Source organism: Aeromonas sp. S16(2024), assembly GCF_041403065.1.
GTDB lineage: Bacteria > Pseudomonadota > Gammaproteobacteria > Enterobacterales > Aeromonadaceae > Aeromonas.
The window spans coordinates 54,038-108,571 of sequence record NZ_JBGLQX010000017.1 but is presented as its reverse complement, the minus strand read 5'-3'; the positions used below and the strand labels follow the sequence as shown (position 1 = coordinate 108,571).

Below are 54,534 nucleotides of genomic sequence, written 5' to 3'. Positions count from 1 at the left end.
CCGCCAGGCTGCTCATCAGCCCCAGCATGGAGGATTGCTCGCTGACCGGCTTGGCGTCGCGCTCCTGGCGCAGCTCATCCTGCTTCAACCTGAGCCGGGTGTTGGCCTGCTGCAATCCGCTGACCCCGCTGGAGATCCGCGCCATCTCTATGTACTTGCGCGCCGCCTCCTCGTTGAGCTGGATCTGCCGCTCTATGCTGGCGATCTGTTCGTCGAAACGGGCTATCTCCCGCTCGTGGCGGGCCTGCTGGCTCAGGATGGTATTGGTGGCGCTGTTGATGCCGCCTATGCTGCCACCGATGGAGATGGCGGCCAGCACGCTGTAAAACAGCAGCGACCAGAAGGCACCGCCGAGATCGCGGCGCGCCTTGCACTCGCCGTATTCGTACCAGACATAGAACTTGCCCAGCTCGAAGATGATGGCCAGGCCGCCAAACAGCCACTTCATCAGCGGGTTGTCGTCGATGGAGAGAAACAGCAGCAGGGAGAAGACGATGGAGGCCAGAATGGCCAACCCGGTAAAACTGTACACCGTGGTCAGTGCGAACCAGCCCTTGGGATAGCGCAATGCGGCGGGAGCCTGTGTGGTCATGATGGAGAGGGAGTGCCGTGCAGGAAAAGTTGGCTGCCGATTATAGTCACCGGGCGGTCGGAGAGAAGGGCAAATACCTGAATTCCTTCATATGGATAACCAGCTGTCCATAGTGCGACCAAAACGGACAAATCGGCAGCAGAAAACCGCTACAATCGACCTCAGACTTGAAGAGGGCGTTTCGTTGTGCCCGGGTTCAGCCCGGCGCGCTACACTGACTCCCTATTGCCATTATCCGAGGCCATCATGAACAGAACGACTACGCTGCTGCTCTCCCTTCTTCTGGTTGCCGGCACCTCAACCTCATCGGTCCAGGCCCAGGAGCAGGGGAATCAAACTTTCTCCGTTGACGAGCTCACCTTCAAACTGGACTGGAATGACACCCAATTTGACTGGTCACAGACCGGCTGTCTCGATCTGGGGGTCGGTGAGGAGAGCTCGCCCGATTGCAAGGGCACTAAGCTCAACCTGGATGATGAGACGCCTCGCAACCAGCCCCCCAGCAGCAACCAGGTCCCGACCAGCCAGGAAGAGTGACCCGTCACCCAGGAGCCTCTCTGATATGACCCACTTCAAGCGCAGTGCCATCATGCACAGGTGCGCCCTGTTGTGCGCCCTGCTGATGGCTCAGGGCGTCGCCTTTGCGGCCCCTCCCTCCAAGAGCAACGACGACGTCAGGATCTCCACCGATCGGGGCCAGGTCAGCCTGGATTGGGACGACAAGGAGTATGGCTGGTGGCAGGACAACTGCCTGGATGTCAGCACCCGCAGCAGCCGCATCAAGCTCAACTGCGACGACATGGATGGCAAGTATCGCGACCACTACAACCGCAGCATCCACAGCGGCAACAACCCGGGCAAGGGCCACGACAAGAGCGGCTGGGACAGTCACGGCAACGGGAAACACAAGGATAAGGGAAGCGGGAAAGGTAACAACAAGTGATGGTTCGGGGGTCCCGGCCCCTCAATGGGGTCCTGGTGCAGGCAGTGACCGCCATATTCTACGCTCGGCTCACGAGCACCGGAAACAGGCGACTGCCATCCTGCCAGCCAAGGCTCAATGGAACACCTTGATACCCTTGGCAAAAAAGCATGAACCAGGCCATTTCACAAACGTTCGCCGCTCATTTCTCACCAGATCCACGCAATGATGCCAAGGTGCCGTTCCGCCCCGGTTAAGGCTGGCGACGATAGACTGCCTCTCCTCCAGCCGTCATCGAGGCCATCATGCGCAACACCGTCTCCCATCTGCTCGCCCGGCTATTGAACAGCGGCGCAGCTTTTGAAGCCCCTCTTGCCCGACGCGGCGCCGCCCAGGATCCCGGTGCCCACCAGGAAGCACAGGGCGTCAGACGGTCGCCACCGGGCGACAGCGCCTGCGCCGAGGGCTCTGGCAAGCACGAAGGTGATCGCTGACCATCCCCTGCTGGCGTCTACCAGTAGTTTTCCATGCTGATGTTGCCGGGGGCCCGGCGCAGGTTCTTGGCAAGACCGAGATCCAGCAGGGTTTGCTGCGTCTCCTTCACCATGGCGGGATTGCCGCAGATCATGACCTGGCTGTGCTCGGCCGAGAAGGGGAGCCCGACCCTGGCCTGCAGCTCGCCGCTGGCGATGGCCGCCGGGATCCGGCCTGCCAGCGCACCGGGCCAGGGCTCGCGGCTGACGAAGGGCACGTAGTGAAAACGGGGCCCATACTGCTCGACCAGGCTGGTGATCAGGCCCTGATAGGTGAGCTCCTCCCCCTTGCGCACCCCGTGCACCAGCACCAGATTCTCGAAACGCTCGAAGGCCTCCCCCTCCGCCAGCATGGCGAGGAAGGGGCCTATGGCCGTGCCGGTGGAGAGCAGCCAGAGATCCCGTCCTGGCGGGAGTTCGTCCAGGGTCAGGAACCCCGTGGCTTGGGACTGAACCAGCAAGGTATCCCCCGGTTGCAAGGCACCGAGAGAGGGAGTCAGTTCGCCATCCGGGATCTCCACCAGATAGAATTCGTGATAGGGGGCAGAGGGGGGATTGACGAAGGAATAGGCGCGCTGGATCCGCTGCTCGCCCCGTTGCAGGGCCAGCTTGGTAAATTGCCCCGCCTTGTAGGGGGCGAGCTCCGCCGCTATGCGCAGGGAAAACAGGGTGGGCGTCCACTCGATGCGCTCGAGTACCCGACCTTCGACCCAGGCTGCCATACAGGTTCTCCTACAGAGGAACAGAACCTCACTTTACCCCTGGATCCCCTTTGATTCAAAAAGAAAAAAACCCGCGCATGTGCGCGGGTTTTTTCTGCAAAGCGAATCGCTATTACAGAGCAACAACCTGGATCTGTACGGTTGCCTTGACGTCAGCGTGCAGCTGAACAACAACTTCGTACTCGCCGGTGTTACGCAGAACGTTGCCCATACGGACTTCGCTCTTGGCAACGGCGACGCCGGCAGCAGTGATGGCTTCAGCCACGTCACGGGTACCGATGGAACCGAACAGCTTGCCTTCGTCGCCAGACTTGGAGGCGATGACAACGGCAGCCAGTTCACCCAGCTTGGCAGCGCGCTCTTCAGCGGCAGCTTTACCGGCAGCCAGCTTGGCTTCCAGTTCAGCACGGCGAGCATCGAAGGTCTCGATGTTGGCCTTGGTAGCCATAACGGCTTTGCCTTGCGGGATCAGATAGTTACGGGCGTAGCCAGCTTTAACAGCGACTTGATCACCCAGACCGCCCAGTTTGGCGATTTTGTCGAGCAGGATAACTTGCATTACCTTTCCTCTATAAAAGTTGAGTTAGGCTTAAGTGCCGGACCGATTCTTACTTGTTGTGCAGATCGGTGTACGGCAGCAGAGCCAGGTAACGAGCACGCTTGATGGCGCGTGCCAGCTGACGCTGATACTTGGCGCGGGTACCGGTGATACGGCTCGGTACGATCTTGCCAGATTCAGTGACGTAGTTTTTCAGAGTAACGATATCTTTGTAGTCGATCTCGGTAACGTTCTCGGCGGTGAAGCGGCAGAACTTACGACGACGGAAATAACGTGCCATGGCCTTTATCCTCTAATGCGGTGATCTAAGAATTACTCTTCGGAAGACGCTTCAACAGCATCTTCGCGGCGCTCGTCGTCACGACGGGTGAAGCGCTCTTCCTTGGCCTTGGCCATCGGAGAAACTTCAGTCACGGCGTGCTTGGTGCGCATGATCATGTTGCGGATAACGGCATCGTTGAAGCGGAAGTTGGTTTCCAGTTCGTCGATAACGGCCTGCTCAGCTTCTACGTTCATCAGAACATAGTGAGCCTTGTGCAGCTTGTCGATCGGGTAAGCCAGTTGACGACGGCCCCAATCTTCCAGGCGATGAATGGTGCCACCAGCGGTGGTGATAGCGCCGGTGTAACGCTCGATCATGCCAGGTACTTGCTCGCTCTGGTCCGGATGAACCATGAAGACGATTTCGTAATGACGCATTTTAGCTCCTTACGGATTAATTCAGCCTCCGCCCAGGTGCAGCCAGACCTCGGAGGCAAGGAACATAGTGGTGTTTAGACGCTGCTTTCTAGGGCGGCGTATTGTACGAAATCGCCTCTCCCACTGCAACTGGCGTCGGCAGATGTTTTTGTCGATGAGCCTGATGCAAAACTTCAATTGATAATAATTATCATTTAGATCTATTCTATCTCCATGCTCTTATGGAGGGTGACACCATGCAACCCGCATTGACCACGGCCATCCCGGCCCGCAAATTCAAGCTGAGCCTGCTTGGCCCCGCCTTCATCGCCGCCATCGGCTACATAGATCCGGGCAACTTCGCCACCAACATCCAGGCCGGCTCCACCTTTGGTTATCAACTGCTGTGGGTGGTGGTCTGGGCCAACCTGATGGCCATGGTGGTGCAGACCCTCTCCGCCAAGCTCGGCATAGTCACCGGCAAGAATCTGGCGGAGCACATTCGCGATCGCCTGCCGAAACCGGCAGTCTGGGCCTACTGGGTGCAGGCGGAGATCATCGCCATGGCTACGGATCTCGCCGAGTTCATCGGTGCGGCCGTGGGCTTCAAGCTGCTGTTCGGGGTGACCCTGCTGGAAGGGGCCTGCATCACGGCCGTGGTCACCTGGGGCATTCTCATGCTGCAATCCCGCGGCCAGAAGCCGCTGGAGTTCGTGGTGGGCGGTCTGCTGCTGTTCGTGGCCGCCGCCTACATAGTCGAGCTGGTATTCTCCCGTCCCCATCTGCCCAGCCTGCTGGAAGGCGCCCTCTTTCCCGGCCTGCCCAACGGCGATGCCGTCTATCTCGCCGCCGGCGTGCTGGGGGCGACAGTCATGCCCCACGTCATCTACCTCCACTCGGCGCTGACCCAGCACACCCAGGATCAGGGAACCCTTTCCCAGCGGCTGCACAGCACCCGGGTCGATGTGGCCATCGCCATGACCATAGCCGGCTTCGTCAACCTGGCCATGATGGCCATGGCCGCCGCAGCCTTCCACGACTCGGGCCACCTGCAGGTGGCGGAGCTGGAAACGGCCTACCAGACGCTCACTCCCTTGCTGGGTCAGGCTGCCGCCACCCTGTTCGGCCTCTCCCTAGTCGCATCCGGCATCTCCTCCACAGTGGTCGGGACCCTGGCAGGCCAGGTGGTGATGCAGGGCTTCGTGCGCTTCACCATACCGCTCTGGCTGCGCCGGGCCATCACCATGGCCCCCGCCTTCGTGGTGATCGCCATGGGGCTCAACACCACCGAGATCCTGGTGCTGAGCCAGGTCATTCTGAGCTTTGGCATAGCGCTGGCACTGATTCCGCTGCTGATCCTGACCGGCGATCGCACCCTGATGGGGGAGCATCGCAACCATCCTCTGACCCAGGCAGTCGGTCGTCTCATAGTCGCCCTGGTGATCGGCCTCAACGCCTATCTGCTGGTCACCATGATCTAGTGCTCACTCCGCCATCTTGGGGCCGGCTCGTTAACAGAGGTTAATGAGCCGGTCCCCGCTTTGGCGTATGCTGCCGCTTTCTCTTCTCTTTTTCTCGTTGCGGGAGCCTTGCCATGGAACATACCCGAGTCAGCTTCGTGCTGGGCCATCATCAGGAACAAGCTAGCGTCGTCTATTGCGAGCAGGGGCAACCCAGCCTGCTGGTCACCGACCTCACCCCCTTCCATCCCCAGAGCCACCTCTGGCCCGATCAACCGGGGGATGTGGGCACTGTGCGCTGGGATGGTGGCGAGGCGGCCGTGGGCCCCTGCCGGATGGGGGCCATCAGCCCGGAAGGAAGGCTGTTCGTGGATCAGGATATTCCGGTCAAGCGGGGCGCCGAGGGCTGGGCCTTCGTGGTGGTGCATCCCCTCGCCGGCTCCCATCAGCTTGCCATCGGCACTCAGCTGGAACTGAGGGTGGACGCCGAGGCCCGCCACGCCCTGAGTCTGGGCCACAGCGGCTGCCATCTGGTGGCGCTGGCCCTTAACCGGGCGCTCGTTCCTTACTGGCGCAAGGAGGTGAGCGAGCGCGACGCGCTGGATCAGCCCGACTTCGACCGCCTCGCCATCCAGAGCTCGCGCGTCGAGCCCATGGGCTCCCGGGAGCAATACCGCATCGGCAAGAGCCTGCGCAAGAAGGGGGTCAACGGCGAGGCCCTGCTGGCGGATTTGGCGCTGATAGAAGAAAAGGTCAACCGGCAACTCGCCGACTGGCTGGCTGCGGGGGGCGAGATCCGCCGCTCGCGGGCTGGCGAGGCCATCATCGACTCTCGTTACTGGCACTGCACCCTGGAAGGGCAAGAGCTGACCATCCCTTGCGGCGGTACCCATGCCGGCACTCTGGCGGAGCTGGGTCAGGTCAGGGTGCGGCTCGTCCCCGCAGAGGAGGGGTTCAGCCTGCTCTCCGACGTCACCCCCTGAGTCGACGACGATCCGGCTTCACCCCATCAGCCAAGCCGGATCAACAATATGCCGCAGAGGATCACCAAGGCCGCCATCAACCTGACTCGCCCCAGCCGCTCCCCCAGCCAGAGCCAGGAGAGCAGCACGGCAAACAGCACGCTACTCTCGCGCAGCGCCGCCACCAGCCCGATGGGGGCCCGGGTCATGGCCCAGATGACGATCCCATAGGCAAGCAGCGAGAGGGCGCCGCCCAGGGCGCCCGAATACCACTCGGCCCGGGTCAGGCTGCGCAAGGCGGTGCGGCTCTGCCATCTCATCAGCAGCGGCATCAGCAGGGCCGTCAGGGTAAAGAGCCAGAGGGTATAGCGTATCGGCTCCCCCGCCGAGCGGGCCCCGACCCCGTCAGACAGGGTATAGGCGGCGGTAAACAGCGCCGTGATCAGCACGGCGCACAGGGCCGCAGGCGCCAGCCGGATACCGCCGCGCCAGGCCATCAGCAAGACTCCGCCCACCAGCACCATGGCCCCCGCCACAGCCACGACACCGGGCACCTCCCCCAGCAGCAGGGCGCCGAGCAACAGGGTCACCAGGGGCGCGCTGCCACGGGCCAACGGATAGATCTGGCCAAACTCCCCCAAACGGTAGGCCCGGCCGAGAAAGAGGCAATATCCGCAGTGCAACAGGATGGAGAGTGCCAACCAGGGATACTCGACCGAGGCAGGCCACCCCACCAGCGGCAGGAAAGGCAGGGAGAAGAGGCCGGAGCAGAGGGAGACCAGCAACACGCTGACACGCCCCTCGGCCTGGCGCTTGGCCAGCGCATTCCACAGGGCGTGCAGCAAGGCGGCCAGCAAGATGGCCGCGAAGATGGGGAGAGTCACGACGGGGTTCCAATCAACAAGGGGACGAGATCATACCCGTTTGCGTCGCAGCAATGTGGGAGCCAGCTCATGAAGGCTCCCTGGACTTGCCATCGACTCAGGGGGCTTTGCGCATCCCCATGTGGGGGATGTCGTCTTCGATATAGCCCTCCCCTTCCGGCGCGAAGCCGTGCTGGCCGTAGAAGCCCTGCAGGTGAGCCTGGGCACCGAGCCAGATGCTGTGCGCCGGCCAGCGGGCCGTGCAGGCGGTCACCGCCTCATCGAGCAAGCTGTGGCCCAGACCGCCCCCTCTCGACTGGGGGGAGGTGACCACCCGGCCTATGGCGGCGCCACTGTCGTCGCCGATGCCGGGGGCCATGATGCGGGCATAGGCGGCCAGATGATCGCCTTCATAACCGAGCAGGTGCAGCACACCGTCCCGGCGATCCACCCCGTCCAGATCCTGGAAGGGGCAGCTCTGCTCCACCACGAACACCTCGGCCCGCAATGCCAGCAACTCATACAACTCGTCCCTGGTCAGTGCAGACCAGGGTTTCAGGATCCAGTTCATCGGCGACTCCTTATCAATTCGGTCTGCCAGCATAGGCGAGCGCAGCCAGGGCGGCATTAACCTTTGTTAAGACTGTTAAGCCGTTTGCGAATGCGGCTCAGGCTGATGGGGCTGATGCCGAGATAGGCGGCGATCTGGTGATCCGGCACCCTGGCATCCAGCTCGGGAAAACATTGCAGGAAGTGTTGATAACGGGCCTGGGGGCTCTCGGTCAACAGCAGCAACTCTTTCTCTTCCTTGATACGCAACTGCACCGCCAGCAAATGGTGATACCAGGCGGACCAGCAAGGGAGCTGACGCAAATCCCTCAGGTTGAAGAGTTGCAGTCGGCATGACTCCAGCGCCTCCACACTGTAGCGGGCGGGCTCACCACTGAGCAGATGGTGGAAGTCGATAAACTCGTCCCCCTCCCAATAGAACTCCTTGATGTACTCGCGGCCATCCGCCAGCACCACCTTGGCGCGCAGCAGCCCCTGCTCCACCTTGACCAGCAGGTCGGGCTTGTCACCGGCATGCCAGAGGCAGGTACGAGGGCTCAGGGTCAAAGGCCGGGCAAAAGAGAGGAGGCGCGCGGCCTCCTGCTCATTTGTGACCTGATCCCGACTGAACGGGGGTCTGTCCATCCCGTTCCCTTAAGCGCGACGCTGACGCACGGCTTCGAACAGACAGACACCGGTCGCCACCGAGACGTTGAGACTGGATACAGCCCCCGCCATCGGAATGCTGACCAGTTCGTCGCAGTGTTCGCGAGTCAGGCGGCGCATCCCCTTGCCTTCGGCACCCATGACCAGCGCCATGGGACCGGTCAGCTTGGCCTGATAGACATCGTGATCGGCTTCACCGGCAGTACCGACGATCCAGACACCGCGATCCTTCAACTCCCGCAGACTGCGGGCCAGATTGGTGACCTGGATAAGCGGCACCACTTCGGCGGCGCCACAGGCAACCTTGCGCACCACCGAAGTCAGGCCGCTGGCCTTGTCACGCGGCACTATCACCGCATGGACCCCTGCCGCATCGGCACTACGCAGGCAGGCGCCGAGGTTGTGCGGATCTGTCACCCCGTCCAGCACCAGCAGGAAGGGGGCTGTCTCTTGCACCACCAGGCCGTCCAGCAGACTGGCCAGGTCGTGCTCGGCCAGCTTGGGCGCTTCGATCACCTTGGCCATGATGCCCTGGTGATTGTTGCCCTCCGCTTTGTCATCGAGCGTCTTGCGGTTCACGCTCTGCACCTTGATGCCGAGGGATTCCAGCTCGGTCAGCAAGGGTTGCAGCCGGTCGTCATCGCGGCCCTTGAGGGCCCATACCTCGATGAAACGCTCCGGGGTGCGCTCAAGCAGCGCGGATACAGCGTGAATGCCGTAGATCAGTTCTGTACTCATTTAGTGCTCTTGGCCTTGTCGCGAGCGTTTTTGCTCGGTCGTCTGTTGCTGGGCTTGGCACGGCCACCCTTGTCGGACTTGCCGCTCTCCTTGCCTTCTTTGCGTTTTTCGTGGCGCTGGGCGCTCTTGGCCTTCTCTTTCTTGATCTCGGCCTGCTTGCGCGCCATCTCCTTGGCGTTCTTGCCGGTGGCCTGGAGCGGCTCTTCCACCATCACGAAGTCGATCTTGCGATCGTCCAGGTTCACCCCCATCACCTTGACGCGCACCTTGTCACCCAGACGGTAGCGACGGCGGAAGTTCTCGCCGATCAGCTGCATGTGCAGGGGATCAAACTGGTAGTAGTCGTTGGTGAGGGTGCTGACGTGTACCAGACCGTCGATGTGGATATCCGCCAGGCGAACGAAGAAGCCAAAGCCGGTAACGCTGGCGATGACGCCGTCGAAGTCGTCACCCACGTGATCCAGCATGTACTCGCACTTGAGCCAGTCGGCCACGTCGCGGGTCGCATCGTCGGCACGGCGCTCGGTCATGGAGCAGTGCTCGCCCATGGGATCCACTTCTTCCAGCTGGTAGTGGTAACCACCGCTCGGCGTCCACTTGTGGCGCAGGTTGCCCTGCTGCTCCTTGGCAGTCTGGTACTTGATGGCGCGGTGCAGGATGAGGTCGGGGTAACGACGGATCGGCGAGGTGAAGTGGGCGTAGGACTTCAGCGCCAGACCGAAGTGACCTATGTTGTCGGCCTGGTAGACCGCCTGACGCATGGAGCGCAGCAGCATGGTGGAGAGCAGCTCCGCATCCGGGCGCCCTTCAAACTTGGCGGCCAGCTCGGCGAAATCCTTCGGCTCGGGTTCGAGACCCCCCTTGAGCTCCAGGCCCAGTTCGGCCAGGAAGTCACGGAAACCGGTCAGACGCTCTTCGCCCGGGCGGTCGTGCACCCGGAACAGGGCAGAGGCTTCGTTCTTCTCGATGTAACGGGCCGCGGCCACGTTCGCCTGGATCATGCACTCTTCGATGATCTTGTGGGCATCGTTGCGCACCAGCGGCACTATCTGGTCGATCTTGCGCTGGGCGTTGAAGATGAAGCGGGTCTCTTCGCTCTCGAACTCCACCGCGCCACGCTGGTGACGGGCGTGCTTGAGCGCCTTGTAGAGGTTGTTGAGCTCCTCGATGTGACCCACCAGCGGCTCGTACTGCTGACGCAGCTTGGGCTCGCCATCCAGGATCCCCGCCACCTTGCTGTAGGTCATGCGGGCGTGGGAATTCATCACCGCTTCGTAGAACTTGTAACCGGACATGCGGCCGGCGGCGGAGATGGTCATCTCGCACACCATGCAGAGGCGGTCAACCTGCGGGTTCAGGGAGCACAAACCGTTGGAGAGCACCTCCGGCAGCATGGGCACCACGAACTCGGGGAAATAGACCGAGTTGCCGCGCTGATAGGCTTCGGCATCCAGCGCAGTACCGGGCTTCACATAGGCGGAGACGTCCGCGATGGCTACCCACAGGCGCCAGCCGCCACCGCGTTTGGCTTCGCAGAAGACGGCGTCATCGAAGTCGCGGGCATCTTCCCCGTCTATGGTGACCAGTGGCAGGGCGCGCAGATCGATGCGACCCTCTTTGGCCTTCTCCGGCACCTGTTCACCGAGACCTGCGACCTCCTTGGTCACCTCTTCCGGCCAGGTGTGCGGGATGCCGTGGGTGCGCAGGGCAATTTCAATTTCCATGCCCGGTGCCATGTTCTCGCCCAGCACGTCCAGCACTGTGCCGACCGCATTGATGCGGGAGGTCGCGCGCTGGGTGATGCGAACGACCACCACCTGGCTCTGGCGGGCACCCTTGTTCTCCCCTTCCGGGATGATGATGTCCTGGCCGATGCGGCTGTCATCCGGCACCACGAAGCCAACGCCGTTCTCGACGAAGTAACGGCCGACGATGTCAGCCTCGCGGGCCTTGAGCAGGCGCACCAGACGCGCTTCCTGACGCCCCTTGCGGTCGATCTCGGTGGGCTGCACCAGCACGTAGTCGCCATGCATCAGCCGCTGCATCTCGCGGTTGTTCAGGAAGAGATCCGATCCACCACCCTCGGGGCGCAGAAAACCGAATCCATCTTTGTGGCCGAGCACATAGCCTTTCACCAGATTCAGGCGATCCGGCAGGGCATAACATTGGTTGCGAGTGAACACGAGCTGCCCATCACGCTCCATGGCGCGCAGACGACGGCGCAAGGCTTCCAACGGCTCTTCGTCGGTCAGCTTGAGGACCTTGGCCAACTCTTCCCGGGACATGGGTTTTTCATGGCCCTTGATGAGTTCCAGCAGCATCTCGCGGCTGGCGATGGGGTTATCGTATTTTTCGGCCTCGCGTTGGAGGAAAGGATCTTTTTGAGACATAAGCAGGCCTTAGGGTAGGTAGTAACGCAGACATTATATCGAAGGGGGGAGCTAATGGCATCCATCGGCTGCCTTTTGCCCAATCTCTCTGTCATACTGGGCACAGTTTGCAGGTATGTGAGACTCGGAACTCATGAGCAAGGACTCGTTCGCCCAATCGGCCGCCTATTTGAAACAGGCTGTCCCCCTGATGATCAAGTATCAAATCCCCACCACCCCGAACAATTACCACCTTTGGTACAACTACGTCTCCGGCGCCATGCCCGAGCTGAACAATGCCGTCGATCACGCCATAAAACTGCAGGGTACCTTCTCCCTCACCACCTGTGAGCGTCTCTATCACCAGCATCTGGCCAGCCAGGACGAACAGCAGATGGAGACGATGAAGCTCAATCTGGTCGCCATGGCCAACGAGCTCGGCCACTCCATGCAGGATGCGCTGGTCGACACCGGCCAGTTCCAGGCGATGCTCGACAAGAGCTTCGACAAGTTGAGCCTCATCGATGACGAGGGGCTGAGCCTGGACGACACCATGGCCATCTTGCGGGAGCTGGTGCGCGAGTCGCGGGATGTGCGCATGTCCACCCTGCACTTTCGCAACCAGCTCAGCAGCGCCGAGAAGGAGATAAAAGAGCTCAAGGCTGCACTGAACGAGACGCGCAAGATGGCCATCGAGGACGCGCTCACTTCCCTGCTCAACCGCCGCGCCTTCGATCAGGAGATGGACAGCCTGATCCGCAGCAAGCAGCCCTTCTCGTTGATCATGACCGACATCGATCGTTTCAAGAATTTCAACGACGAGTATGGCCACCTGCTGGGGGATCAGGTGCTGCGCATCGTCGGCAAGCGGCTGCGGGAAGTCAGCAAGGAAGGGATCACCGCCTATCGGCTCGGGGGGGAGGAGTTTGCCCTGCTGGTGCCGGGCCGGGCTCTGGCGCTGACCCGCCAGATGGCGGAGAGCCTGCGCCGGGTCATAGAGCGGATGTCGCTGCTGGATCGCAAATCGGGCCGACGCATCGATCACATCACCGCCTCCTTCGGTGTGGGGGAATACAATGGCCAGGAGACGGCGGACGCCCTGATAGAGCGCACCGACAAGCTGCTCTACAAGGCCAAGGAGCTGGGTCGCAACCGGGTCATGCCCTTGCCGTCCTGAATCCCCCAGACAACAAAAAGGCCGGTCACTGACCGGCCTTCTTCATTTTTCCGCTGTTGGCTCAGAGGCTTTTCAGCTTCTCTTCCGGCAGCGCCAGCTCATCGTTGTGGTTGACGCCGATGCCGCGCTCCAGCACGTGGCGGGCGATAGCATGGGCCTCTTCCAGGGAGTGCATGCTGTAGGTACCGCACTGGTATTCGTTCAGCTCGGGGATCTTGCCCTGCTCCTGCACGGTCAGCACATCGCTCATGGCCGCCTGCCAGGCTGCGCCCACGCGGGCCTCGTCCGGGGCGCCGATCAGGCTCATGTAGAAGCCGGTACGGCAACCCATGGGGGAGATGTCGATGATTTCGACCCCATTGCCGTTCAGGTGATCACGCATGAAACCGGCAAAGAGGTGCTCCAGCGTGTGGATGCCGCGCTCGGAGAGGATCTCCTGGTTCGGCACGCAGAAGCGCAGATCGAACACGGTAATGGTGTCCTTGTTCGGGGTCTGCATGGTCTTCGCCACCCGGACTGCCGGGGCGGCCATGCGGGTATGGTCGACGGTAAAACTGTCCAATAACGGCATTTCTGACTCCTGATTGGTTACGAGAACCAGCCCCCGCTGGGGAGCCGATCCTTGCATTGTCGATACTGGGCGCCGTAGCGTTGGGCACGGGCCTCCACCTTGCGGGAGACCTTCATCAGCCACCCCTTGCTGCGGTAGCTGCCACGCCGGTAGCCACCCCAGCCTTCGTGATAGTTGAGATACTGGCCATAGGCATCCCACTTGGAGGTGCCATTGAGCCGCTGCGCCTTGTTAGTGTACCAGCCCATGAAATCGATGGCGTCGGCGAAGTCGTCGCGATCGCTCCAGCCGTTGCCTGTCTCACGCTGGTAATCGTCCCAAGTCTCATCCTTGACCTGGGCGTAGCCATAGGCAGAGCTGGCGCGCCCGGTCGGGATGAAGAGGAAGTATTGCATCGGCGGCTGGGCGTCATGCACGAAGGAGGACTCCTGATACATCATGGCCATCACCACATGCACCGGGGTCCCCCACTTCTCGTTCATCTTGAGTGCCGCCTTGTGCCACTCCGGCTTTTCCCGAAAGATCTGGCACAGGTTTTCCGGCTGGGCCGGTGGCCGGGAGCTGCAAGCAGTCAGCGCCATCAGCAGGCCTGCCGCCACCACGAGACGCATCCCCGACATCAAGGGGCTTGCATCTTCGTGCTCTTGGTCGTTTCGAGGCACATCCATCACATCAAATCGCGTCTTCGTTCTCTTCGCCGGTACGGATACGGATCACGCGCTCCACCTCGCAGACGAAGATCTTGCCGTCACCTATCTTGCCGGTGCGGGCGGTGTTCTGGATCGCTTCCAGACAGGCGTCTAGCTCTTCGTCCTGTACCACCAGCTCTACTTTCACCTTGGGCAGGAAGTCGACCATGTACTCGGCACCACGGTAGAGCTCGGTATGGCCCTTCTGGCGTCCGAAGCCTTTGACTTCGGATACCGTCATGCCGTTGATGCCGATCTCGGCCAGGGCTTCGCGCACATCGTCCAGCTTGAACGGTTTGATGATGGCTTCAATCTTCTTCATGGTGACTCCTTACCAGTTCTGTTTACCGAACCCGGACGTAATGGGGTAGCGGCGATCCTTACCAAAGTTGCGAGCCGTGATGCGGGGCCCGACGGCGGCCTGACGGCGCTTGTACTCGTTGAGATCCACCAGACGGATCACCTTGCGCACCACGGCTTCTTCGAAGCCCTCCGCCACCATGTCGGCGACCGAGGCGTCTTCTTCCACATAGCGCTTGAGGATGGCGTCCAGAATGTCGTAGGGAGGCAGGCTGTCCTGATCCACCTGATCCGGTGCCAGCTCTGCCGAAGGGGGACGATCGATGACCCGCTGCGGGATCACGTAGTCGACCGAGTTGCGATATTCGCACAGCTTGAAGACCAGCGTCTTGGGCACGTCCTTGAGCACGTCAAAGCCGCCCGCCATGTCACCATACAGGGTGGCATAGCCGACTGCCATCTCGCTCTTGTTGCCGGTGGTCAGTACGATACGGCGACGCTTGTTGGAGAGAGCCATCAAGAGCACGCCGCGGCAGCGGGCCTGCAGGTTCTCTTCGGTGGTATCGCGGGCCGTCCCTTCAAACAGCGGCGCCAGCTGGGTCATGAAACCTTCGAACATGGGCTCGATGGAGATGATGTTGAACTCGACCCCCATCCGCTCGGCCTGTTCCTTGGCATCTTCCACGCTCATCTGTGCTGTGTAGCGGAACGGCATCATCACCGCCTGCACCTTGTCCGCACCTATGGCATCGGCCGCGATGGCGAGCGTCAGGGCGGAGTCGATGCCGCCGGAGAGGCCCAGCACTGCACCCTGGAAGCCGTTCTTGGTGATGTAGTCATGCACCGCCAGCACCAGCGCCTGATAGGTCTCGGCAAGGGGCGCCAGTGGCGCTGCGGGTTCCCGCTCTTTCAACGGCTGACCGTCGACAAAGCGCACCAGAGCAAGCTCTTCGGCAAAGGGAGCCAGCTTGTGAGTCAGCTCGCTCTGACCGTTGAACACCTTGGAGCAACCATCGAAGATCAGTTCATCCTGACCACAGACCTGATTGAGGTAAACCAGCGGCAAACCGGTCTGCTCGCAACGCTCGGCCATCAGCTCGCGGCGGATCCAGGGCTTCTCCTGATCGTAAGGGGAGGCATTGATGGTGAGCAGCAGCTCGGCACCGGCCGCCTTTGCCGCGAGTGCCGGGCCCGGCTGCCAGAGATCTTCACAGATGAGCAGCCCCAACTGGTGGCCACGGAACGACACCACGCGGGTATCGGTGCCTGCGGTGAAGTAACGCTTCTCGTCAAACACCCCGTAGTTGGGCAGATCCTGCTTGAAGTAACGGGCAATGAGCTTGCCCTGCTCATAGAGAGAGGCTGCATTGTAGAGCGCTTCTCCTTCACGCCAGGGGTGACCCACCAGAATGGCGCAACGACCCTGCCAGGCCGCGACACGAGCCAAAGCAGCCTCCACCCGTATCATCAGATCGCTGCGCAGCAGCAGATCCTCAGGCGGGTAGCCGGTCAGCGCCAGCTCGGAGCAGACCAGCAGGTCGGCTCCTTGCTGGTCGGCCTCTGCGGCGGCAGCCAGCACCTTGTCACAGTTATCTTCGATGGCGCCTACCGTCAGATTTAACTGGGCAAGCATCAGAGAGAGGGCTTTTGCCATGGCGATGCATCTTGAATTCGAAAATGATGGGGAATGATAAAGAAAAGGGGCTGGCTGTGCCAGCTCAACACTTGGGCTTTGCGCTGGTGTTCTGGCTGTCTGTAGATAAGATGTAACTAATCGAAGGAGATATTTGCCATGATCAAGGATGTGAAAGGATTCACTCTGCTGGAACTGATGATAGCGGTCAGTCTTGGGATCATCTTGCTCGGGATTGGGGCTCCGGCCATGTCGAGCCTGCTCAGTGAGAACAGCTTGCGATTTGAATCACGCACTCTTCTGAAATACCTGCGTTTTGCCCGCAGCCAAGCCATCGACAACCAGCAATCAGTCACCGCCTGCCTGGCCAATGCCAGCGACAACTGCGTCACTGCCAACCCGACCCAATTCCTGGTGTTCATCGACGACAACGACAATAACATTTTGAACAACGGTGAATTGCTCCTGGCAAGAAGTCATACCTTTCCTTCAAACTTCACTGCAGCCAACCAAAGCTCAGACCCTAGTAGGCTTTCCACTGTGTTCAGCCCAGATGGCACTAGCCTAATGACCAACACGACTCTGAATCTCTGCAGTCCAGGCAATGCCCAAGTCAATCTGGTCATTGCCCCTTCGGGACGATCCAGTCAGTCCACTCAGGCCGACGACGTCTGCCCCTGAGAATGTCGGCTCACTAGCGTAACTGGCTGGCATCCTGCTGCTGTCCCTCTTTAGACTGAAACTTCTCCCCCAGCGGGCGGCACTCCAACAGTGTCTTCACCGGCTGTACTGCCCCGTCGACCTCATACCCTCTCTTCTTGAATTTCTCGTGTACAGCCTGAGGGGAAGTATCCGTCACAGGACCATGCAACACGACTCGCTGTCCATTCGCCAGCTCGGCGTAGCACTTCATGTCCTCCGCCAGCGCCGCTCCCGATAACAACAGACTCAGGCCCAACACCGTGCTCAGTGGTTTCATTGCGCCTCTCCTTCATACAGGTAAATTTTCTTGGGCGACATGTCCATTTCCGCCTCTTCCGCGCCCTGGTTGCACTCCCCGACACCAGTACAACGCTCCGGCTCACCGTTACCCTCGTCCTTGAGAATCACCTCCTCCCCAACACCTCCTCCGATGATACGGACTTTGGCATCATCCCCTGCATGTACCACCAGATCGTCCGCCACCTTGTTTTGCACTTCCACGTAGCGTTCCGGCGTTTCATTGCCATCGAGATCGACCACATAACGGAAGGAGCTGCCATAGTGCATGTCCACCATGTACTGACGCGCCGCACCTATAGACTGAATGGTGCATTGCTGGAAGGACTGCACCTGCGGCAGGAACGAGGTGAAGTAGAGTTTGCCCTGCAACACCACACCCGCCCCCATGGACTTCTCGCCGGGTTCGTTCAACCAGTTGACCCAACCTTTGGCGGTGGTGATCCCCGCCTTGGTCGCCAGAACATCATCACTGGTCGTCTGTGCCGACAGGGGGTCTGAGGTCACGTCGTAGAGATCGGTAATCAGGATGGGATTTCTGGCCTGCGCAGTAGTTGCACGGGGCATGACGTCATAGTCACGCAACATGAAATAACCATTGCGGACAGTCGCTTCCGAGGAGGGCCGATTGCGATCACCACTGCCGATCAGCACCGCATCAAAGGGGCGATCCTGATAGGAATAGACCGTATTTCCCCCCACCACTGTACGTGTCACTTCCTTGTTGATGGTTCGCACCACTATGGGTTGCGTAAAGAAACGGCGATCGGCGGCCTCAGTACTGTCCGATCCCAAGCTGGCAAGTTTAAACACCCGCCAATCTGACTTGGTGGCACTCGGGAGGTCCATGCGCCAGATATTGCCTCCGGTATCCCCCGCATAGATGCGGTCGGTCTTGCCATCACCATCGCTATCCAGGGTCGCCACCGACCCCGGCATGCTGTCGGTCATCCCTGTGACCTGGAGATTCGTGGTTGAGGTGGCTGCCGGGGTCGCACTGAACACCAAGGCCCCCGTCTCGGCATTCACGATGTAGATCCCCCTACCCATGCTGTCATTCGCCCCCAACCCCTGGGCACTCTTGTTCACATCATAACCGCCAGCAAAAATCAGGACCGGCGTGGTGATCCCTGGCACAAAGGCGACTTCAGGCACCGACCAGGTCAGCCCCAGCTCGCCGAAGCCCGTCGTTTGGGAGTTCAGGTGCCATTTCAGCGTCGGCGTATTGGGGCTGGAAATATCGAAGGCGTAATAGGCTTTGCCACCGCTCCTCAATCCGGTGAACACCCAAACGAAGTCATTCTCGGACGATTTCAACACCCCATTGCGATTGGCATCTTTGACAAGGGCGACAGGAGAGGAGTCAACACCATAAATATGGTCCGCAGATTCAGCGTTGATACGCAATGCCCTCTGATTGGGCAAGAACTCATAGGGAATGGCGGCCCAACTCTCGTCTATGGTGCTGCCCATATCCTTGAACATATGAAGGAAGCCCGCGTTGGTCCCAAACAAGATCCGCAAATCAGGTGCATCGGCCGGGTTGCCGGATTGAGGGCCATAGTTCAACACCAGCGGCCGAGAATGCAGAGGGTCTCCCATGATGTGGCTGCGGATCAGGGTCGACGTATCAAAATCCTCGTCGTCGACATCCAGCCCCTGGGTCCAGTTGATCAGTGCATCCAGATCTGTCGTGCTGCTGGCCTGCATCCAGGTCGTGAGTGCCGCCTCACTGCCCGCCTGCGTCACCAGATTTACCTTGGTGAGCGCATCGAGCCGATTCTGGGCATTATTGATGACATAGAGGTTTCGATTGCTTTTTGCCGCCAGCATCTCCTGGGCACCGCCTTCAGCCACCTTGTTGCCATCACGGCCGGATGACCAGAAGGTCTGGGCACTGTCGATGATGGTGCCATCAAACTTGATGGCGGGCAGACCTCGGCTGTCAGCAACATAGCCGTCCGGGGAAAATACCAGTTTCTTCAGATTGCCCCGCCATCTGGGCCCGTCGTCCGGCTCAAACATGGCGTAATAGATGTTATTGAGGCTACGAGTTCGGTCAAAGTTGTTGCTGGCAATCGCAGGGGACACCAGTGAGGTATTGATGCGCAGGATCGCCAGCAAAGAGGCCTTTAGCGCGTCGGTCAAGGCTGAGGCATCGGTCGCCGGGTAATACTCACCACCTCCCCGCCTGGCCGTCTCCGCCAACAGATTACCCGCCCCCGAGATGGCTTCATCACCGAATCCAACGGTAAAGGTGGTCACAGTCTGGGTCCCTGGCGAAACAGCATTGACGTCCTTGTGCTTCATATAACCAGCCAAGGCAGCCAAATAGCTGTTTTCTCTGTTTCTTCCAGAACCATAAGAAACCACAGTTCCATAGGCCGCTTTTTCATCCGTGCTCAGGGTATTAATCAATCCCTGCACAAAGGTATCTGAAGAGGTATCCTGAGTCGGCTCACCATCGGTGATATATATAACGTAACCGTTGTTTGAACAATTATCATAGGGTGCCTCATAGGTACCAGTCGGGCTCTCGGCTGTAGTATCTCTCGGGCTGCCTTGCAGTCCATATACAACGGTCTTACCCCCAAAGAATTGATATGCCTCTCTCAATGTTTCACACAATGGGGTATTGGTACTGGCAGTCAGGGCTTCGACCCGGTCCAGCAGGTCCTGCTCCCCCGTCTTGCCATTTGCCAGGGTAATCTCACTGCCTAATATATCCCTGACAATGCGTCCGCCATTATTATCACTATCATCATTTTTATTAAAAATAGCCAGACCGAAGTCCACCCCTGGCGTGGATGAAATCAAGCCTTTCACTGCATCTTTGGCAATACGGAGTCGAGATTCCACTGAGTAACCGGTTGGGCCATGATACCAACGGATATAATTGGCAGAATAAATGGTCACAGCCGTATTGCTGGCATTGACGGCATTGTTTTTATTGGTCGTGTAAAACCACTCGCCGTTTCTAGTACTGTCCTTATCTACTGGATAACCAGCCCCGACCGTCCAGCTACCGCTATAGGGGTTGGCTGGATTGCTTGCCGTGATATCCTGCTTGCAATCTACCAGATTGATATTGCTCTCTTGATCACCGCTGAGCGAATTCCATTCACCCCGCCCTCGGTTTGGTGGGTTACCATTCGTAACCTCATAGCTCCACATTTGCGACTGAAAATAGCCAATATTCGACAATGGCGTTTTTGAAGTCGCACAGGCATTTAACTTGTCGGAGAATCGCCTGTTGCTGCTGATAGCAGGAATACTGCCATCTGTTGAAAAGTAAATGTATTTTTTACTATTGTTAGAGTCAGGATCATTGCTCAGGGCAGGATACACGGTGGCAGGATTATAGGCCTCTTTGATCTGCTCCATGGTGTCTCTCATGCTGCCCGAGTTATCAAATATCAGCAGCACCTTGGGGCGAAAGTCACCCGCCTTATTGAAATCATAAATAAACAGCTCGGTGTCATCGGCCCTTGTCGAGGTCGCCGATAATACAAGGCTACACCAGCATAAAATTACACCCAGTTGTCGTAACCACATATCCTTCGCTCCTATTCTGTGAGCAGTGGCTGTTCTACGCCCGCGGTCCAAGTCAGCGGACGAACATATTTTCCATAATTTACATTGGCCTGCAGTTCGACATATTTGCACGCAGGGATCACATTGCTGCTGCTGGCGTCAATCTTTCGCTTGCACACGGTTTCGGTACGATTAGTAAGAGCGACTACGGCCGAAGCATTGCTGCTATTGACATTAATCGCCGCACTGGCCCCCAGAGTGGAGCCCATGCTGGCAATTACCGTCGATATGTTGTTGCTCTGCATCGCGGCTTCGATAATGCCTTCGAGCCTATGCTCCGCCTGCCGGAAGCTGGCGGACGAACCTGCCATTTTGAGGTCCTGCCCCGAAGATTGCATCACCACCACGGCAATCAGGGTAAGGGGCAGCAAAATGATCAGGGCGACGATCAGAGCCACACCGCGCTGGGATCTCATTTCCCCCCTCCTGCTATTACCGTTGGATTACGTAATGAGACACTCGATTCCAATAGCAGACGGCGATAACCATCGCCATTTCCAAAAACTGGTACATCACCAACTTGATAGACATTGTTATTTACATAACTGCCGGACGCTTGCAGTGAACGCACCAGGATAAAGATGCGTGCCGCCACGACCCGACCTTCACTCCATTCCTGTTCGGTCACATTACTGGTTGCCACATAGCGATCGATGACGCCATCCGGTACTGGGCTGTCGTCGACACCAAATAGCACGCTGATTTTTTCAATCCCCTCTGCCATCGCACCACCAATCACCACCGAACCACCATTAGGTGTCAGAAAACGCTTTTTAAGTTCTGGATTACCAGTTTTATCGTTCGGAGATATATAGTATAAAAAATGCTGATACACCCAAAATTGACGGTTAGGCATTTTTTCATCATTTATATCTACAGGAATAGATTTATCGCCACGAGCTTCATCAATGGGGAATATATGTGCGGCCTGCGTCGTTGTAGCCATATAATATTTATTATCGTCATTTTTAATAAGATCAGCAGCTGTCGATAATGATGGCAAGGCGTGGCCTATTAGTCTTTTTACACTAATGACATCCGTGCCAGCTATACGTTCACTAACAGGGATACACGAAAACGCCCCCCCCACAATTGCCTTGCTGGCATTTATTCTTACCACCCAAAGTGATCTGTTAGCACCCACGCTCGATGGCAAACTGCCTTCTTGACCCGAATTATTTAGACAATTGTTAGCTGATGGCTTCGCGTCTACGGTAACTCCTAACCCCACCACCATCGGAGAACCCGTATAGTCCCCCCAGAAACCAGCCCATTTCAGGTCCTGAGTGAGCAGACGCATGGCGATGCGGCCATTTTCCTGCAGCTCGCTCTGATCGAAGGCATCTTCAGTGGTGGCGCGAGAGGCGACGAAGACACTAAGGCCACCACCGATCAGAAACACTCCGATCAGCATGGCGATCAGCCACTCGACCAGGGTAAAACCACGGGCGTTCATAAGGTGGTCGTCAGCACGAACTGACGCCTCTGCCGATCTGCGGCATTCCCCAATCCACAACTGTTGCGCACGGCGGTAACCGCATCGGCGCCATCAGACAAAGACTCACGGCCGCGCCAGAAGATCCCCACCGTCAGGCTGTTATTGGCCCCGCGGATCACGCAGCCGATCGGAGCCTGCAGAGGTGAGGCCGCACCGGACACGGCAGAGCCGAGCAGGGACTGTTGCCAGTAGAAGAGGTCCAGTGCCTGGCGTTCACTGCGACTGCAATCCGACATGGTGCCATTGCTGTTGGCACAACTCGGCATGTTCAGGATCGCGTTGCCGGATACGACGGTCGTGCCCTGGCCAGCCCAGCTGTCCTGGTTGATCCTTGCACGCTCCACGAGGTCATTTGCCAGCCAGTTGGCAATGGTGCGCTGGCGGGCCTCATAGCCGGAGAGCTTGGCCGTGGCCTGCATGCCAACCAGCCCCAGCAGACCAAAGGAGAGCACCACTGCGGCTATCATCACTTCCAGCAGACTGAATCCGGTCATCTGGTGACGGCGTTGTCGTTTCATCGGCTAGTCCCAGCAGGCGTCGTTGACAGTATCGCCGAGTCGGGTGGCGCTTCTGGTGCCATCCTGATCGATGGAGAAGATGATGCAGTCGCTATCGGAGCCTTGTGCGCCTGAAGCCGTGGCAAACAAGATGAAAGTATTGGCGCCGGCAGAAATGACCAGATGGTAGAAGCCGGAATCGGAGTTGTCGGAGATATTCAGGTCTGCAGCGGAGGAGGTGTACCGATTGAAGTCCATAAAATAGGTTTCTTGTCTGTTGGCGGCATCCAACAGCATCTTTTTGGCATCAATACGGTGGCTGGCCAGCAGATAGCGCTGATATGAGGGATAAGCAATGGTGCCAAGAATCGCCACAATGGCGACGACAATCATCAATTCAATGAGGGAAAAGCCTCGATAGAACCCAATCATATCCCATCCTTGGTGACTGGCGGTCTTGTTAGTCTAATGCCGGATAGGTCGCGACAACAAATCCGGCATCAGGAACATCACTCTTTATTCTTAGGCCATCCTGGCCACATTCAAATGATTCTAAGCTCGGGCGGCACCTCGAAGACCACGTTCTCTTCGCGCCCCGGGTGTTCGGTCACTATCTTGCCACCCAGCTCACGCAGACGGGCGATGACATTCTGAACCAGCACATCGGGAGCAGAGGCCCCCGCCGTCACCCCGATACGATCCACACCGTCCAGCCAGCCCGGTTCGATCATGGAGGCATCGTCGATGAGGTAGGCTCGCGCCCCCACCTTCTCGGCCAGCTCCCGCAGGCGATTGGAGTTGGAGGAGTTCCGTGACCCCACGACCAGCATGGCATCCACCAGCCCGGCCATCTCCCGCACCGCATCCTGGCGGTTCTGGGTGGCGTAGCAGATGTCATCCTTGCGCGGCCCCTGGATCTTGGGGAACTGCTTGCGCAAGGCATCGATGACGTCCGAGGTCTCATCGACACTCAGGGTGGTCTGGGTGACGAAGCAGAGATCATCCGGATTCTTCACCTTGAGCCTGGCCACGTCCTCCGGCGTCTCCACCAGATACATGCCGCCCTCGCGGTTTTCGTACTGCCCCATGGTGCCGATCACCTCGGGGTGACCGGCGTGACCGATAAGCACGGCCTCGGAGCCCTTGCGGCTGGCACGATGGACCTCCATGTGTACCTTGGTCACCAGCGGACAGGTGGCATCGAACACCTTGAGGGCGCGGGACTTGGCCATCTCGCGCACCGTCTTGGCCACGCCGTGGGCGGAGAAGATGACGATGCTGTCGTCCGGCACCTCGTCGAGCTCTTCGACGAACACGGCCCCCGCCTCTTTCAGCTTGTTCACCACATAACGGTTGTGCACCACTTCATGGCGGACATAGATGGGTGCCCCGAACTTCTCAAGCGCGCTCTCGACTATGCTGATGGCGCGGTCGACACCGGCACAAAAGCCACGAGGATTAGCTAGCAGTATATCCATCAGTACACCTCACTCATGCCTATGGCGCGATCGACATCAACACGACAGAAACCGCGAGGATTAGCGAGCAAAATATCCATCAGCTCACCTTTTCCTCGTCATCCACGCCCAGGATCTCCACCTCGAAGGTGACGGTGTGACCCGCCAGCGGGTGGTTGAAATCGACCGTCACCGACATGCCTTCCACCGCCCGTATGATGCCCGGCAGTTCGCTGCCATTGGGCTGGTCGAACAGAATGATGGTGCCGATCTTGGGCTCCACATCGGCGCCGAACTTGGCGCGGTCCAGATGGTAGATGTTGTCGGGATTGGAGTGACCGAACGCCTGCTCAGGCGCCAGCGTGAAGCTCTTGGCCTCCCCCTGTTGCAACCCCAGCAGGCACTGCTCGAAGCTCGATGTCAGGCTGCCGTCACCCATCCGCAGGCGGGCCGGTTTGCCGTGCAGCGCCGTGCTGTCGGCCACAGAGCCGTCTTCCAGCTTGATGGAGAAGTGGAACAGCACGCTGCTGTCAGCACCTATGGCCTGGCTCATGCCGCCTCCTTCTGTTTTTCGGAGCGGAAACCTTCCAGCACTATCATGGCGGCGCCGATGAAGATGAAGCTGTCCGCCAGGTTGAACGCCGGCCAATGGGAACGCTGCCAGTAGAAATCGAGGAAATCGACCACGTGGCCCAGCACCAGGCGATCAAACACGTTGCCAAGGGCGCCGCCGATGATGAGGGAATAGGCGATGCCGCTCCAGCGTTGGGTGACTGATTGTTTGCGCAACCAGTGGATCAATAAACCACAGATGGCAAACGCCAGCACGGCGAAGAACCAGCGCTGCCAGCCCCCCTGCTCGGCCAGGAAGCTGAATGCTGCCCCCTTGTTGTAGACATGCACCAGGTTGAAGAAGGGGGTGATCTCCACCCCCGGATAGCCAAACGGCAGCAACTTGACCACGGCGAGCTTGCTCGCCTGGTCAAGTACAAAGGCCAGCACAGCCAGCCACAGCCAACGCAGGCCGGTTTTTTGAGTGTCTTGAGTCATGTTCATCAGGCAAATTGACGCGTTTCGCCGTCACCCTCGACGTTGGTGACGCAGCGGCCACAGATCTCTTCGTGACCGGCTATGGTGCCCACGTCTTCCACATGGTGCCAGCAGCGGTCGCACTTGGCGGCAGCAGACTGGGCCACGCTCAGCCACAGGTCATCACGCTCGGTCGCCACAGAGCCTTCCGGCGCAGTGTCAGCCACCACCACCTTGGCCTTGGAGGTGAGCAGCACGAAGCGCAGCTCATCGGCCAGGGCGTTCAGGCGAGCGGCCAGCTCAGGCTTGGCAAACAGGGTCAACTCGGCCTGCAGGGAGCCGCCGATGCGCTTCTCACCACGGGCAGCTTCCAGCGCCTTGTTCACTTCACCGCGCACTGTGAGGATCTCGGCCCAGAAGGCATCGTCCATCTGCTCGCCGGCATCCAGCCCGAACAGGCCGTCATACCACTCCTCTGTAAACACGAACTCGCCGCGCTCGCCGGGCAACAGCGCCCAGATCTCATCGGCGGTAAAGCTCATGATGGGCGCCATCCAGCGCACCATGGCCTGAGCGATGTGATAGAGGGCAGTCTGACAGGAACGACGAGCCAGGCTGTCTGCCTTGGCGGTGTACTGGCGGTCCTTGATGACGTCCAGGTAGAAGGAGCCCATCTCGATGGAGCAGAACTGCATCAGCTTCTGGGTCACGCCGTGGAAGTTGTACTCTTCAAAAGCCGTCACTATCTCGGCTTGCGCTGCCTTGGCACGACCCACTGCCCAGCGATCTACCACCACCATGTCAGCGGCAGCCACCATGTCGGTAACCGGATTGAAGCCATTCAGGTTGGCCAAGAGGAAGCGGGCTGTGTTGCGAATGCGGCGATAAGCATCGGCAGAGCGCTTGAGGATCTCGTCGGAGACCGTCATCTCGCCGGTGTAGTCGGTGCTCGCTACCCACAGACGCAGGATGTCGGCGCCCAGCTTGTTCATCACATCCTGCGGGCTGACCACGTTGCCGATGGACTTGGACATCTTGCGACCCTGACCATCCACGGTGAAGCCGTGCGTCAGCACCTGGTTGTAGGGCGCCTTGTCTTTCATGGCCACGCCAATCATGAGCGACGACATGAACCAGCCGCGATGCTGGTCAGAGCCTTCCAGATAGAGGTCGGCGGAGTGACCGTTGAACTCGGGACGAGCATCGACCACTGAGGAGTGGGTCGAACCTGAGTCAAACCAGACGTCCAGGGTGTCGGGCACCTTGTCGTACAGGTCTGCGTCGCTGCCCAGCAGCTCGGCTTTGTCCAGATCCCACCATGCCTGGATGCCGGACTGCTCGACCCGCTTGGCCACCTCTTCCATCAGGCGCACTGATTCCGGGTGCAGCTCCTGAGTCTCTTTGTGGACGAACAGGGAGATGGGCACACCCCAGGTACGCTGACGGGAGATGCACCAGTCAGGGCGGTTCTCGACCATGGCCTGGATGCGGTTCTTGCCCCATGCAGGTACCCAGCCGCTCTGGCCGTGCTGTTTGATACCGTCTTGCTCGATGCGCTCGATCTCTTCCAGCGCGCGCTTGCGCAGCCCCTTCTGCTCCATGCTGATGAACCACTGGGGGGTGGCACGGAAGATGATCGGGGTCTTGTGACGCCAGCAATGCGGGTAGGAGTGGTTGAACACCTTGTGGTGCAGCAGAGCACCGCGCTCGGTCAGCACCTCGACCACGGCCGCATTGGCCTTGAACACGTGCTGGCCGGCAAACAGCTCGGTATCCGGCAGGTAGACGCCGTTGCTGCCAACCGGGTTGGCCACTTCCAGACCGTACTTCTGACCGACCACAAAGTCTTCCTGACCATGGCCGGGGGCGGTGTGTACGGCGCCGGTACCGGCATCCAGAGTAACGTGGTCACCCAGCACCACAGGCACATCGAAGCTGTAGAAGGGGTGGTTGAAGCGCAGCAGCTCGAGCGCCGCACCCTTGGCATAGCCCAGGTTGTGGAACTTCTCGATACCGGCTCTGTCCATCACGTCCTTGACCAGCTCGGCGGCCAGGATCAGGCGCTCGGGGTTGTCACCCTCCACCTGCACCAGGGCGTAGTCGAGATCGGCGTGCATGGCGATGGCGCGGTTGGCCGGCAGGGTCCAGGGGGTGGTGGTCCAGATGACAGCAGAGAGCGGGCCCTTGCCGGTGTGACCTTCAGGGCAGTCGAACTTGGCAGCCACGGTAGCCTCGTCGACGGCCTTGAAGCGCACGTCGATGGAGGGAGAGTTCTTGTCGTAGTACTCCACTTCGGCTTCCGCCAGGGCGGAACCGCAGTCGGTACACCAGTGCACCGGCTTGGAGCCTTTGTGCAGGTGGCCATTTTCAACGATCTTGGCCATGGAACGGATGATGTTGGCTTCGGTGCCAAAGTCCATGGTCAGGTAGGGGTGTTCCCAGTCACCCAGCACGCCTAAGCGGATGAAGTCGGTCTTCTGCGCTTCGATCTGGGTCTTGGCGTATTTGCGACACTCGGCGCGGAACTCGGCGGCGGAGACTTTCTCACCCGGCTTGCCGACCATGCCTTCCACCTTCAGCTCGATGGGCAGACCGTGACAATCCCAGCCAGGCACATAGGGGGAATCGAAACCGGAGAGGCCCTTGGACTTGATGATGACGTCTTTGAGGATCTTGTTGACCGAGTGACCGATGTGAATGCTGCCGTTCGCGTAGGGAGGGCCATCATGCAGAATGAAAGAAGGCTTGCCCGCTTTGGCGCGGCGAATGGCGCCGTAAAGATCCTGATCGTACCAACGCTTGAGCATGTTGGGTTCGCGCTTGGCCAGATCGCCACGCATCGGAAACTCGGTTTCCGGCAGATTCAGGGTGTGTTTATAGTCGCTCATCAGTCCTGGGTTCCCTTCTTTTCTAAAAGAGTGCTGGGTAAATTGAATGGTGGCAGCCCGAACCAGGCTCGGGCCGCCAGGGCATCTCGTTCGATCTGCTCTTTCAAGGCGGTGAAAGAGGCAAACTTCTGCTCTTCGCGCAGCTTGTGGCGAAGCAGCACCTTGACCTGCTGACCGTATAGATCACCAGAAAAATCAAATAGATGTACTTCCAATCTGGCTTGTGTACCGCTCAGGGTCGGCCGTACACCCACATTGGCAACACCGGGGAAGGTCTTGCCGGAACATAACACTTCCACCGCGAACACGCCACCGACCGGGATCACCTGCCGTTTGAGCGCGAGATTGGCGGTAGGAAAACCTATGGTGCGCCCCAGCTTGTCGCCATGGGCCACCCGACCACTGATGGCATAGGGGCGGCCGAGCATCAGCTCCACCTCCGCCATCCGCCCTGCCTTCAAGGCCTCGCGCACTAGCGTGCTGCTGACCCGCTGGCGCTCGACCTGGAAGCTCTGGGTGCTGATCACTTCGAACCCGAAGCGATGGCCCGCCTCCTCCAGCAGGTGGAAGTCCCCTTCCCGCCCCTTGCCGAAGCGAAAATCATCCCCCACCACCAGGTAGTGCACGCCGAGTTTCTCCACCAGCAGCTGCTCGATGAAGGTGCTGGCGGCCTGCTCGGCGAAACGGTGCGTGAACCGCACGCAGAGCATGCGATCTATCTGCATCCCCTTGAGCGCTTCGTACTTCTCCCGCCAACGGCTGAGACGGGCAGGGGCGGCATCCCCCGCAAAGAGCTCAAGGGGCTGCGGCTCGAACAGCATGACGCAGGCGGGCAGGCCAAGCTGGGCGGCTTTCTCCTGCAAGCGGGCCAGCACCGCATGGTGTCCCTGATGAACCCCATCGAAGTTGCCTATGGTCAATACACAGCCCCGGTGGCGGGGCTTGATATTGTGAATGCCGCGAATGAGCTCCATCAGTGCCTTGTGCGTTGCTGCCATGGAAATCGGCGGATTATATATCAGGCAGCAGGCAGGGTCAGCCCTGCTGTTGAGCCGATTTCAGGTATCTGGCCCGGAACCCGGGCGTCATCGGCCTCATTGCTGACCCGATTTCAGGTGTCTTAGCCTAACCCCCAGCACCAGCAGGACAATCCCATACAACGCGCCCCCCAGACAGAGCAGCAAAGTCAGCTCCAGACTGGCCTTGCCCATGCTCCAGGCCCCCCACTGGGCGAGATCCGGTGACAGATAGCCAAGCACGCCCCCCATCAGCACGGTCGCTGCCAGCAGCTTGAGGCAGAACACGCCCGTGTTGCGGGAAGGGCGATAGACCGCCTGCTGATACAGTCCCTTGAACAGCAGGGCCGCATTCAGGGTGCCGGAGCAGGCGGTGGCGAGCGCCAGCCCCACATAGCCAAGCGGATAGATGAAGATGAGGTTGCACACCATGTTGGCCACCATGGCCAAGATGCCGATCCGTACCGGCGTCCTGGTGTCCTGGCGAGCGTAGTAGCCCGGTGCCAGCACCTTGATCAGCATCAGGGAGAGCAGCCCTGTGGTGGACGCCAGCAGACTGGCGCTCGACATCGCCACCTCGTGCATGCCGAACTCGCCGCGCATGAAGAGCACCCGCAGTATGGGCTCGCGCAATACGGCTATTCCCACCATGGCGGGCAGGCCGAGCAGCATCACCATGCGCACCCCCCAGTCCATGGTGCGGGAGAAGTCGGCCGGATCCGCATCCACATGCTTCTTGGCCAGTGCCGGCAGGATCACGGTACTGATGGCGACCGCGAACAGCCCGAGGGGGAATTCCAGCAGGCGATCCGAGTAATAGAGATAGCTGATGGCGCCGGTGGCAAGGAAGGATGCCAGCATGGTGTTGATCAGCAGATTGATCTGGCTGACCGAGACGCCGAACAGCGCCGGTATCATCAGGGTGCGGATCTTCACCACACCGGGATGGTGCCAACCCCACTTGGGCCATACCAGCATGTTGATCTGGCGCAGGAAGGGGTACTGGAACAGAAACTGCACCAGACCGCCGAGGAAGACGCCAATTGCCAGCGCGATCTCTGGCCGCTCCAGCAGCGGGGCTATCCACCAGGCCGCTGCTATCATGGTGAGGTTGAGAAACACCGGTGTGAAGGAGGAGACGGCGAAGCGGCCAAAGGTGTTGAGAATGGCCCCGGCCATGGCGGTGAAGGTGATGAACCAAAGATAGGGGAAGGTGATCTTGAGCATCAGGCTGGCCAGCTCGAACTTCTCGGCCGCCGGGCCGCCGTGCAGCCAGTCCCAGAACCAGCCCCAGCCGAACAGCGCCGTCAGCACCCCTGAGCCCAGGACGCCGAGCAGAGTGACTATGGTGACTATGCCGCCAAGGGTGCCCGCCACCGCGGCCAGCAGCTCGCGCACGGCCTGTTCGTCACCATTTTTCTTGTACTCCGTCATCACCGGCACGAAGGCCTGATTGAAAGCCCCTTCGGCGAACAGTCGGCGCAAGAAGTTGGGAATGCGGTTGGCGAAGAAGAAGACGTCTGCGGCCACCCCGGCACCGAGCAGATTGGCGATGACCACATCGCGCACCAAGCCCATCACGCGGGATACCAGCGTCATTCCGGACACTATCATGCCGGATTTGATCAATTTCTTACTCAAGACGAGGCCTCTGGAACTGTCAGAAAGAAAAGAATGCTGTTAGAATCGGCCGACAGTTTAACCGTCTCCCATCTGACACACCACCGGGGGGCGGTGTTTATTTGCACAAATCATTTGACAATATGTGGTTGGGAAGGCATATTTCCGGGCCTTTTCAATACACTCGCTAAGACAGTTTTAGGAGTTTTACCTTGGCTAACATCAAATCTGCTAAGAAGCGTGCTCTTCAGTCAGAGAAACGTCGTCAACACAACGCCAGCCGTCGTTCCATGACCCGTACCTACCTGAAGAAAGTGATCGCTGCTATCGCCTCTGGCGACAAGGCTGCTGCCACTGCCGCTTTCGCTGTTGCTCAGCCGATCATGGATCGTATGGCGACCAAAGGCCTGATCCACAAGAACAAAGCTGCTCGTCACAAGAGCCGCCTGTCTTCCCAGATCAAAGCTATGGCTTAATCAGCTTCGGCTGAACAAAGCTAAAAAAACCGGCCTTAGTGCCGGTTTTTTATTTGGGTTCGCTGCAATACAACCTGTGCAACAATCCAATCATCTCGCGTACCTCAAAGCTACGCAGCGAATAGTAGACCGTCTGGGCCTCTTTTCGCGTTGCCACCAGCTCATCGCGCCGCAGCACCGCCAGGTGTTGTGACAGGGCCGATTGACTCAGTCCAAGCACCTCGTTGAGTTCCCCCACCGACAGCTCTCTCTCCAATAACTGGCACAGAATGAACAAGCGCCTTTCATTGGCCAGCGCCTTGAGCAGGGTGACCGCACGTCCGGCATTCGCCTCCATCTCTTCCAACTGCATCGCATACCCTCCCCTGCAAGACAGGAATCATACCCCCTGCCCCGCCGATTTAAAATGACAGGGTCGCCGGCTGAATGGTGGTGAAATCCTCCTGGCCGGCAAACAGGAAGGAGAAATCACTCTCGCACACCCGCTTCACCGCCGGATGCTGGATCATCCGCTCGGCAAAGATGACGTAATACTCCTCCATCAGATCCTGGGTTTCCCCGATCAGCATCACCTCCTCTCCCTCCAGGATCTCCTCCCGATAGATGGTCGGTGCCATGAAGATACCCTGATTGAAGAAGCCAAACGCCTTCATCAGGGCCGCATCGTCGAATTCCCCCAGGATGCTGGGAGAGATGCCCTGCTGCTCGAACCACTGGGTCAGCTGGCGCCCCATGGCGGTACGACGGCCCGGAATGAGCAGCTTGCGCTCCTCCAGGCAGGCTGGAAATGGCTTTTCGGGCAGCGGCGTCTTGCAGAAGAAGCTGACGCCACACCCCCCCAACCGCTTGGAGAGCAGGCCGGCGTGCTGGCTGGAGTCCACCGGGCAGTCGGAGAGGATCATGTCGAGCTTGTGCTCGCTCAGTTGCTCCAGCAGCAGCTCGTGGGTCGACTCGAAACAGCGCAGGTGGATGGATCCGTCGTTGGGGATGACGGAGAGCAGCACCCGACTGGCGAGGCGCTTGGAGAGTGCATCGGCGATGCCGACGTCGAACAGGATCTGGCTCTCCTTGCGGTAATTGACGATATCCAGCATCTCGTAGGAGAGGCTGAACATCTTGTCGGCATAGCGAAACACCAACTGGCCCAGTTCGGTGGCCTCGAGGGCGCGCCCTTTGCGGATCAAGAGCTTGCCGCCGAGGCGCTGTTCCAGCAGCTTGATCTGACCAGTGACGGTCTGGGGAGTCAGGAAGAGGGCTTCCGCCGCCTGAGTGACGGAGCCCTTCTTCTGAGTCATCCAAAAATAGTAGAGGTGGTTGTAATTAAGGTGTGACATCCGATGGGGTTCCCGCGCCACGCGGGCTCCGGTAGCAGCTGAGTTCAACCGCCAGAATGTCATACATGTCGCTGACCGAGTCAACCTTGTTTGCGCCGAACTGCTCTTGCAGGGTCAGCTTGAGGCGGGCCGGATCCGGCATCCGCTCCCCGCAGTAACGCTTGTTCGACTGCTTGACTCGCTCGCCGGCTCGGCTGCTCAACGCCCGCTCGGCAAAGGTCTCGCCGAATTGAGCCTTGGCCTGCTTGTCCCCCAGCATGAGGGCACTGTCCACCACTCCATTGAGATAGGCCGAACAACTGGCCGACGCCGCATCCTGCTGGCAATCCGCCAGACTATTTGCCCAGAGTGCCGGGCTCGCCAGCATGACTAACCATCCGAGTCTTCTCATAACCCCTCCGTGCTTTGACTCGCCTCCCGATTGGGGAGCGATATCCGCAGGGCGATATAACCGATCACGGCCGCCAAGGTAGACCCCACCAGGATCCCGAGGCGTGAATAACTGCCGTAATCCAGTCCGCCATGCTCGAATGCCAGCGATGCGATGAACATCGACATGGTAAAGCCGATGCCACACAGGATGCTGACCGCAAAGATCTGCTTGAAGTTGACCCCACTCGGCAACTGGGCGATACCGAGTTTCACCGCCAGCCAACTGATGGTGAAGATGCCGAGGGGCTTGCCGATGAAGAGCCCCAAGATGATCCCCATGGGGACCGGACTGAGCAGATCAGACAGATGGATCCCGTCAAGGGAGACACCGGCGTTGGCAAAGGCAAACAACGGCAGTATCAGGTACGCGCTCCAGGGGTGCAGTACATGCTCCAAGTGCTTGAGCGGCGAGGAATAACGCTTGCCATTGAGCGGTATCATAAAGCCCACTATAACACCAGCCAAGGTCGCATGAACCCCCGACTTGAGCACTGCCACCCAGAGTACCAGCCCGACCAGCATGTAAAGGCCTATCCTGTCTTCACCACGGCGGTTCATCCACAGCAGGGTCAAAGTCGCCAGTATGCCGACCGCCAGCGCCGTCAGCGACAGCTGCTGGGTATAGAAGAGGGCGATGATAATAATGACCCCTAGGTCGTCCATGATGGCCAGTGCCAGCAGGAACACCTTGAGGCTCACAGGCACCCGCTTACCGAGCAGCGCCATCACCCCGAGGGCGAAGGCGATGTCGGTCGCTGCCGGAATGGCCCAGCCGGCCCGGGTGACTTCATCCTCATAGTTGAAGAAGGCATAGATAAGCGCAGGGGCCAACATGCCGCCCACGGCGGCGATGGCCGGGAAGGTGGCCTGCACCCGGGATGAGAGCGCCCCCTCCAGCATCTCACGCTTTACTTCCAGCCCGACCAGCAGGAAGAAGAGCGCCATGAAGCCGTCGTTGATCCAGAGCAGCAGCGGCTTGTTGATGTCGAGGGCCGCAATGCGCACCTGCACCTGGGTATTGAGGAAACTCTGATAGTGCTCCGCCAGGGCAGAGTTGGCCAGACCGATGGCCAACAGGGCGGCCAGGATCAGAATTATTCCGGAGGCTGACTCCAGTTTGAGAAATCGCTTAAACACATCGCTCATGGTCTAACTATCCATAAAATTGTACTTTTTCAGTCTAGAGCCCGAGTGAATTAATGAAAAATCGTTTCTAGCAGCCCATAACAACGGAAAAACCGAAGGCAAAACAAATAATGTCTGCTATATACACGTTCCACCCCCACCTTCACGAGCCCGCCAAGCATTCTCTTTTTTGCATATTAATGCTGAAAATGCATAAAAAAAAGGCGCCCGCAGGCGCCTTTCAAACAGATGAATAACGTAATGCCACCACGCGGGGAAGGCCCCGCCGAGCGCCGCTCGCCATCACGGCGGATGCGGGATCAGATGGCGACAGGGGCCTTGATACCCGGATGGGGGTCATAACCCAGGATCTCGAAATCCTCGAATCGGTAGTCGAAGATGGAGTCCGGCTTGCGCTTGATCACCAGTTGCGGCAAGGGGCGCGGCTCACGGGAGAGCTGCAGCGCAGTCTGCTCCATGTGGTTGGAGTAGAGGTGCACGTCGCCACCGGTCCAGACGAAGTCGCCCACGGCCAGATCGCACTGCTGGGCCATCATGTGGGTCAACAAGGCGTAGCTCGCGATGTTGAACGGCAGGCCGAGGAAGACGTCGCAGCTGCGCTGATAGAGCTGGCAGGAGAGCTTGCCGTCTGCCACGTAGAACTGGAAGAAGGCATGGCAAGGGGCGAGCGCCATCTTGTCCAGCTCACCCACGTTCCAGGCGGAGACTATGATGCGGCGCGAGTCCGGGTTGTGCTTGATGTCATCCACCGCCTTCTGGATCTGGTCGATGACGGCACCATCGGCCGCCGGCCAGGAGCGCCACTGGGCACCGTAGACAGGGCCCAGATCGCCGTGCTCGTCGGCCCACTCGTCCCAGATGCTGACGCCGTGCTCTTTCAGGTAGGCGGTGTTGGTGTCGCCATTGAGGAACCACAGCAGCTCGTGAATGATGGAGCGCAGGTGGCACTTCTTGGTGGTGACCAGCGGGAAGCCTTCCGCCAGATTGAAGCGCATCTGATGACCGAACAGGGAGACTGTCCCCGTGCCGGTGCGATCGGATTTGACGGTGCCTTCATCCAGGATCTTCTGCATAAGGTCGAGATAAGCCCTCATTGCTTTGCCTCCTTCACGGCATCACCAAACATCCTCATACTCCTGCAGGAATATTGTGGCAGGATCTTCTGTATAAGACCGAGACTGGCCCTCATTGCTTTGCCTCCTTCGCCGCGTTCGCCGCGTTGCCGAACAGCTGCGGACGCTTGTAGGCAACCCAGATCATCAGGGCGCCGATGATGATCATCGGGGTGGAGAGGATCTGGCCCATGCTGATCTCCTGGAAGTAGAGACCCAGTTGACTGTCAGGCTGGCGTACGAACTCCACCAGGAAGCGGAACAGGCCGTAGAACAGCAGGAACATGCCGGAGATGGCGCCCCGTGGCGGGTTCTTGCGCCAGAACAGGTTCAGGATGATGAAGAGCACCACCCCTTCCAAGGCGAACTGGTAGAGCTGGGAGGGGTGACGCGGCTCGGGGCCGGCCTCCGGGAAGATGATGGCCCAGGGCACGTCTGTGACCCGGCCCCACAACTCGCCGTTCATGAAGTTGCCGATGCGGCCGACGCCGAGGCCGAACGGAATGAGCGGTGCCACAAAGTCCGCCACTGTGAAGAAGTGACGCTTGGTCTTGTGCGCAAACCAGATCATGGCGGTGATGACCCCGATCAGACCGCCGTGGAACGACATGCCGCCGGTCCAGATCTTGAACAGGTAGGTGGGATCGGCCAGGAAGAGATCGAAGTTGTAGAACAACACGTAACCGACACGGCCACCGAGGATCACCCCGAGGAAACCGTAGAACAGCAGATCGGAGACTTCGTTGCGGGTCCAGCCACTGTTGGGCGCATCGGCGCGGCGGCCTGCAAGCCACATGGCAAAGGCAAAACCAAACAAATACATGAGACCATACCAGCGTACCGATAGTGGTCCCAAACTGAATGCTACGGGATCAATCTGCGAGAAAACCCAATATCCGTCGTGCTGCATGGCGCGGCCCCAGTCATAAGAAAAGCCGCATTCTCCGATCATTCGTCAGCAGGAACAAGACTGAATATCAATCGGGCAGCTTGGTCTTGTGGCCCGCGCGCAGCAAACCACCCAGACCGTGCTCCTCCAGATAGCGGGCAAACAGGCCACGGAGCACGTGGGGATTGTCGTGCTTGAGGCCGTCGGCCATCAGCGCCTTCAGCTCGCCGAGATCGGATTGACGCAGCACGTACTTGATGCGGGAAATGTTGTGGGTGTTCATGCTGAAACGGCGATAGCCCATGGCCAGCAGCAAGAGCACGCCGACCGGATCCCCGGCCAGCTCGCCGCAGACCGAGACCGGCTTCTGGTAGCGATGGGAGGCATCGACCAGCAGTTGCAGGGCGCGGATCACCGCGGGGTGGAAGGCGTCATAGATGCTGGCGACCCGGGCGTTGTTGCGATCCACCGCCAGCAGATACTGGGTCAGGTCATTGCTGCCCACCGACCAGAAGTCGATGAGGGGGGCCATCTCCGGCAGGATATAGAGGGCGGAGGGCACCTCTATCATCACTCCGAGGCTGGGGTAGCGGATCACCGCATCGCGGCTCGCCGCCTCTTCCGATACTTCACGCCAGGCCTGATCCAGCAGCCGGCGGGAGGCCTTGATTTCACTGACGCTGCTGATCATCGGCAGCATGATGGCCAGATTGTCCAACCCTTCGCTGGCGCGCAGCATGGCCTTGAGCTGCACCAGGAACAACTCGGGGTGATCCAGGGTGAGCCGGATCCCCCGCCAGCCAAGGAAGGGATTTTCCTCGACGATGGGGAAATAGGGCAATTGCTTGTCGCCCCCCACGTCCAGGGTGCGCATGCACACCGGGCGATCCCGATAAGTCTCCAGGATCCCGCGATAGCGCGCCGTCTGCTCCCATTCGGAGGGGAAGCTGTCCTGCAGCATGAAGGGGATCTCGGTGCGATAGAGCCCGACCCCGTCCGCCAGATGGTTGAGGGAGATCTCGGTGTCGGCGCTGAGGCCGGCGTTGAGCAGCAAGGAGACAGGGGTGCCGTCTGCGGTCTCCGAGGGTTGGTTGTCGACGCTGCGCACCAGGGTATCGAGCGCCCGCTCCTCGCTCAGCAGTTGCCGGTACTCGGTCAGGATCACCTGATTGGGTTCGATGAAGAGATCGCCGCTGTAACCATCGACGACCAGGGTGCGACCACCTATGTCACCCAGGGGTAGATCTACCCCCATGATGGCCGCAACGCCCATGGCGCGAGCCAGGATGGCGGCATGGGAGTTGGTCCCACCCTTGAGCGAGACCACGCCACTCAGAAACTCCCGCGGGATCTCGGCGAGTATGGTGGCCGTCACCTCGTCGGCGACCAGCACCACCGGCTCCCCTATGGTGAGCTGCTCGGGTTCGTCCTGCACCAGCCGGCTGATGAGCCGCTGGGCGATGTCCTTCACATCGGTGGAGCGCTCCCGCAGGTAGGGATCCTTCATCCCCTTGAACTGCTCGATCAGCCGATCGCTGATGATCTTGACCGCTGAGATGGCGGTCCAGTGCTCCTTGCTGACCTTGTTGCGGATGGGCTTGATATAGCCGGGATCGTTCAGCAGGTGCAGATAGATGTCGAAGATGGCGACTGAATCCTGGCTGTAGCTCTCGCGAAAGCGCAGCGCCAGGCTCTCCAGATCGTGGCGCACCTCTTCCACCGCAAGCTCCAGCCGGGCCAGCTGCTTGCCATGGTCCTCGTCCTTGCGCGGGGTGATGCTGTTGAGCGCCTTGCGCGGGCGCCACACCCAGGCCTTGGCGATGGCGATACCGCTGGCACCGGCAATGCCACGCAGCGGCTTGCTCCAGTCTGTCTTCTGCAACCAGCCCTTGGCCTGAGCCTGGGCGATGCGGGCCGCCAGTTGCGCCGCCAGGGTGACCATGAAGGACTCTTCCCCTTCATCGAACAGCCGGCTCTCTTTCTGCTGCACCACCAGAATGCCCACCACCTGGCGCTGGTGCATGATGGGGGCGCCGAGGAAGGAGCGAAACGCCTCTTCCGCGACATCGGGCAGGAACTTGAAACTGGGGTGAGAAGGCGCATCGGCCAGGTTGATCAGCTCTTCCCGCTGACCCACCAGACCGACGATGCCCTGCTCGAACGGCAAGGTGGCCTTGCCCACCGCCGACTCGGCCAGGCCATCGGTGGCCGCCAGTCGATAGCGGCGCATGTCGGGCTCGGCGACATAAACGGAGCAGCAGTCCACCGTCATGGCGAGCCGGGTCTGGCTCACCAATGCTTGCAAGGCCTGTTCGAGGGTGTTGGCCTCGGCCATGCTCTCGACGATGCGTCTGAGTTCCGTCAGCAACTAATTGTGCTCCTTAGCGCGAGCGGTTGCGCCGCCCATCCTTTCGATTAACCTGCACCACCGGCACCGGCATGGCCAGCGGGGCAAACTCCTTCATCACCCGGCGGTAAACTTCCCGCTTGAAGGAGACGACCTGACGAACCGGGTACCAGAAGCTGACCCAACGCCAATCATCAAATTCCGGGTGACCATGACAGCCGAACTGGATCCTGGACTCTCTGCCAGGATCGAGCTGCAACAAAAACCATTTCTGCTTCTGGCCAATACAGACCGGTGAACTGTCCCAACGAACGAGTCGTTTGGGTAAGCGATACTTCAGCCAGTTGCGACTGGTCGCCAGTATGGTCACATCCTCGGGCTTGAGGCCTATCTCCTCATACAGCTCACGATACATGGCCTGCTCCGGCGATTCACCATCATCAACTCCCCCCTGCGGAAACTGCCAGGAGTGCTGCCCATAGCGCTTAGCCCACAATACTTGCCCGTCACGGTTACAGATCACGATGCCGACATTGGGACGAAATCCGTCGCCATCTATCACGTGATCACCTTATAAAGGCTGAATCTATAAAGAGATTGTTCCACATTCACCCCGTGGCGGCAAACAGGGACTGTCATCTTCCACTCATGAATAACTTGGCATTTCAAGCAAAGTTATAAACAAACCGGAAGGACAAGCTCCGCAAGTTGCCCACCCAGACTGTGCATAAGCCTGTGATCAAGCGGGTATATACAGTAGTTTTATACTACGACTTCAAATCATGCCGTATCATACCCGATTCATATAAAAACAAAATATTCATTTAAATACATGTAGTTAATATTTAAAGACTGGATCAAGATCCATGTCTTTTGCGCCCGAGGATCCTGGCTGTCAATTGTGAACAAGTTCGACTGTTCAAAGATCCACCAAGGCTAGTTTATCCACAAGGATGGCGCATTATCTGCACCGATATGGCGAGAAAAATCGGCGTGCTCTCACATTTATTTCTGATGCCGGGCCCTGTATCACCACTTTATGTCAGTTATCCAAGATTTCTGTGGATAACTATGTGCAACAGCCAGGCCAAACCATTGGACAACTCGTTGCAACCGGGATCCTCGCTTTCTCCCGTCTGGAGAAAGATATCAAATTCCTTTAAAATCATTGCTATAGATGAAAATTCACAATCCTGCCCCCCCTGTGTATAGCCGGGCATGGATCGGTTACAAAAACAGCGATCCTCTGTCAGGATCAAACTTGTCCACCCCTTCTCGCCAACAGGAGCCCCTCATGCCCGCCAATCCACAGTCAGAGCAGGAATTGATGGCACGCGCCTACGCCATGGCGGGCTTCACCCTGGCCCAGCTCGCCGCGACGGCCGGTATCCCGGTGCCACGGGATCTCAGGCGGGACAAGGGCTGGATCGGCCAGTTGATCGAGTGGCAGCTGGGCGCCAGCGCGGGCAGCCGCCCGGAGCAGGACTTCCCCGATCTCGGCATCGAGCTCAAGACGATCCCGATCGATCCTCAGGGCAAGCCGCTGGAAACCACCTTCGTCTGCGTGGCACCACTGATCGGAGTCAGTGGCCAGCGCTGGGAGGAGTCCAATGTGTGCAACAAGCTGTCGCGGGTACTCTGGATCCCGGTGGAGGGCAGCCGCACCATCCCCGTCGGTGAGCGCCGAGTCGGCATGCCGCTGCTGTGGAGCCCCAGCGAAGAAGAAGACAGGTTGCTGCGCCAGGATTGGGAGGAGCTGATGGACATGATAGTGCTGGGGGAAGTCGAGCAGATCAGCGCCCGCCACGGCCAGGTCATGCAGCTGCGCCCCAAGGCGGCCAACAGCAAGGCGCTGACCCGCGCCATCGGCCGCAATGGCCAGCCGATCCAGACACTGCCACGGGGCTTCTACCTCAAGATTGACTTCACTCACCAGCTGCTTCGACGTCATTTCGCCCTGCCTGCCTGACGATTGCTATCAACATTCTTGTCATAAAGTGATATAAAAACGACCAGCGCTACTTTCTTCGCAGTCAGTGACAAGGAGTCGATATGCCGATCAACAAGCAATTTCTCAAGTCCCGCCCCGAGGTCAAGGTGACCTTCGCAGTGGAAAAAGAGGCCGCGGGCGAGGCCGAACAGGTCTTGCTGCTGGGGGAGTTCAGCCAGTGGCAACCCATTGAATTGAAAAGAATGAAGAGCGGGGAATTCAAGGCGACCCTCAACCTTCCCACCGATGGCCCCAGCCATTTCGAGTATTGCTACCAACTGGTGCAGCCGGACGGGGAGACCCGTTATGACAACGACTGGGAAGCGGACGACTACGTGCCCGGCCCCTTCGGGCGGGACAACTCTGTGGTGCGGGTCAGCCAGCCTGGCTGAAGCCGGTCTGCGCGAAACGCACATACAAAAAAGGCTCGCCAATGGCGAGCCTTTTCACTACCTGTCGAGCTATTCGTCGACATACCGACACCAATTCGAATCGAATTAGTTGAGCTTCTCTTTGATACGAGCAGCTTTGCCGGACAGGTTGCGCAGGTAGTACAGCTTGGCGCGGCGAACATCACCACGACGCTTCAGTTCTACACTGTGGATCAGCGGAGAGTGAGTCTGGAATACACGCTCAACACCTTCGCCGTTGGAGATCTTGCGAACGGTGAAAGCAGAGTGCAGACCGCGGTTACGCTTGGCAATGACGATGCCTTCGAAAGCCTGCAGACGCTCTTTACCACCTTCTTTAACACGAACTTGAACACGTACAGTGTCGCCCTGGGCAAATGCCGGGATGTCGGTACGCAGTTGCTCTTGTTCAAGCTGCTGAATAATCTTGCTCATTGTCTTTCCTTACCTAGGATAAACTGAAAACTCTACTTAACGCTGTCACGCACTTCGCGGACATACTCGGCAAGAAGTGATTCTTGCTCGTCAGTCAGAGCTAGGTTGTTAATAAGTTCCGGCCTTCTCTGCCAGGTTCGTCCGAGCGACTGCTTGAGACGCCAGCGCCGAATCACTTCGTGATTGCCGCTTGTCAGCGCCTCGGGCACCGCCAATCCATCCAACAACTCCGGCCGAGTGTAGTGGGGATGATCCAGCAGGCCATCCGTGAAGGAGTCCTGCTCGGCACTGGCCTGATCGCCCAAAACCCCGGGGACCAGACGCGAAACCGCATCGATCAGGGTCATGGCAGGCAACTCGCCACCACTTAACACGTAATCCCCGATAGACCACTCTTCGTCGACTTCGGTTTGTATCACGCGTTCATCGATACCTTCGTATCGACCGGCGACCAGAATCAGTTTCTGATTCGTCGCCAACTCGGTTACGCCCGCTTGAGTCAGCTTGCGCCCCTGAGGAGAGAGATAGATGACTTTCGCCCCGTCTCCCGCCGCTTGCTTGGCTGCATGAATAGCATCACGCAGCGGCTGAACCATCATCAGCATCCCAGGCCCACCACCATAAGGACGATCATCGACCGTACGGTGTTTGTCGTGGGTGAAATCCCGCGGGTTCCAGCACTCAATCTGCAGCAGGCCACTCTTGACGGCCCGACCCGTTACCCCGTGCTCGGTAATGGCTCGGAACATTTCCGGGAAGAGGCTAATCACCCCAATCCACATAAGAAACCTCCGGCACCCGTGTTAGCGCGGGAAACTAGAAACCAGGATCCCAATCAACTTCGATTGTTCGAGCAGTCAGATCAATGTTCTTGATCACCTGCTCTTCCAGGAACGGGATCAGCCGCTCCTTTGCACCAAAGGCATCTTTTACATTGGCCTCAACCACCAACACATCGTTGGAGCCGGTTTCCATCAATTCGGTCACCTTGCCCAGGTCGTATCCCTTGGTGGTCATCACGGAGCAACCAATCAGGTCACGCCAGTAGAACTCACCTTCAGGCAACGCAGGCAACAGATCGGCGGCTACGCCAATCTCGACATTGGTCAATGCCAGGGCATCCTCGCGCACATCGATACCATCGAGCTTGCAGATCAGACCCTTGTTGTGACGCTTCCAGGCCGAAACCTGAATCTCACGCCACACCCCGTTCTGATTGATCAGCCAGGGGTTGTAATCGAAAATCGCTTCGGCAACATCGGTGAAGGAGTTCACTTTAAGCCAGCCCTTGATGCCGTAGACGGTACCCAGGGTGCCCAGAACTATAGGTTTTTCCACCTTAACTCCTTACCGCTTGGCTGATTAAGCAGCTTTTTTAGCGTCTTTGATCAGCTTGGCAACACGGTCAGAAACAGTGGCACCAGTAGCAACCCAATGCTCGATACGAGCCAGGTCCAGGTTCAGCTTTTCAGCGTTACCAGCAGCAACCGGGTTGAAGAAACCAACGCGCTCGATGAAGCGACCGTCACGGGCGCAACGGCTGTCAGAAACTACTACCTGGTAGAACGGACGCTTTTTCGCGCCACCACGTTGTAAACGAATGGTTACCATATCGTCCTCATGAACATCTAATGAACAAGGCCTGCAAATACGCAGACCCTAGCTTAAAATAAGCCGCGTAATTCTACTTGGATTCGTAATAATTGCAACCAAGCCTGCTATTTTTTGCGCAGGAGTTGGCATGAAAAAGGCTCACCGCGGTGAGCCCTTTTGCCTGACAAGCAGGAGAATCAGAACGGACCGCGTCCGCCGCCACCGAATCCGGGGGGCAGCATGTTCTTCATCTGGCCCATCATCTTGCGCATGCCACCCTTGCCGGACATCTTCTTCATCATGCGCTGCATCTCGGTGAACTGCTTGAGCAACTTGTTCACGTCCTGCACCTGCATGCCGGAACCCGCGGCGATGCGACGCTTGCGGGAGCCCTTGATGAGATCGGGATGAGCACGCTCCTTGGGCGTCATGGAGCTGATGATGGCCTCCATCCGCACGGTGATCTTGTCATCCATCTGATCTTTCACGTTATCCGGCAGACCGGACATGCCGGGCAGCTTGTCGAGCATGCCCATCATGCCGCCCATGTTGCGCATCTGGGCCAGCTGCTCGCGGAAATCTTCCAGATCGAAGCCCTTGCCGCTCTTGACCTTGCTGGCCAGCTTGGCGGCTTTCTCCTTGTCGACGTTGCGTTCCACTTCCTCGATGAGCGACAGCACGTCCCCCATGCCGAGGATGCGGGACGCGAGTCGGTCCGGGTGGAAGGGCTCAAGGGCATCGGTCTTCTCGCCCATACCGATGAACTTGACCGGCTTGCCGGTGATGTGGCGCACCGACAGGGCGGCACCGCCGCGGGCGTCGCCGTCCGCCTTGGTGAGGATGACGCCGGTGAGCGGCAGCGCTTCGTTGAACGCCTTGGCGGTATTGGCAGCATCCTGACCTGTCATGGCATCCACCACGAACAGGGTCTCGACCGGCTTGATGGTGGCGTGAAGATCCTGGATCTCCGCCATCATCTCGGTGTCCACGTGCAGACGACCGGCGGTATCGACGATCACCACGTCATAGAATTTCTTGCGCGCCTGATCGATGGCGGCGGTGGCGATCGCCACCGGCTTCTGGGTCACATCGCTCGGGAAGAAATCGACCGAGATGTCATTGGCCAGGGTCTCGAGCTGCTTGATCGCCGCCGGGCGGTAGACGTCGGCACTGACCACCAGCACCTTCTTCTTGTGGCGCTCCTTGAGCAGCTTGGCGAGCTTGCCCACAGTCGTGGTCTTACCGGCACCCTGCAGGCCCGCCATCAGGATGATGGCCGGCGGCTGTGCGGCCAGATTGAGCTGCTCGTTTGCCTCTCCCATGACGGAGACCAGCTCGCCATGCACTATCTTGATGAAGGCTTGGCCCGGGCTCAGGGACTTGGCCACTTCCTGGCCGACGGCACGTTCTTTCACGCGGGCAACGAAGTCACGCACCACCGGCAGGGCCACGTCCGCCTCGAGCAGCGCCATGCGCACTTCACGCAAGGTATCCTTGATGTTCTCTTCGGTCAGCCGGCCACGGCCACTGACATTGCGCAGGGTGCGCGAGAGTCGTTCAGTCAAATTCTCAAACATGACGCATTCCGATTCTTGGCGTAACTAGTGGGGCATTATACCCCAGTCAGCACTGTGAGGACGATTACTCACCGCTTGTGGCGGTGACCCGCCATCGAATGAGCGGGTGTAACAAATGGAGGGCATTATACCCCAGTCAACGCCGGAGGACGATTATTCGCCGCACGGGGCTGTCAGCTGCTACTTATATATGGGCAGTTAGCCCCTGGCACAACTGGCGAGCATATCTTGTGCAAGGTATACTGCCCCTCTTATCCATAAAAGCTTGTTCGACAACGACCTGGTTATGATCGTGATCTCTGTTCTGGCCCTGGCGTTTTACCTGCTGGCCATCATCGCCTCTCTGCACCTGCTGCTCAGCGCCAAGCCCGTCGGGCAGGTGTCGCTGTTTGCCTGTGTCGGCCTGGCCCTGACCGCCCATGGTGTGGCGGTGGGCAGCGAGGTGCTGGCCACCCATTCCGGCCAGAATCTCAGCATGTTGAACGTCGCCTCCCTGGTCAGCCTCATCATCAGCTGCTTCATGACCTGCGTTACCCGCCGTTTCAACGGCTGGATCCTGCTGCCCGTGGTCTACAGTTTCTCGGCCTTGCTGCTCGCCGCCAGCGCCCTCATACCGGGTCGCTACATCACCCACCTGGAAGCGCATCCCCAACTGCTGCTGCACATCGGGCTCGCCTTGATGGCCTATTCGGTACTGATGATCGCCTGCCTGTTCGCGCTCCAGCTTGCCTGTCTGGATCGGCAGCTGAAGTCCAGAAAGATAAGCCATCTGCCGGCCATGCCGCCCCTGATGACGGTGGAGAAGCGCCTGTTCCAGCTCATCTCCGCGGGCCTCTTGCTGCTGACGCTCTCCATCGCCTCGGGTCTGTTCTTCCTGGAAGACATGTTCGCCCAGGGCAAGTCCCACAAGGCCATCCTCTCGATCCTGGCCTGGTGCGTCTATGCCTTGCTGCTGTGGGGTCACCACACCCGTGGCTGGCGCGGTCGCAAGGTCATCATGCTGAGCCTCATCGGCAGCGTCATCCTGACCCTGGCCTACTTTGGCAGCCGCTTCGTCAAGGAAGTCTTGCTGAGCTGACGGTTCAGCCACCCAAACACCACCCCAACAGGAGCCCTTCTTGGACAGTATCTCAACGAGCACATTACTGATTGTTCTCGTTATCTTGATTGTGTTGTCAGCCTTCTTCTCCAGTTCCGAAACCGGTCTGATGTCCCTCAACCGCTACAAGTTGCGGCATCTGGCCCAAACCAAGCACAAGGCAGCCCGTCGGGTCGAAAAGCTGCTGGCCCGACCGGATCGCCTGCTTGGCCTCATCCTCATCGGCAACAACCTGGTCAACATCCTGGCCTCCGCCATCGCCACCATAGTCTGCATCCGGCTGTTCGGGGATCTCGGCGTCGCCATCGCCACCTTCGGCCTCACCCTGGTGGTGCTCGTGTTCGGGGAAGTCACCCCCAAGACACTGGCGGCCATGTTTCCCGAGCGCATCGCCTACCCCGCCTCCTGGGTTCTCAAGGGGCTGATGGTGCCCTTCGCCCCCCTGGTCTGGCTCATCAACAGCATCACCAACCTCTTGCTCAAGCTGCTGCGACTGGAACATCGCAAGGATGACTCCCTCAACACCGAAGAGCTGCGCACCATAGTCAACGAGGCGGGCAGCCTCATTCCCCAGCGCCATCAGGAGATGCTGATCAGCATTCTGGATCTGGACAAGATGACGGTGGAAAACATCATGGTGCCGCGCAGCGAGATCTCTGCCATCGACATCAACGATGACTGGAAGAGCATATTGCGCCAGCTGGCTCACTGCGCTCACACCAAGATCCTGCTCTATCGCGACAATATTGACGACGTTGTCGGATTTTTACACTCTCGTGATGCCCTCAGGCTGGTCGCCAAGGACCAGTTCAGCAAGTCCAGCCTGCTGCGGGAAGTCGATCCCATTTACTTCATTCCACAGGGCACCCCCCTCAACGTGCAGCTGGCCAAGTTCCAGCGCAACAAGGAGAGGATCGGGCTGATTGTCGACGAGTATGGGGATATCCAGGGGCTGATCACCCTGGATGACATCCTGGAAGAGATAGTGGGCGACTTCACCACCTCCATGGCCCCGGCGCCGAGCGACGAGATCCACCCCCAGCCGGACGGCTCCTTCCTGGTGGAAGGCTCCGCCAGCATCCGCGAGCTGAACAAGGAGATGCACTGGCACCTGCCCATCGACGGCCCGCGCACTCTCAACGGGGTGATCCTGGAGTACCTGGAAGAGATCCCCCAGCCCAACATCAGCGTCAGGCTGGCGGGTTATCCCATCGAGATACTCGAAGTGGAGAACAACATGGTGAAGATGGCGAGGATCATGCCACACCTCTACCGTAACGAGTCAGGTTACGAGGATTGAAAAAAGGCTGCCGATGGCAGCCTTTTTCGTCTCACTCGCTCTCGTCATCCGGCTCCAGCACCAGGGTCGGGATCAACTCGCCGAACACCTGCTGCAGCTCGTCGCGGTTGGCCAGCAGATCTTGCAGCGTATAGCCGTCCATCACCGCAAGGAAGGCGTTCATCGCCTCCTTCAGGGCACTCTTGAGCAGACAGACGGAAACGATGTGGCACACCGGCGAGTTGCAGTCGATGCCGTCCAGATTGCCCTCCAGCGCCCGGATCACCTGGCCTATGTTCACGCTCTCAGGGGAACAGGCCATGCGGATCCCGCCATTCTTGCCACGCTGGGACTGCAGATAACCCAGCTTCACCAGCTGATTCACCACCTTCACCATGTGATTGCGAGAGACGTCATACAAGGCAGACACCTTGGCCACGCTCGACAATTCCCCCTCCGGCAACGTGGCCAGATAGAGCAGGGCTCTCAATCCAAAATCGGTATAGCTTGTTAGTCTCATAGTGCCTGTGGCGCATAGCGCAAAGAATTGATGATTGATCCAGATCAATTAAACATTTAGGATGCAACTTATTAAGTGACATTCCAGATGTTCAATTAGAAAGGACCTCCTATGTTAGACCAAGCCACCATCGCCGTCATCAAGAGCACCATTCCTTTGCTCGAATCGGCGGGGCCTGCCCTCACCCAGCACTTCTACCAGCGCATGTTCAACCACAACCCCGAGTTGAAGGATGTGTTCAACCTGGCTCATCAGCGCAGTGGTGGTCAGCCCCTGGCCCTGTTCAGTGCCGTGGCGGCCTACGCCAGGAACATCGACAACCTGGGGGCCCTGGCCGGAGCTGTGGAACGCATCGCCCACAAGCACACGGGTTTCCTGATCCAGCCGGAACAATATCACATTGTGGGTAGTCATCTCTTGGCCACGCTCAAAGAAATGGGTGGCAACGCGGTGACGGACGAGGTACTGGAAGCCTGGGGCAAGGCCTATGGCGTGCTGGCCGACATCTTCATCGGTCGGGAGGGTGAGCTCTACCGGGAGAAGGCGAGCGAGCTCGGTGGCTGGCAGGGGACCCGCCCCTTCCTCATCAAGGAGAAGCGCCAGGAGAGCGAGCTTGTCACCTCCTTCGTGCTGGCCCCCGTCGACGGCAAACCCGTGCTGCGCTTCAAGCCGGGGCAATATATCAGCATCCGGCTCAATCACCCGTCGCTGGAGCATCAGGAGATCCGTCAATACTCCCTCTCCGATGCCCCCAATGGTCGCGACTACCGCATTAGCGTCAAGCGCGAGCCCCAGGGCCAGGCCTCCAACCTGCTGCATGACCAGCTTCACATCGGTGACGAGGTGGCGCTGATGCCACCGGCAGGGGACTTCTTCCTGCAAACCGAGCCGACCACCCCAGTGGTGCTGCTCTCCGCTGGGGTGGGTCTGACCCCCATGCTGAGCATGCTCAACCAGTTGCTGGCCGAGCAACCAGAAACTGAAATCCGCTGGCTCCATGCCTGCGAGCATGGCGCCCACCATGCCTTCAAGGAAGAGATCCAGGCCAAGAGCCGCCAGCATGCCAGCTTGCAGAGCCGGGTCTGGTACAGGGTGCCTGCCGAGCAGGACGTGCAGGGGAAGGACTACGACTTCAGCGGCACCCTGGTGCTGGAACAGGCCACAGGCCTCATCCCGGCCAACGCTCACTACTACTTCTGCGGCCCCCTGGGCTTCATGAAGGCGGTGAAAGATCAGCTGAGCAGTTTGGGCGTGCCTGCCGACCGGATGCACTACGAGGTATTCGGCCCCCATCAGGATCTCTGATCCCGCCTCCTGCCCGGGGAAATGCACAAGGCCCACGAACTCAGGTTCGCGGGCCTTGTTGTATCGAGTGGCCTGGCCTGCCGGGCTTAGCGCATCGCCTTGGCGCGGGCGATGGCATTGGCGGGCATGCGATTGCCGAGCCGGCTCAGCAGGCTAGCCGCCTTCTGGTGGGTCGCCTTGTCGCCGATGACGGCGCCGTGCAGCCAGTGGTAGGCCTCCTCGTAATCCAGCGGACTGCCCATGCCCTGCAGCAGCATCTCGACCCACTCTATCTGGGCCCGCTGGAAACCCAGGCTGGCGGCCTCCCGCATCAGGGTCTCGGCCCGCACCAGATCCTTCTGGACCAGGATGCCTTTCCAGTAATAGCGCCCCAGCTGCTCCAGTGCGGGAGCCAGACCCTGATTGGCCGCCTCCCACATGTATTGCACCCCGATCTGGGCGTCCGGCTTGATGCAGACGCCCCAGGCCAGCATGTCCCCCCACAGGAACTGATAGGCCGGGATCTTCATTACAGAGGCGCGTGCCTCTATGTCCTGGGTCAGCTGGCACCTGTCCTGCTTCACCCGGGTCAGATGACGTCCCTGCTCTATCCAGTTGAGCAGCTCGTCCTGCCGATAGAGCGGCACCGCCTGCAGCTCTCCCGTAGCCAGCGTCACCGGCGTCACCGCCCTGGGCAGCGGTGCCGCCGCCGGGGCTGATGCCACTGGGGCGGGTGCATCAACGCTCGACAACACAGGGGCCGGAGCAGCGGCAGCCGTAGGCAACGCTGCCGACGCAGGGGCAACGGCAGCCGCCGGCACCGCGGCTGAGGGTACAGGTGCGGTGGCCGGTAGGGTCGCTGATGCAACCTGTGCTGGCGCTGAGGCGGTCGATGGCAAGGCCGCCGAGGGCGCCGGGACGGGGGCGGCCGTCACCGTCGCCGACTGGGTTTGCGTGGCCGCCGAGATCGGCTCGGCCCCCTGCAAGGGGAGGCTGCATAGACCGACGAGGCCGATGAGGGTACTGGGTTTCATCATAGGGATCTCCTGCTGCCCTCTTTATCGGCAGCCGGGTCCATCTCCTTAGTCCGTCATGGCAAACCCCGGAAATGACAAAGGGGAGCCTGGGCTCCCCTCATGATCGACGCTGCGGCTTACTTGACGAAGTCGACACCCAGCTGGATATCGGCCTTCAGGGTAGCCAGCATGCTGTCCATGGACTCTTGCTCGAAGGCGCTCAGCTTGCCGTAGTCCAGCACGCTCTCGACACCATTCTTGCCCAGCAGCACCGGCTGCGCGAAGAAGGTGGCGTGCTCGCCGTTGCCTTCCACATAGGCGCACTCGATGACATTGGCTTCGCCCTGCAGACCCTTGATGAGGGACAGACCGAAACGGCAGGCTGCCTGACCCATGGAGAGGGTGGCAGAACCGCCACCGGCCTTGGCTTCCACCACTTCGGTACCGGCATTCTGGATGCGCTTGGTCATGGCAGCCGCTTCTTCCGCGGTGAAGCTGGCCCCTTCGATCTGGGAGAGCAGCGGCAGAATGGTCACGCCACTGTGGCCACCGATCACGTTGACACGGATCTTGTCGATGTTCAGGCCCTTGGCCTCGGCCACGAAGGTCTCGCCACGGATGACGTCCAGGGTGGTCACGCCGAACAGGCGGCGCTTGTCATAGACACCGGCCTTCTTCAGCACTTCGGCGGCGATGGCGACCGTGGTGTTGACCGGGTTGGTGATGATGCCGATCAGTGCTTTCGGGCAGGAGGCGGCACACTTCTCCACCAGGTTCTTGACGATACCGGCGTTGATGTTGAACAGATCGGAACGATCCATGCCGGGCTTGCGCGCCACGCCGGCAGAGATCAGCACGACATCGGCGCCGACCAGAGCCGGGCTCGGATCTTCACCGCAGAAACCTTTTACTTTCACGTCAGTCGGGATATGGCTCAGGTCCGCCGCCACGCCCGGGGTGACCGGGGCAATGTCATACAGGCTCAACTCGGAACCGGCAGGCAGGCGATTTTTCAACAGCAGAGCAAGGGCTTGGCCGATGCCACCGGCGGCACCCAGAACGGCAACTTTCATGATCAACTCCATGTCTAAGCGTAGGTTTAAGGTTGTTTCTAGTTGGGTTAACGCTGTTTCTTATTGTGCGCCTCACCTTAAAGGATCCCCTGCTAAAAAACAATCTGATAACAGTTGTAATCACGGGTTCTGTGAGCCAGGGAGCAAGCGGCGACGAAAGCGGAGAGGAATATGCGATAAATGAGAGGAAAGACACAGATTTCCTGTGTCTCCCTCACCATTAAGAGGTAAATACGACTGCTTCAGGACTGGAATGCCAGTGCCCGCTTCTCGCACCAGCGGAAACCAATTGTTAACAATCCATTCATGGTCAGGTAGAGGCCCCCGGCCACGGTGAACACCGCCAGGGTGTCATAGGTCTGGGCGTTGAGACGCTGGGCCAGCCCCATGATGTCCATGATGGTGATGGTGCTGGCGAGCGAGCTGCCCTTGAGCACCAGGATCACTTCGTTGGAGTAGGCGGGTACCAGCCGACGGGCCGCGTGGCGGGTCTTCATCCACAGAGTCTGGCCGGCGGAGAAGCCGAGCGCCCGGCAGGCTTCCACCTCGCCTGCGGGGATGGCGTCGAGCGCCCCCTTGAACAACCGGGTGGAGTAGGCCGCGGTGTTGAACCCGAGCGCCAGCACGGCGCAGAACCAGGGTTGCTTGAGCAACGGCCAGAGCGGCCCCGCCTTGAGCCATTCAAACTGGCCAGGCCCGTAGTAGATGAGGAAGATCTGGATGAGTAGAGGCGTGCCGGTGAAGACCAGCACCCACAGCTGCACCAGCTGGGTCGCCACCGGAATGCGGCGCTCCAGCACCCAGGTCATGCCTGCCGCCATCAGCACGCCAAGCAGCAGGCTGAACACGGTGAGCTGCAGGGTAATCGCCAGCCCCCCCAGCAGGGTCATCAGGTAATCCTGCATGATCAGCCTCCGTAACGACGGGTATAGCGAGCCGCCTGCTTGAACCCGCAGTCACTCAGCTGACTGAAGACGGTCGGTTGCAGGGTAATAACAAATCCCCCCGGCAGGGTCATCAGGTAATCCTGCATGATCAGCCTCCGTAACGGCGGGTGTAGCGGGACGCCTGCTTGAGGCCAAATTCACTCACCAGGCTGATGGCCAGATAGATGAGGGCGGCCGCGGCGTACCAGGTGAAGGGTTCATAGGTGCTGGCAGAGGCCATCTGGGCCTGGCGCATCATCTCGTTCACCCCGATAAGCGACACCAGGGCCGTGTCTTTGAGCAGCACCAGCCACTGGTTGCCCAGCCCCGGCAAGGCATGGCGCCAGGCCTGGGGCAGCACGATGCGAAAGAAGATGTGACTCTTGCCGAGGCCGAGCGCCAGCGCCGCCAGCCGCTGCCCGGCGGGCACCGCATTAAGGGCGGCCCGCAGGGTCTGGGTGGCGTAGCTGGCGAACAGCAGGGAGAGCGCCAGCACGCCACAGGCGAACGGGCTGAACTCCACATACTCCCCGGTGATGAGGAAGAGCACCTGGGTCGAGCCGAAGTAGATGAACAGCACCACCAGCAGCTCGGGCAAACCACGAATGAGCGTGGTCAGCGTGGCCACGGGCCACACCAGCCAACTGCGCTTGCTGAGCTCGGCGGCGCTGAACGCCAGCGCAAGCGCCATGCCCCCGACCAGTGATGCCAAGGCCAGCCCCAGGGTCATCCAGGCTGCATCCAACAACAGGCTCAGCATGGCTTACTGCGCGAAGTACTTGTCGAAGATCTTCTGATAGGTGCCGTTGGCCTTGATCTCGGCCAGCCCCTTGTTCAGCTGGGTCAGCAGCTCCTGGTTGCCCTTGGCCACCGCGATGCCAAAGCCGGTACCGAAGTACTTGGCGTCGGTCACCGGCGTGCCGATGACGCCGTACTCCTTGTGCTGCTTGAGCCAGTCGGCGGCGACCGCGGTGTCGGCGAAGACGCCGTCGGTGCGACCGTTCATCATGTCGAGGAAGGCGCTCTGGTAGCTGGCGTAGGGCACGGTCAGCAGACCCTTGCTCACCCAGTTGTCCACCAGGTAGGACTGGTGGGAGGTGCCGTTCTGCACGCCGACCGTCTTGTCCACCAGCTCTTCAGGCCCCTTGAAGGCGCCCTTCTTGGCCACGAAGACCGCGGAGTTCTCGTAATAGATGTCGGAGAAGTCGACCTGGGCGGCCCGCTCCGGGGTCACGTCCATGGCGGCGATGACGGCGTCATAGCGACGGAACTTGAGGCTGGGGATCAGGCTGTCGAAGGCCTGGTTGTGGAAGCTGCACTCCAGCTTGGCCTGCTCGCAGACGGCGCGGGCCAGATCGATGTCAAAGCCCTGGAACTCGTTCTTGTCGTCCAGGTATTCGAACGGCGCATAGGTGGCCTCGGTGGCGAACTTGATCTCCTTGGCCAGCACCGAGGTGCTCAGCAGACCCATGGCAGCAACCAGCAACAGACTCTTTTTCATGACAGCTTCCTTATCGATTCAGTATCAATGCATCAAGAATTCGGCAAACCGGCTGGTTTGCGGGGATTGGAAGATGGCGGCGGTGCCGGATTCGATGATCCGCCCCTTCTCCAGATAAATCACCTGACTGGCCACCTTGCGGGCGAACTCCACCTCGTGGGTCACCACCACCTGGGTGATGCCGGTCTGGCTCAGGGTGCGGATGATCTCCGCCACCTCTTTGGTTATTTCGGGATCGAGGGCCGCGGTCGGTTCATCGAACAGCAGCACCTGGGGATCCATCATCAGGGTTCTGGCGATGGCCACCCGCTGCTGCTGGCCGCCGGAGAGTCGCGCAGGCCAGGCATCCCGCTTGTCGGCCAGCTGCAACTGGGCCAGCAGGTAGGCGCCCTTCTCGATGGCAGCCTCGCGGCTCATGCCCAGCACCTTGATGGGGGCTTCGATGAGATTCTCCATCACGGTGAGATGGGGCCAGAGATTGTACTGCTGGAACACCATGCCCACCTTGCGGCGCAGGGCCTGGGCCTGACGGTTGAATTCCGCGGCAGAGAGGCTGGACGGGAAAGAAAATTCACTGTCAGCGATGCGCAGCACACCCGCATCCGGGGTATCCAGCAGGTTCATCATCCGCAGCAGCGAACTCTTGCCCGCACCGCTCGGGCCCAGCAATACCAAGGTCTCGCCGGGTGCAGTCCGGAAGCTGACCTGTTGCAGTACCGGCACCTTGTGCCAGGATTTTTCGATGCCGATTAATTCGATACCCATACAGCCCAATTGAATAAGTTTTCAAAATTTCGTCCTGATTCTAGCGCCAGCATAAGTTGATGCAAGCTATATTTGAATCAATATGCAGAACAAGCGCCGCTTCCTTGCCAAAACAGGCATATGAATGCAAAATAGCAGCGCTGTTCGTATCTGCCGCCTGAGCGTGACAGGCGGTCACCTCCCTCATTCGTGAGTCCAAGATGAAACATAACGACAAGCAAGAAAAACTGGCCAAGGCCTTTAAAGCCTTGCTGAAAGAGGAGCGCTTTGGCTCCCAGGCAGAGATAGTCACTGCCCTGCAAGAGATGGGCTTTGAGAACATCAACCAGTCCAAGGTCTCGCGCATGCTGAGCCGCTTCGGCGCCGTCCGCACCCGCAATGCCAAGATGGAGATGGTCTACTGCCTGCCGGTGGAGCTGGGTGTGCCCACTACCTCCAGCCCGCTCAAGAATCTGGTACTGGATGTCGACCACAACGGCGCCCTGGTGGTGATCCACACCAGCCCGGGTGCGGCCCAGCTGATCGCCCGCCTGCTCGACTCCCTCGGCAAGGCCGAAGGTATCCTCGGCACCATAGCCGGTGATGACACCATCTTCATCACCCCGACCAGCGACACCGACATCGAAGAGCTCTACCTCTCCGCCCTCGAGCTGTTCGAACAGACCCCCTGATCGGGTCGCGCTCGCGCCACCTGAACGAAAAATCCCGGCCAAGGCCGGGATTTTTGTTTCTGCGCGATCCGCAAGTGG

At 59.4% G+C, this 54,534-nt stretch carries 62 protein-coding genes (1 of these 62 running past the window's edge); 14 read left to right on the top strand and 48 right to left on the bottom strand.

Annotated elements, in window-relative coordinates; genetic code table 11:
- Nucleotides 1-592, bottom strand: partial view of a Preprotein translocase subunit SecY gene (locus tag ACB030_RS14085; protein ID WP_371160578.1) — the 5' portion only. 407 nt of this gene lie to the left of the window's left edge; 592 of the gene's 999 nt are visible here — the first part of the coding sequence; it begins with the start codon at nt 590-592; its stop codon lies beyond the left edge, outside the window.
- A gap of 246 nt (nt 593-838) precedes the next feature.
- On the opposite strand from ACB030_RS14085, the gene ACB030_RS14080 reads away from it, so the two are divergent.
- From ACB030_RS14080 to ACB030_RS14070, 3 genes are all read left to right on the top strand, one after another.
- Nucleotides 839-1,129 (top strand): hypothetical protein, encoded by a 291-nt coding sequence (locus ACB030_RS14080; protein WP_371160576.1) that lies wholly within the window; start codon nt 839-841, stop codon nt 1,127-1,129.
- 25 nt (nt 1,130-1,154) lie between these two features.
- A complete protein-coding gene (locus ACB030_RS14075) occupies nt 1,155-1,535 on the top strand; it encodes a hypothetical protein (RefSeq protein WP_371160574.1) in 381 nt (126 codons plus the stop codon).
- A 284-nt stretch (nt 1,536-1,819) separates the two neighbouring features.
- The gene (locus tag ACB030_RS14070) at nt 1,820-2,008 is read left to right on the top strand and encodes a hypothetical protein (protein WP_371160572.1); all 189 of its coding nucleotides are present in this window, start codon (nt 1,820-1,822) and stop codon (nt 2,006-2,008) included.
- Between the two features lie 17 nt (nt 2,009-2,025).
- Here ACB030_RS14070 and ACB030_RS14065 read toward each other — a convergent pair whose 3' ends face one another.
- The 4 genes from ACB030_RS14065 to rpsF form a co-directional block, all read right to left on the bottom strand.
- A complete protein-coding gene (locus ACB030_RS14065; protein ID WP_371160570.1) occupies nt 2,026-2,769 on the bottom strand; it encodes a ferredoxin--NADP reductase in 744 nt (247 codons plus the stop codon).
- A 112-nt stretch (nt 2,770-2,881) separates the two neighbouring features.
- Nucleotides 2,882-3,328, bottom strand: coding sequence for a 50S ribosomal protein L9 (rplI, locus tag ACB030_RS14060; RefSeq protein ID WP_005331773.1), 447 nt, complete (start codon nt 3,326-3,328; stop codon nt 2,882-2,884).
- 49 nt (nt 3,329-3,377) lie between these two features.
- Nucleotides 3,378-3,608, bottom strand: coding sequence for a 30S ribosomal protein S18 (gene rpsR, locus ACB030_RS14055; protein WP_005313392.1), 231 nt, complete (start codon nt 3,606-3,608; stop codon nt 3,378-3,380).
- Between the two features lie 32 nt (nt 3,609-3,640).
- Complete coding sequence (rpsF, locus tag ACB030_RS14050; protein WP_005331771.1) at nt 3,641-4,027, bottom strand: 30S ribosomal protein S6; 387 nt, start codon at nt 4,025-4,027, stop codon at nt 3,641-3,643.
- A 236-nt stretch (nt 4,028-4,263) separates the two neighbouring features.
- Here rpsF and ACB030_RS14045 point away from each other — a divergent pair, with 236 nt between their 5' ends.
- Together ACB030_RS14045 and ACB030_RS14040 are read left to right on the top strand one after the other, a co-directional pair.
- On the top strand, nt 4,264-5,487 hold the full coding sequence (locus ACB030_RS14045) for an Nramp family divalent metal transporter (protein ID WP_371160567.1): 1,224 nt from the start codon (nt 4,264-4,266) through the stop codon (nt 5,485-5,487).
- A gap of 113 nt (nt 5,488-5,600) precedes the next feature.
- Nucleotides 5,601-6,449, top strand: coding sequence for a hypothetical protein (locus ACB030_RS14040; RefSeq protein ID WP_371160565.1), 849 nt, complete (start codon nt 5,601-5,603; stop codon nt 6,447-6,449).
- A gap of 26 nt (nt 6,450-6,475) precedes the next feature.
- On the opposite strand, the gene ACB030_RS14035 is transcribed toward ACB030_RS14040, so the two are convergent.
- The 5 genes from ACB030_RS14035 to rnr all read right to left on the bottom strand — a co-directional run bounded on the left by ACB030_RS14035 (nt 6,476) and on the right by rnr (nt 11,634).
- The gene (locus ACB030_RS14035; RefSeq protein ID WP_371160563.1) at nt 6,476-7,312 is read right to left on the bottom strand and encodes an EamA family transporter; all 837 of its coding nucleotides are present in this window, start codon (nt 7,310-7,312) and stop codon (nt 6,476-6,478) included.
- A gap of 97 nt (nt 7,313-7,409) precedes the next feature.
- Nucleotides 7,410-7,862, bottom strand: coding sequence for a GNAT family N-acetyltransferase (locus tag ACB030_RS14030; protein ID WP_371160561.1), 453 nt, complete (start codon nt 7,860-7,862; stop codon nt 7,410-7,412).
- A gap of 56 nt (nt 7,863-7,918) precedes the next feature.
- Nucleotides 7,919-8,485: a Crp/Fnr family transcriptional regulator gene (locus ACB030_RS14025; protein ID WP_371160559.1), complete on the bottom strand. Its 567-nt coding sequence runs from the start codon at nt 8,483-8,485 to the stop codon at nt 7,919-7,921.
- Between the two features lie 9 nt (nt 8,486-8,494).
- On the bottom strand, nt 8,495-9,244 hold the full coding sequence (rlmB, locus tag ACB030_RS14020; RefSeq protein ID WP_371160557.1) for a 23S rRNA (guanosine(2251)-2'-O)-methyltransferase RlmB: 750 nt from the start codon (nt 9,242-9,244) through the stop codon (nt 8,495-8,497).
- Nucleotides 9,241-11,634: a ribonuclease R gene (gene rnr / locus ACB030_RS14015; RefSeq protein WP_205643144.1), complete on the bottom strand. Its 2,394-nt coding sequence runs from the start codon at nt 11,632-11,634 to the stop codon at nt 9,241-9,243. The genes rlmB and rnr overlap by 4 nt, the downstream gene beginning before the upstream one ends.
- Nucleotides 11,635-11,767: 133 nt before the next feature.
- Here rnr and ACB030_RS14010 point away from each other — a divergent pair, with 133 nt between their 5' ends.
- On the top strand, nt 11,768-12,790 hold the full coding sequence (locus ACB030_RS14010; protein ID WP_371160554.1) for a GGDEF domain-containing protein: 1,023 nt from the start codon (nt 11,768-11,770) through the stop codon (nt 12,788-12,790).
- A 61-nt stretch (nt 12,791-12,851) separates the two neighbouring features.
- On the opposite strand, the gene luxS is transcribed toward ACB030_RS14010, so the two are convergent.
- The 4 genes from luxS to ACB030_RS13990 all read right to left on the bottom strand — a co-directional run bounded on the left by luxS (nt 12,852) and on the right by ACB030_RS13990 (nt 16,004).
- Entirely contained in the window at nt 12,852-13,361 is a 510-nt protein-coding gene (gene luxS, locus ACB030_RS14005) for an S-ribosylhomocysteine lyase (protein ID WP_017782209.1), read from the bottom strand.
- Nucleotides 13,362-13,378: 17 nt separating this feature from the next.
- Nucleotides 13,379-13,972, bottom strand: coding sequence for a transglycosylase SLT domain-containing protein (locus ACB030_RS14000; RefSeq protein WP_163149504.1), 594 nt, complete (start codon nt 13,970-13,972; stop codon nt 13,379-13,381).
- Between the two features lie 61 nt (nt 13,973-14,033).
- A complete protein-coding gene (gene glnB / locus ACB030_RS13995) occupies nt 14,034-14,372 on the bottom strand; it encodes a nitrogen regulatory protein P-II (protein ID WP_025325723.1) in 339 nt (112 codons plus the stop codon).
- 9 nt (nt 14,373-14,381) lie between these two features.
- Complete coding sequence (locus tag ACB030_RS13990; protein ID WP_371160551.1) at nt 14,382-16,004, bottom strand: NAD+ synthase; 1,623 nt, start codon at nt 16,002-16,004, stop codon at nt 14,382-14,384.
- Between the two features lie 138 nt (nt 16,005-16,142).
- On the opposite strand from ACB030_RS13990, the gene ACB030_RS13985 reads away from it, so the two are divergent.
- Nucleotides 16,143-16,664 carry a GspH/FimT family pseudopilin gene (locus tag ACB030_RS13985; RefSeq protein ID WP_371160549.1) on the top strand — a complete coding sequence of 174 codons (522 nt, stop codon included), beginning with the start codon at nt 16,143-16,145 and terminating at the stop codon, nt 16,662-16,664.
- A gap of 13 nt (nt 16,665-16,677) precedes the next feature.
- On the opposite strand, the gene ACB030_RS13980 is transcribed toward ACB030_RS13985, so the two are convergent.
- The 12 genes from ACB030_RS13980 to murJ all read right to left on the bottom strand — a co-directional run bounded on the left by ACB030_RS13980 (nt 16,678) and on the right by murJ (nt 30,602).
- Entirely contained in the window at nt 16,678-16,962 is a 285-nt protein-coding gene (locus ACB030_RS13980) for a TapY2 family type IVa secretion system protein (protein WP_262113501.1), read from the bottom strand.
- Complete coding sequence (locus ACB030_RS13975; protein WP_371160547.1) at nt 16,959-20,537, bottom strand: pilus assembly protein; 3,579 nt, start codon at nt 20,535-20,537, stop codon at nt 16,959-16,961. The genes ACB030_RS13980 and ACB030_RS13975 overlap by 4 nt, the downstream gene beginning before the upstream one ends.
- A gap of 11 nt (nt 20,538-20,548) precedes the next feature.
- Nucleotides 20,549-20,992 carry a type IVa pilus pseudopilin TppD gene (gene tppD / locus ACB030_RS13970; protein WP_371160545.1) on the bottom strand — a complete coding sequence of 148 codons (444 nt, stop codon included), beginning with the start codon at nt 20,990-20,992 and terminating at the stop codon, nt 20,549-20,551.
- Nucleotides 20,989-22,032 carry a PilW family protein gene (locus tag ACB030_RS13965; protein WP_371160543.1) on the bottom strand — a complete coding sequence of 348 codons (1,044 nt, stop codon included), beginning with the start codon at nt 22,030-22,032 and terminating at the stop codon, nt 20,989-20,991. The genes tppD and ACB030_RS13965 overlap by 4 nt, the downstream gene beginning before the upstream one ends.
- Nucleotides 22,029-22,592, bottom strand: a complete 564-nt coding sequence (gene pilV / locus ACB030_RS13960; protein WP_371160541.1) for a type IV pilus modification protein PilV — start codon at nt 22,590-22,592, stop codon at nt 22,029-22,031. The genes ACB030_RS13965 and pilV overlap by 4 nt, the downstream gene beginning before the upstream one ends.
- A gap of 3 nt (nt 22,593-22,595) precedes the next feature.
- Nucleotides 22,596-23,003 (bottom strand): type IVa pilus pseudopilin TppA, encoded by a 408-nt coding sequence (tppA, locus tag ACB030_RS13955; protein WP_371160539.1) that lies wholly within the window; start codon nt 23,001-23,003, stop codon nt 22,596-22,598.
- A gap of 110 nt (nt 23,004-23,113) precedes the next feature.
- Nucleotides 23,114-24,049 carry a 4-hydroxy-3-methylbut-2-enyl diphosphate reductase gene (gene ispH, locus ACB030_RS13950; RefSeq protein ID WP_371160537.1) on the bottom strand — a complete coding sequence of 312 codons (936 nt, stop codon included), beginning with the start codon at nt 24,047-24,049 and terminating at the stop codon, nt 23,114-23,116.
- 79 nt (nt 24,050-24,128) lie between these two features.
- Nucleotides 24,129-24,581: an FKBP-type peptidyl-prolyl cis-trans isomerase gene (gene fkpB / locus ACB030_RS13945; RefSeq protein WP_303808367.1), complete on the bottom strand. Its 453-nt coding sequence runs from the start codon at nt 24,579-24,581 to the stop codon at nt 24,129-24,131.
- Nucleotides 24,578-25,084 carry a signal peptidase II gene (gene lspA, locus ACB030_RS13940; RefSeq protein ID WP_371160535.1) on the bottom strand — a complete coding sequence of 169 codons (507 nt, stop codon included), beginning with the start codon at nt 25,082-25,084 and terminating at the stop codon, nt 24,578-24,580. The genes fkpB and lspA overlap by 4 nt, the downstream gene beginning before the upstream one ends.
- On the bottom strand, nt 25,084-27,945 hold the full coding sequence (gene ileS / locus ACB030_RS13935; protein WP_371160533.1) for an isoleucine--tRNA ligase: 2,862 nt from the start codon (nt 27,943-27,945) through the stop codon (nt 25,084-25,086). Before ileS ends, lspA begins: the two co-directional genes overlap by 1 nt.
- Nucleotides 27,945-28,919 carry a bifunctional riboflavin kinase/FAD synthetase gene (gene ribF / locus ACB030_RS13930; RefSeq protein WP_025325710.1) on the bottom strand — a complete coding sequence of 325 codons (975 nt, stop codon included), beginning with the start codon at nt 28,917-28,919 and terminating at the stop codon, nt 27,945-27,947. Before ribF ends, ileS begins: the two co-directional genes overlap by 1 nt.
- 120 nt (nt 28,920-29,039) lie before the next feature.
- Complete coding sequence (gene murJ, locus ACB030_RS13925; protein WP_371160531.1) at nt 29,040-30,602, bottom strand: murein biosynthesis integral membrane protein MurJ; 1,563 nt, start codon at nt 30,600-30,602, stop codon at nt 29,040-29,042.
- A gap of 191 nt (nt 30,603-30,793) precedes the next feature.
- Here murJ and rpsT point away from each other — a divergent pair, with 191 nt between their 5' ends.
- A complete protein-coding gene (gene rpsT / locus ACB030_RS13920; RefSeq protein ID WP_139436823.1) occupies nt 30,794-31,057 on the top strand; it encodes a 30S ribosomal protein S20 in 264 nt (87 codons plus the stop codon).
- 49 nt (nt 31,058-31,106) lie between these two features.
- On the opposite strand, the gene ACB030_RS13915 is transcribed toward rpsT, so the two are convergent.
- The 8 genes from ACB030_RS13915 to rppH form a co-directional block, all read right to left on the bottom strand.
- Nucleotides 31,107-31,409, bottom strand: a complete 303-nt coding sequence (locus ACB030_RS13915; RefSeq protein ID WP_205643137.1) for a metalloregulator ArsR/SmtB family transcription factor — start codon at nt 31,407-31,409, stop codon at nt 31,107-31,109.
- Nucleotides 31,410-31,458: 49 nt separating this feature from the next.
- Nucleotides 31,459-32,391: a transcriptional activator NhaR gene (gene nhaR, locus ACB030_RS13910; protein WP_205643136.1), complete on the bottom strand. Its 933-nt coding sequence runs from the start codon at nt 32,389-32,391 to the stop codon at nt 31,459-31,461.
- On the bottom strand, nt 32,378-32,758 hold the full coding sequence (locus tag ACB030_RS13905; RefSeq protein WP_205643277.1) for a hypothetical protein: 381 nt from the start codon (nt 32,756-32,758) through the stop codon (nt 32,378-32,380). Before ACB030_RS13905 ends, nhaR begins: the two co-directional genes overlap by 14 nt.
- Nucleotides 32,759-32,778: 20 nt before the next feature.
- On the bottom strand, nt 32,779-33,969 hold the full coding sequence (gene nhaA, locus ACB030_RS13900; protein WP_371160528.1) for a Na+/H+ antiporter NhaA: 1,191 nt from the start codon (nt 33,967-33,969) through the stop codon (nt 32,779-32,781).
- A 299-nt stretch (nt 33,970-34,268) separates the two neighbouring features.
- Nucleotides 34,269-35,063 (bottom strand): thymidylate synthase, encoded by a 795-nt coding sequence (gene thyA, locus ACB030_RS13895; RefSeq protein ID WP_234676012.1) that lies wholly within the window; start codon nt 35,061-35,063, stop codon nt 34,269-34,271.
- Between the two features lie 91 nt (nt 35,064-35,154).
- Nucleotides 35,155-35,991: a prolipoprotein diacylglyceryl transferase gene (lgt, locus tag ACB030_RS13890; protein ID WP_371160525.1), complete on the bottom strand. Its 837-nt coding sequence runs from the start codon at nt 35,989-35,991 to the stop codon at nt 35,155-35,157.
- A 67-nt stretch (nt 35,992-36,058) separates the two neighbouring features.
- Nucleotides 36,059-38,338, bottom strand: a complete 2,280-nt coding sequence (gene ptsP / locus ACB030_RS13885; RefSeq protein WP_371160523.1) for a phosphoenolpyruvate--protein phosphotransferase — start codon at nt 38,336-38,338, stop codon at nt 36,059-36,061.
- 13 nt (nt 38,339-38,351) lie between these two features.
- Nucleotides 38,352-38,879: an RNA pyrophosphohydrolase gene (gene rppH, locus ACB030_RS13880; protein WP_106884997.1), complete on the bottom strand. Its 528-nt coding sequence runs from the start codon at nt 38,877-38,879 to the stop codon at nt 38,352-38,354.
- A 732-nt stretch (nt 38,880-39,611) separates the two neighbouring features.
- Here rppH and mutH point away from each other — a divergent pair.
- Together mutH and ACB030_RS13870 are read left to right on the top strand one after the other, a co-directional pair.
- Nucleotides 39,612-40,286 carry a DNA mismatch repair endonuclease MutH gene (gene mutH / locus ACB030_RS13875; RefSeq protein ID WP_371160521.1) on the top strand — a complete coding sequence of 225 codons (675 nt, stop codon included), beginning with the start codon at nt 39,612-39,614 and terminating at the stop codon, nt 40,284-40,286.
- Between the two features lie 83 nt (nt 40,287-40,369).
- On the top strand, nt 40,370-40,699 hold the full coding sequence (locus ACB030_RS13870) for an isoamylase early set domain-containing protein (RefSeq protein WP_025325698.1): 330 nt from the start codon (nt 40,370-40,372) through the stop codon (nt 40,697-40,699).
- A gap of 105 nt (nt 40,700-40,804) precedes the next feature.
- On the opposite strand, the gene rplS is transcribed toward ACB030_RS13870, so the two are convergent.
- The 5 genes from rplS to ffh all read right to left on the bottom strand — a co-directional run bounded on the left by rplS (nt 40,805) and on the right by ffh (nt 44,322).
- A complete protein-coding gene (rplS, locus tag ACB030_RS13865; protein ID WP_005313505.1) occupies nt 40,805-41,152 on the bottom strand; it encodes a 50S ribosomal protein L19 in 348 nt (115 codons plus the stop codon).
- A gap of 32 nt (nt 41,153-41,184) precedes the next feature.
- Nucleotides 41,185-41,934 (bottom strand): tRNA (guanosine(37)-N1)-methyltransferase TrmD, encoded by a 750-nt coding sequence (trmD, locus tag ACB030_RS13860; protein WP_011704631.1) that lies wholly within the window; start codon nt 41,932-41,934, stop codon nt 41,185-41,187.
- Nucleotides 41,935-41,968: 34 nt separating this feature from the next.
- A complete protein-coding gene (gene rimM, locus ACB030_RS13855; RefSeq protein ID WP_005332346.1) occupies nt 41,969-42,490 on the bottom strand; it encodes a ribosome maturation factor RimM in 522 nt (173 codons plus the stop codon).
- A gap of 24 nt (nt 42,491-42,514) precedes the next feature.
- Nucleotides 42,515-42,763 carry a 30S ribosomal protein S16 gene (gene rpsP, locus ACB030_RS13850; RefSeq protein WP_042649810.1) on the bottom strand — a complete coding sequence of 83 codons (249 nt, stop codon included), beginning with the start codon at nt 42,761-42,763 and terminating at the stop codon, nt 42,515-42,517.
- A gap of 179 nt (nt 42,764-42,942) precedes the next feature.
- The gene (gene ffh / locus ACB030_RS13845) at nt 42,943-44,322 is read right to left on the bottom strand and encodes a signal recognition particle protein (protein ID WP_171269302.1); all 1,380 of its coding nucleotides are present in this window, start codon (nt 44,320-44,322) and stop codon (nt 42,943-42,945) included.
- A 286-nt stretch (nt 44,323-44,608) separates the two neighbouring features.
- Between ffh and ACB030_RS13840 the strand changes: the two genes are divergently transcribed.
- Together ACB030_RS13840 and ACB030_RS13835 are read left to right on the top strand one after the other, a co-directional pair.
- Nucleotides 44,609-45,400, top strand: coding sequence for an inner membrane protein YpjD (locus ACB030_RS13840; protein ID WP_041204421.1), 792 nt, complete (start codon nt 44,609-44,611; stop codon nt 45,398-45,400).
- A gap of 40 nt (nt 45,401-45,440) precedes the next feature.
- Nucleotides 45,441-46,721, top strand: a complete 1,281-nt coding sequence (locus ACB030_RS13835) for an HlyC/CorC family transporter (protein ID WP_139436845.1) — start codon at nt 45,441-45,443, stop codon at nt 46,719-46,721.
- A gap of 31 nt (nt 46,722-46,752) precedes the next feature.
- On the opposite strand, the gene ACB030_RS13830 is transcribed toward ACB030_RS13835, so the two are convergent.
- On the bottom strand, nt 46,753-47,220 hold the full coding sequence (locus tag ACB030_RS13830; protein WP_025325692.1) for an Rrf2 family transcriptional regulator: 468 nt from the start codon (nt 47,218-47,220) through the stop codon (nt 46,753-46,755).
- 111 nt (nt 47,221-47,331) lie between these two features.
- Between ACB030_RS13830 and hmpA the strand changes: the two genes are divergently transcribed.
- Nucleotides 47,332-48,525, top strand: a complete 1,194-nt coding sequence (gene hmpA / locus ACB030_RS13825) for an NO-inducible flavohemoprotein (protein WP_371160516.1) — start codon at nt 47,332-47,334, stop codon at nt 48,523-48,525.
- Between the two features lie 86 nt (nt 48,526-48,611).
- Here the strand turns inward: hmpA and ACB030_RS13820 are convergent, their stop codons facing one another.
- The 8 genes from ACB030_RS13820 to ACB030_RS13785 form a co-directional block, all read right to left on the bottom strand.
- Nucleotides 48,612-49,202, bottom strand: a complete 591-nt coding sequence (locus ACB030_RS13820) for a tetratricopeptide repeat protein (protein ID WP_371160593.1) — start codon at nt 49,200-49,202, stop codon at nt 48,612-48,614.
- A gap of 40 nt (nt 49,203-49,242) precedes the next feature.
- Nucleotides 49,243-49,503, bottom strand: coding sequence for a hypothetical protein (locus tag ACB030_RS13815; RefSeq protein WP_371160514.1), 261 nt, complete (start codon nt 49,501-49,503; stop codon nt 49,243-49,245).
- Nucleotides 49,504-49,657: 154 nt separating this feature from the next.
- On the bottom strand, nt 49,658-50,593 hold the full coding sequence (gene mdh / locus ACB030_RS13810; protein ID WP_139436852.1) for a malate dehydrogenase: 936 nt from the start codon (nt 50,591-50,593) through the stop codon (nt 49,658-49,660).
- 242 nt (nt 50,594-50,835) lie between these two features.
- Nucleotides 50,836-51,498, bottom strand: a complete 663-nt coding sequence (gene artM / locus ACB030_RS13805) for an arginine ABC transporter permease ArtM (protein ID WP_265435316.1) — start codon at nt 51,496-51,498, stop codon at nt 50,836-50,838.
- A 2-nt stretch (nt 51,499-51,500) separates the two neighbouring features.
- Nucleotides 51,501-51,626 carry a hypothetical protein gene (locus tag ACB030_RS13800; protein ID WP_371160512.1) on the bottom strand — a complete coding sequence of 42 codons (126 nt, stop codon included), beginning with the start codon at nt 51,624-51,626 and terminating at the stop codon, nt 51,501-51,503.
- 2 nt (nt 51,627-51,628) lie between these two features.
- On the bottom strand, nt 51,629-52,279 hold the full coding sequence (gene artQ / locus ACB030_RS13795) for an arginine ABC transporter permease ArtQ (protein ID WP_106885003.1): 651 nt from the start codon (nt 52,277-52,279) through the stop codon (nt 51,629-51,631).
- Nucleotides 52,280-52,282: 3 nt separating this feature from the next.
- Entirely contained in the window at nt 52,283-53,020 is a 738-nt protein-coding gene (locus ACB030_RS13790) for a transporter substrate-binding domain-containing protein (RefSeq protein WP_005332335.1), read from the bottom strand.
- A gap of 24 nt (nt 53,021-53,044) precedes the next feature.
- A complete protein-coding gene (locus ACB030_RS13785; protein WP_106885004.1) occupies nt 53,045-53,785 on the bottom strand; it encodes an ATP-binding cassette domain-containing protein in 741 nt (246 codons plus the stop codon).
- Nucleotides 53,786-53,985: 200 nt separating this feature from the next.
- Here ACB030_RS13785 and argR point away from each other — a divergent pair, with 200 nt between their 5' ends.
- Nucleotides 53,986-54,456 (top strand): transcriptional regulator ArgR, encoded by a 471-nt coding sequence (gene argR / locus ACB030_RS13780; RefSeq protein ID WP_005308670.1) that lies wholly within the window; start codon nt 53,986-53,988, stop codon nt 54,454-54,456.
- Nucleotides 54,457-54,534: the final 78 nt, after the last annotated feature.

Bases quoted from the DNA above. Each gene is read 5' to 3' on its own strand.
- ACB030_RS14080 (WP_371160576.1), top strand. From the start codon at position 839: ATGAACAGAACGACTACGCTGCTGCTCTCCCTTCTTCTGGTTGCCGGC.
- ACB030_RS14075 (WP_371160574.1), top strand. From the start codon at position 1,155: ATGACCCACTTCAAGCGCAGTGCCATCATGCACAGGTGCGCCCTGTTG.
- ACB030_RS14070 (WP_371160572.1), top strand. From the start codon at position 1,820: ATGCGCAACACCGTCTCCCATCTGCTCGCCCGGCTATTGAACAGCGGC.
- ACB030_RS14065 (WP_371160570.1), bottom strand. From the start codon at position 2,769: ATGGCAGCCTGGGTCGAAGGTCGGGTACTCGAGCGCATCGAGTGGACG.
- rplI (WP_005331773.1), bottom strand. From the start codon at position 3,328: ATGCAAGTTATCCTGCTCGACAAAATCGCCAAACTGGGCGGTCTGGGT.
- rpsR (WP_005313392.1), bottom strand. From the start codon at position 3,608: ATGGCACGTTATTTCCGTCGTCGTAAGTTCTGCCGCTTCACCGCCGAG.
- rpsF (WP_005331771.1), bottom strand. From the start codon at position 4,027: ATGCGTCATTACGAAATCGTCTTCATGGTTCATCCGGACCAGAGCGAG.
- ACB030_RS14045 (WP_371160567.1), top strand. From the start codon at position 4,264: ATGCAACCCGCATTGACCACGGCCATCCCGGCCCGCAAATTCAAGCTG.
- ACB030_RS14040 (WP_371160565.1), top strand. From the start codon at position 5,601: ATGGAACATACCCGAGTCAGCTTCGTGCTGGGCCATCATCAGGAACAA.
- ACB030_RS14030 (WP_371160561.1), bottom strand. From the start codon at position 7,862: ATGAACTGGATCCTGAAACCCTGGTCTGCACTGACCAGGGACGAGTTG.
- ACB030_RS14025 (WP_371160559.1), bottom strand. From the start codon at position 8,485: ATGGACAGACCCCCGTTCAGTCGGGATCAGGTCACAAATGAGCAGGAG.
- rlmB (WP_371160557.1), bottom strand. From the start codon at position 9,244: ATGAGTACAGAACTGATCTACGGCATTCACGCTGTATCCGCGCTGCTT.
- rnr (WP_205643144.1), bottom strand. From the start codon at position 11,634: ATGTCTCAAAAAGATCCTTTCCTCCAACGCGAGGCCGAAAAATACGAT.
- ACB030_RS14010 (WP_371160554.1), top strand. From the start codon at position 11,768: ATGAGCAAGGACTCGTTCGCCCAATCGGCCGCCTATTTGAAACAGGCT.
- luxS (WP_017782209.1), bottom strand. From the start codon at position 13,361: ATGCCGTTATTGGACAGTTTTACCGTCGACCATACCCGCATGGCCGCC.
- ACB030_RS14000 (WP_163149504.1), bottom strand. From the start codon at position 13,972: ATGCGTCTCGTGGTGGCGGCAGGCCTGCTGATGGCGCTGACTGCTTGC.
- glnB (WP_025325723.1), bottom strand. From the start codon at position 14,372: ATGAAGAAGATTGAAGCCATCATCAAACCGTTCAAGCTGGACGATGTG.
- ACB030_RS13990 (WP_371160551.1), bottom strand. From the start codon at position 16,004: ATGGCAAAAGCCCTCTCTCTGATGCTTGCCCAGTTAAATCTGACGGTA.
- ACB030_RS13985 (WP_371160549.1), top strand. From the start codon at position 16,143: ATGATCAAGGATGTGAAAGGATTCACTCTGCTGGAACTGATGATAGCG.
- ACB030_RS13980 (WP_262113501.1), bottom strand. From the start codon at position 16,962: ATGAAACCACTGAGCACGGTGTTGGGCCTGAGTCTGTTGTTATCGGGA.
- ACB030_RS13975 (WP_371160547.1), bottom strand. From the start codon at position 20,537: ATGTGGTTACGACAACTGGGTGTAATTTTATGCTGGTGTAGCCTTGTA.
- tppD (WP_371160545.1), bottom strand. From the start codon at position 20,992: ATGAGATCCCAGCGCGGTGTGGCTCTGATCGTCGCCCTGATCATTTTG.
- ACB030_RS13965 (WP_371160543.1), bottom strand. From the start codon at position 22,032: ATGAACGCCCGTGGTTTTACCCTGGTCGAGTGGCTGATCGCCATGCTG.
- pilV (WP_371160541.1), bottom strand. From the start codon at position 22,592: ATGAAACGACAACGCCGTCACCAGATGACCGGATTCAGTCTGCTGGAA.
- tppA (WP_371160539.1), bottom strand. From the start codon at position 23,003: ATGATTGGGTTCTATCGAGGCTTTTCCCTCATTGAATTGATGATTGTC.
- ispH (WP_371160537.1), bottom strand. From the start codon at position 24,049: ATGGATATACTGCTAGCTAATCCTCGTGGCTTTTGTGCCGGTGTCGAC.
- fkpB (WP_303808367.1), bottom strand. From the start codon at position 24,581: ATGAGCCAGGCCATAGGTGCTGACAGCAGCGTGCTGTTCCACTTCTCC.
- lspA (WP_371160535.1), bottom strand. From the start codon at position 25,084: ATGAACATGACTCAAGACACTCAAAAAACCGGCCTGCGTTGGCTGTGG.
- ileS (WP_371160533.1), bottom strand. From the start codon at position 27,945: ATGAGCGACTATAAACACACCCTGAATCTGCCGGAAACCGAGTTTCCG.
- ribF (WP_025325710.1), bottom strand. From the start codon at position 28,919: ATGGAGCTCATTCGCGGCATTCACAATATCAAGCCCCGCCACCGGGGC.
- ACB030_RS13915 (WP_205643137.1), bottom strand. From the start codon at position 31,409: ATGCAGTTGGAAGAGATGGAGGCGAATGCCGGACGTGCGGTCACCCTG.
- nhaR (WP_205643136.1), bottom strand. From the start codon at position 32,391: ATGTCACACCTTAATTACAACCACCTCTACTATTTTTGGATGACTCAG.
- ACB030_RS13905 (WP_205643277.1), bottom strand. From the start codon at position 32,758: ATGCTGGCGAGCCCGGCACTCTGGGCAAATAGTCTGGCGGATTGCCAG.
- nhaA (WP_371160528.1), bottom strand. From the start codon at position 33,969: ATGAGCGATGTGTTTAAGCGATTTCTCAAACTGGAGTCAGCCTCCGGA.
- thyA (WP_234676012.1), bottom strand. From the start codon at position 35,063: ATGAGGGCTTATCTCGACCTTATGCAGAAGATCCTGGATGAAGGCACC.
- lgt (WP_371160525.1), bottom strand. From the start codon at position 35,991: ATGCAGCACGACGGATATTGGGTTTTCTCGCAGATTGATCCCGTAGCA.
- mutH (WP_371160521.1), top strand. From the start codon at position 39,612: ATGCCCGCCAATCCACAGTCAGAGCAGGAATTGATGGCACGCGCCTAC.
- ACB030_RS13870 (WP_025325698.1), top strand. From the start codon at position 40,370: ATGCCGATCAACAAGCAATTTCTCAAGTCCCGCCCCGAGGTCAAGGTG.
- rplS (WP_005313505.1), bottom strand. From the start codon at position 41,152: ATGAGCAAGATTATTCAGCAGCTTGAACAAGAGCAACTGCGTACCGAC.
- trmD (WP_011704631.1), bottom strand. From the start codon at position 41,934: ATGTGGATTGGGGTGATTAGCCTCTTCCCGGAAATGTTCCGAGCCATT.
- rpsP (WP_042649810.1), bottom strand. From the start codon at position 42,763: ATGGTAACCATTCGTTTACAACGTGGTGGCGCGAAAAAGCGTCCGTTC.
- ffh (WP_171269302.1), bottom strand. From the start codon at position 44,322: ATGTTTGAGAATTTGACTGAACGACTCTCGCGCACCCTGCGCAATGTC.
- ACB030_RS13840 (WP_041204421.1), top strand. From the start codon at position 44,609: ATGATCGTGATCTCTGTTCTGGCCCTGGCGTTTTACCTGCTGGCCATC.
- ACB030_RS13830 (WP_025325692.1), bottom strand. From the start codon at position 47,220: ATGAGACTAACAAGCTATACCGATTTTGGATTGAGAGCCCTGCTCTAT.
- hmpA (WP_371160516.1), top strand. From the start codon at position 47,332: ATGTTAGACCAAGCCACCATCGCCGTCATCAAGAGCACCATTCCTTTG.
- ACB030_RS13815 (WP_371160514.1), bottom strand. From the start codon at position 49,503: ATGCAGCCTCCCCTTGCAGGGGGCCGAGCCGATCTCGGCGGCCACGCA.
- mdh (WP_139436852.1), bottom strand. From the start codon at position 50,593: ATGAAAGTTGCCGTTCTGGGTGCCGCCGGTGGCATCGGCCAAGCCCTT.
- artM (WP_265435316.1), bottom strand. From the start codon at position 51,498: ATGCAGGATTACCTGATGACCCTGCTGGGGGGGCTGGCGATTACCCTG.
- ACB030_RS13800 (WP_371160512.1), bottom strand. From the start codon at position 51,626: ATGCAGGATTACCTGATGACCCTGCCGGGGGGATTTGTTATTACCCTG.
- artQ (WP_106885003.1), bottom strand. From the start codon at position 52,279: ATGCTGAGCCTGTTGTTGGATGCAGCCTGGATGACCCTGGGGCTGGCC.
- ACB030_RS13790 (WP_005332335.1), bottom strand. From the start codon at position 53,020: ATGAAAAAGAGTCTGTTGCTGGTTGCTGCCATGGGTCTGCTGAGCACC.
- ACB030_RS13785 (WP_106885004.1), bottom strand. From the start codon at position 53,785: ATGGGTATCGAATTAATCGGCATCGAAAAATCCTGGCACAAGGTGCCG.
- argR (WP_005308670.1), top strand. From the start codon at position 53,986: ATGAAACATAACGACAAGCAAGAAAAACTGGCCAAGGCCTTTAAAGCC.